The sequence below is a fragment of the Bacillus multifaciens genome (assembly GCF_030756675.1).
In the GTDB taxonomy this organism is placed as follows: domain Bacteria; phylum Bacillota; class Bacilli; order Bacillales; family Bacillaceae_G; genus Bacillus_A; species Bacillus_A multifaciens.
The window spans coordinates 1-44,986 of record NZ_JAVBXD010000035.1 but is presented as its reverse complement, the minus strand read 5'-3'; the positions used below and the strand labels follow the sequence as shown (position 1 = coordinate 44,986).

Genomic DNA, 44,986 nt, shown 5'->3' with positions numbered 1-44,986 from the left:
TCTTATTTTTTATTGTTTCGTACAATTTTTTTATACATAGTTACAATAAAGGTCATCAGAGGTTGGGAAACCCAAAGGGTTTCCCAACACTCTGAAAAAGACGGGAATCATCCCGTCTTTTCATCATATATTAACCAATATTTCCAAGACGTACTACGTCACGAGCAATCATAACTTCTTCGTCAGTTGGAATTACGATAATTTTCACTGGAGAATGTGGGAAGTTGATGAATGCTTCTTCGCCGCGAATATTGTTACGTTTTGAATCAAAGTATACGCCCATAAACTCAAGGCCTTCTAATACACGCTCACGGATTAGTGCACTGTTCTCACCAATACCAGCTGTAAAGATGATTGCGTCTACACCTTTCATACGAGCTGCATAAGAACCAATATATTTATGAATGCGGCCGATAAAGATCTCTAGTGCTACTTCTGCACGGTGATTTCCTTCTTCTTCAGCTTGCTCAATATCACGTAAGTCACTTGAGAATCCAGAAAGACCTAACATACCACTTTTCTTGTTTAATACGTTCAGAACTTCATCTACAGATTGTCCTGTTTTCTTCATAATGTATGGAATTAACGCAGGGTCAAGGTTACCAGAACGTGTACCCATTGTTACACCAGCAAGTGGAGTGAAGCCCATAGATGTATCGATAGATTTTCCGCCTTCAACAGCTGCGATACTTGCACCGTTACCTAAGTGACAAGAAAGTAAACGTAAGCTTTCAAGTGGACGGCCTAATAATTCAGCTGCACGCTCTGTTACATACTTATGAGAAGTACCGTGGAAGCCGTATTTACGGATGCCATATTTCTCATAGTATTCGTAAGGTAAGCTATATAAGAAAGATTCTTCCGGCATTGTTTGATGGAATGCTGTATCAAATACTGCAACTGATGGTACGTTCGGAAGAACTGCTTGGAACGCTTTAATACCAACAACGTGTGCTGGGTTATGAAGTGGTGCTAACTCACTTAAAGCATCGATTTCTGCTAATACTTCATCAGTAATTAAAGCAGAATCATCAAATTTTTCACCGCCGTGTACAACACGGTGACCGATACCGCTAATCTCATCAAGAGATTTCACAATTCCATTTTCAGTTAATTTATTAAGTAACATACTAACTGCTACTCCATGATCTGGAATATTTGTTACTTCAGTTTGTTTTTCACCATTCACAGTAATTGTGAAGATAGCATCGTCTAAACCGATACGTTCTACTAAACCTTTTGTTAATACTGTTTCACTTGGCATTTCGAATAATTGGAACTTTAAGGAAGAGCTTCCTGCATTAATCGCGATGATTTTTGACATCTAGTCTTTCGCCCCTTTTTCTCTAGCTGTGTGGAATCTCTCCACAAACCGCTCTATTTTATGTCTTTAATTTTTTTTCAGATAACAGAACCGTTTCACTGATAAAAATTTAATACTCACGATTTTAATTTAAACATCGTACGACATATATTTCAAGTGAAAAAATTGTAACACGATTATTTTTTTTATATTACAGATTGAATGTTTTTAATTTCGCCACTTATATATATTACTTAATTTTGTAAACAATATAAAACTGTACTATATATGAGTATCTATCTGTTATATACGTACCCTTTTTAGTTTTTCTCAACAAACCAACCATTAATTTGCTGCATAATGTTCTCCATCGCTTGCATGTTAGAGAATTTTGGTAGTTCTACTAATAGCGCTTGTTTTGGCATTTGTACGTTTTGCCCTTTCTTTTGGAGAACAAATATACTTTTTGCATTTTTTTCATTCTTAAACATGGAAACAGGTAACTGTAGTAAACCTTGCACAAAACATGTTTCTTTAATAAATGCATGAAGCTTTGGTGCTTGATCGCTTTCAAAAATGAAGTTTGGCACTAAGAAAAATAAATAGCCGCCTTCTTTTGTATGTTTGACACTTTGTTCAATAAAAAGATGATGTGCATAAGACATACCTTCGTCTGCTTTTAACGTATATTCACTTGCACCGATTTCATTTGGATAATAGCCGATTGGTAAATCACACACAACCGCATCAACTGGATCAATATAAAGAGAAGCTAGTCCATCTTGATTAAAGAACTCGACCGCTTGTTTTTGTAAATTCGCATTGACTAGTGCAAGTTTAACAAGTAAGTCATCCACATCTACTCCAAAGCCACTCATCGTTGTACCTTCTAGACAACCATTGAAGATTGTCGTTAATAAATTACCCGTTCCAATTGCAGGATCTAGTACAGTTATTTCCTTTTGATCCTTCATAAATTTATGGAACAAATAACTCATAAACATTCCAACTGCATCAGGCGTCATTTCATGATTTGCTTGTACGCCGTCTTTCATCCCTTTTAAGATGGCCAGTTGAAACGCTTTGCGAATTTCTTCGCCTTTATAGTTTTCTTCATTAAACTTGCTATATTCACGCTCTAATCTTTCAATTGTTGGTTGTTCTAGGCCTTCTTGTAAAATTGTTCCTTCAAATAAATTATCACCTGTCTCTACAAGTGCTTCTAAATACGTTATATTTAATTCTTTACGTAAAATTACGGCAGAAGAATCAAAAATAGAAAATAATGTTTCTACTGTTGAACTCACTAAAATTCCTCCTTCAAACTAAAATACACATAACTTATATCATACCATATTCTAAATTCTTTTCATTCATATTGAATCGACAATATATAAATGAAAATGTAAAAAAACAAAAACTCTTTTTTAGGTGGGCGAGAGCATCTGGCCATGCATAGTAGCGGTTAGGGCCTTTTTCTGCCACATGCAAAGGGTTAAAACGAAGAGAGAAAGCGAGTGCGAATCACTTTTTGTTCTGCATAACAATGACTCATGTTCAAAAATCAAAACGAATTTACATATATCAATACTTGCTATCATAAAAAAGCGACCTCTTCATTAAGAGGTCGCTCTTTGTTGCCCGTATTACTTCGCAGCTTTTGCTGCTTCTAATGCTGCTTCGTAATTTGGATGGCTTGTACCTTCACTTACGTACTCTACGTAAACAACTTTGTCGTTGCTATCTACTACGAATACTGCACGTGCAAGCAAACGAAGTTCTTTCATTACAACACCGTATGCCTCACCAAAAGAAAGGTCGCGGTGATCAGAAAGCGTTGCAACATTCTCTAAACCGTTAGCTGCACACCAACGCTTTTGAGCAAATGGTAAATCAACGCTAATTGTTAATACTTTTGCGTTTTCAATGCTAGCTGCATCTTCGTTGAAACGACGAGTTTGCGCATCACATACACCTGTATCAATAGATGGTACAACACTAATTAATTTCACTGCGCCTTTATATGTTTCTAAAGTTACCGGAGATAAATCATTTGCTAACACTTGGAAGTTCGGTGCTTGATCGCCTACTTTAACTTCTGTGCCAACTAAAGTGATTGGGTTTCCTTTAAACGTTACGTTTGCCATTTGAAAATCCTCCCTTTTCTAAAAACAAAGTATGTACAGTGTTAATGATAGTCATAATGCCCTTAAAATACAAATGAAACTAACTCAATTTATATAATTTTTTCAACAAAAGAGCCTATTTTAATTTGCACATATTCCCTGATTTCACTTTTTTATTGCTCCTGTTGTTGTAAAAGTGCCTGTATATCTTCCACACTAATTGTATATTTCCGTTCTTCCATTCGCTCTTCTATTGGCAAGGTAGCGATACGATAATCTAAATTTTTCATTGCCTGTTCAATAATCTTACGAGCCAAACCTGCATTCCCATATGTTTTATCGCGATTTTCATACAGATAAGTAAAATATTCAACAAGCATGTGTCTTGCTTCGGCTGACATACTATACAGCTTTTTAGTCATATAATAATTTGCAATTTGAATCATTTCTTCTGGTGTATAATCTTCAAATACAAGGCGGCGATCAAAGCGACGACGAAGACCTTTATTGCTATCAAGGAACTCTTCCATCTCATCTTCATATCCAGCAACTAATACGATAAATTCTCCGCGTTTATCTTCCATTTGTTTTAGCAATAATTCCACAGCTATATGTCCAGAATCATTACTCCCCTTATTCGTCAATGTATATGCCTCATCAATAAACAGTGTGCCTCCCATTGCTTTTTGTAATACACCCGCTGTTTTCTCTTCCGTTCCCCCTTGATATTTATCAACCAATTCTTTTCGGTCTACTTCCACACAATCTCCGCGCTCTAAAATTCCTAATGCCTCATACACTTTTGCAATAATTCGCGCAACCTCTGTTTTTCCTGTTCCTGGATTACCAATTAACGAAATATGCATGGAAAGCTCTCTTATATCCTTACCTTCTTCTCGATAATAAGAAACAAGCTGGATTAATCTTTCAATTTCTTTTTTCACCTTTGTTAAACCGATTAAACTATCCAAACGGTCCATTTGCTCTTGTAGTAATTTCTCATTAATTGGAACAGCCACTTTTCTTGCATCTCTTTGTTGGAATGCTTTTTCAACATCCTCCAAACGAATTGTCGTCAATACTTCTTTGTTCTTCCATTCACTTCTTGGTAATGTACTAATTCGGTTCGCTTGCAATGTAATCCATTTATCTACTTGTTCCCGAACCGTACGTGCGTTTCCAAAATGTTCATCCCGCTTTCTATACAGCCATACAAATTGTTCATATACATAATTTTCCGCTTCCTCTGTTAAGCGGTACTTCTTATCATCTAACAAGCGATTTCCAATTTCCATCAATTCATCTGGTGTATAATCTTCAAATTTCATATAAGATACAAAACGGCTTTTCAAACCTGGATTAGAAGCAATAAATCGTTCCATTTCTTTCTCATAACCAGCAACGATACATAAAAATTCTCCGCGATGATTTTCAAGAGCTGCTAATAAAACTTCAATAACTTGTCTCCCAAAATCACGTGCTCCATCTTCAATACTTAACGAATATGCTTCATCAATAAACAAAACTCCGCCCATTGCTTCATCGATACGCTGTTTTGTTTTCTCTTCAGAATGACCAATATAGGCTCCCACCAAGTCTTCACGCTTTACTTCAACAACATGTCCTTTTTCAAGCAGTCCAAGTGATTTATATACTTTCCCTAGCAAACGAGCAATCGTTGTTTTTCCCGTCCCTGGATTCCCATAAAAAACGGTATGTTTTGGTTTAATATCTCCCCCGGAGTCAAGACCTGCTTCTTTTCGATAACGAGTAATTTCTACAAGGTTAATTAAGTATTTAATTTGTTCCTTAATACTATTCATTCCAACAAAACGTTCTAACTCTGTCATTATATCGTTCGATTCTATAATTTCCTGCTGTTCTTGTACTTCTTCTACATCCTGTTTTTCTTCTTTTGATTCTTTAGTGGATTGTACTTTCTGACGCGTTACTTCTACATACGTTTTACAATTTTCTAATGTAGCTGAATGATCATCAGTAATTTGATAAGCTGTTTTTTCTATATCAAAACACTTGATATCCTTTAAAGTAATTTGACTTTCAGATGAAATCTTAATGCCCATAAAAGCATCATAAATGTTACACTTTTGAACAGTACCTTTTACATGTGAATTGATTTCAATTGCCGATGATTCCTCTACTTGAGACATTTCACATTGTTCTATCCAAAATTCACTTTCTTTTTCCACTAAAAATATTGGATTCTTACAATGATTAAAACTACTTTCCTTTACATCAAATTGACTTTCTTCACTATATATCATTGGATATTCAAATTGAGAAATACTCCCATTTACAAAACCAACGTTACTATTATTTTTCATATTAAGTGCATTCCCACCACAATTTTTAATTTGAATTTTCTCGATTGTAGCTTGTCCCTGATTTAGCCAGACAGCTGTTCCTTGGCAATCATATATATCACACTCTATTATTTTTGAGTTGCTACCACTTACGACTCCAACCCCTCTTAAAGAGTTATACATTTTATTTCGTTGGAGCAATACTTCGCTTTCCTCATAAATTTCTACGCAATCTTCATTGAAATCTGATATATTACAATCTTCAATAGAAACAACGCTATTCTTATTAATATTTACAGCCGTATATTGTCCTTTATACAATTCACTCTTTGTAAGTGTTAGATAACTCTCCTCTATCCAAATCATTGAATAGTTATCACTAGAAAAATTAAATATTTCACATCCCTCTATTGTCAACTGACTGTTTCCTATAAAATTAAAAGCATTATTATTCCCCTCATATAATTTACAATTTATTAATTTCAAATTACTTTGTACCCCTTGAATCATTGCATAGGATTCATTTTGAAATTGACAGACTTCACATTCTTCCATGATGGAACCACTGTTATTTTCTAAATAGATTGCATCTCTAGTACCCTTATAAATTTTACATTTTTTAAACTCCGGAATACCTTGGTTAACATATATAGTAGAATATTTTTCATTTGAAAATTGATATATTTCACATTCTTCAAAAAGGCCGCCGCCATTTTGATAAAATGATATTCCGTTCGCTTCACCATCATGAAATTTACACCTTCTAAACATCGGGCTACTAGTAATTACTACTACAATTTGATCTTTAAAATTAAATGCTTCACACTCTTCAATAAAAGGTCGACTTTCTTCTTGAATATAAAAAGCAGATGATTCCCCATCATACATTTTACAAAATCTAATGCTAGGCTCTGACTTCACAATTCGGAAAGCATCGCCTTCCGTTTTATAAATCTCACAATTTTCTATTACCGGTTTACTTCCTTCACTTATATAATAAGCATTACTTGCAGTATAACTAATTTTACATTTCTTCCATGTAGGTTGACTCGTTTCTATCCAAATCGCTGGATATTCTTCACCTAATAAATTAAATATTTCACATTCCTCAATTAATCCTTCACTCTGCTCTTTAAAAATTACCGCATTTGTGTTTCCATCAAACATTTTGCAACCCTTCATAGCTGGCTGACTCTCATGAATATATATCATTGTATTTGTAAACTTAAATATCTCACAATTTTCTATTATCGGTTTACTTCCCTTTTCTATGTGGAAAGCATTACTTTGTCCATCATGTATTTTACATTTCTTTATGGTAGGAGCACTATTAGATATATACAGAATGGCATCTTGTATATCAAACAAGTCACAGTTTTCTATAAATGGTTTGCTATTATTTTTCATAAAAATAGCATTGCTCACACTATTATAAATGCGGCAATTTTTTATAATCGGATTACTATTATTAATAAACAGAGATGGATATTTTTCACCCTTCATCCCATGTATTTCACAATCTTCTATTGTCCCTTGACTTCCCTCTCCAAAGTTGATTGCATTTGTATACCCACCAGTTATTTGACAGAATTGCATATACAATATCCCTTGTCGGTTCACCCATACACCTGAACCATTTTGAGGATAAATATCGCAGTCTTGTATTTGTATTGTTCCAGAAGAACAATTTATTAAAGCTGCATCATCTTGTCCAAGCTGACGAACTTGAATGCCTTTTATAAATGTTTTGCTCCCATTCTCAATGAAAAAGGCTGTTTGAAACGTTTCAATTACAGTATCATTCTTATCATCTTCGCTAATTATGTTAATATCTTTATCAATATGGATATTTTCTCGATACACACCAGGTTTTACTACTATTGTTGTACCTGGTGAGGCACCCTTTACGGCATCTGCAATTGTTTTATACCTTGAAAAAAAGGATTTTGAAACTATAACTTCATTCATACGCTGGATCTCCCCTTCCACAATAATCCATATTTTACATTATACATAAATATAAAATTAAAAAGAATTAATTTTCCGAGTTAAATGATATATACGTTCTATAAGGGTCTTACTGCCCGCGAATAACAGAATAAATCTAAAAAAGATGATTTCTGTTAATACAGAAATCATCTTCTTCATGTAGCATCATTTTTTAACGTCCTTTACAAAAGGTGCATTTCATTTTCTATATTTCATACTCCGGCTGTTCATCTTTTTGTTTGTTCATCATTTCTTTCACTTTATCAACTGCTTGCGGTGCTAATTCCATGATTTTATCAAGTATATGCGTCTGTTTATCTAAATGAAGTACTTTCACACCTTCACTATTTACAACGAGAAAAGCAACCGGGTTAATGGAAACACCGCCGCCGCTACCGCCGCCAAATGGATGATGATTATTATTTTCCAGTTTTCCAAATTCACTACCACCTGCCGCAAATCCAAAGCTTACTTTAGAAACTGTTAAGATGACACTTCCATCAGGTGACTGAATTGGATCACCAATGATTGTATTTACATCAATCATATGATTTAAATGCTGCATCGCTGTTGTCATTAATCCTTGAATTGGATGTTCCATATAATCCTCCCTATATTTATTGCTGCATCGCATGATCTGTCGTAATAACTCCTTGCTTCTTCAAAAATATAAACAGCTTAATTACCGCCTTAACTGCACGATATATACGAAACGAAGCCGTTAATTCACAATGTGATGCCACAGTTTTCCCTTGAAAGATTGGAGTAATCTCAAGTTGCGGCGCACCAATAATTTCTGCATATTGTCCGGCAACGCCAACAATGATTCCTTTTACTGACCATGCATAGCCTGTAATAACTCCAGTACTCGCTGCATCACCTGTTCCAATTTGCGAATACCATCTCCAATTGTTGATTTTCACTTTTTGCAGAAAATCTTTAATCATAGTATGGATTTCTTGCAGCCTTTTTATAATCTCCGCTGCACTGTCAAGCCATGCCACAAATTTTTCCTCGGTTCCGCCTTCCTCTTCTGCTTTGTCAATTTTTTGATTTGTTTTCCTTTGCTGCTTTTCGATACGCTCTAACACATCAAACGTATAATGAATCATCCATATCTTCACTTGAAACAAACATTGTTTTTCTGTTTCGGTATATAACAAACTAATTTTTAGCGATAATTTCGATAACAAAATAAGTAAGACAAACAAAATAAGTATTCCAATTCCAATCGCAAGCCACTTCATCGTACCATCCTTTCATACCATATCCATTATCGACATGGTATGAAAAAAATAAACGAAATTGAAAATATAGATTTTTCTAAAAATAGAAGGATTTTTTATATTTTTATCGAAATATACTATTTGAACATATTATTTACTGCATGGAGGGATACAAAATGGAAGATCGTCGCAATTTATTTTTCTTTTACGGTGATGATAAAGCAACGCTTATTGAAAAAATGAAACCAGTATACGACATTTTAAAGGAAAACGGATTTACAATACTAGACCATCCAAAGCACGCAAACGCTATCATTAGTGTTGGCGACGACGGTACATTTTTGCAGGCTGTTAGAAAAACAGGATTTCGTGATGATTGCTTATACGCAGGGGTTTCGACAACAGATGATATTTCCTTTTACTGTGACTTCCACATCGACCATGTCGATAGCGCCCTTCAAGAAATCACAAAAAATGAAATTGAAGTAAGAAGATATCCAACAATCCAAGTAATTGTCGATCATGACACATCGTTTTATTGCCTAAATGAATTTTCACTGCGCTCTAGCGTGATTAAAACATTTGTATTAGATGTGTACATCGATGATTTATATTTTGAAACATTCAGAGGGGATGGCTTAGTTGTTTCTACCCCAACAGGTAGCACTGCATATAATAAATCACTAAGCGGCGCTGTCGTGGATCCATTAATTCCATGTTTCCAAGTAAGTGAGCTTGCTTCCTTAAATAATAATACGTACCGGACACTTGGTTCTCCGTTCATCTTAAGCAACGGTCGTACGTTAACATTAAAATTAACTCATAATGACAAAGATTATCCTGTCATGGGTATGGATAACGAAGCACTTAGCATTAAGCAAGTCGAAAAAGCAGTTGTCCGTTTAAGCGATAAGCAAATCAAAACAGTAAAACTAAAAAATAATTCGTTCTGGGAAAAAGTGCAAAGAACGTTTTTATAAAGAAATAAAGGCGGCATGTGCCGCCTTTATTTCTTGTATACTACCTCACCATCTACAACCGTCATCATAACGTTTAGCTCTTTTATTCCCTCTTCTTGCACGTTAAATATATCTTTAGCCAATATAGTGAAGTCTGCCTCATACCCCGCTGCAATTTTCCCGCGGTTCTCTTCTTTTCCAATCGCATATGCGCTTCCTGTTGTGAAAAGTGAAATAGCTTCAAATACTGTTAACCTTTCTTTTGGCATGTAACAGTTTCCATCCACAAAGCTCTTTCTTGTTACAGCGCTATATATACCTAAAAGCGGATTCACCTGCTCGATTGGTGCATCTGAACCGCCCGCACAGTGTAAACCAGCAGCAAGGAGCGTTTTCCATGCATATGCATACCGAAGACGCCGCTCTCCTAACTTTTCAATAACAGATGGAAAGTCAGAAGAAACGAAGACAGGCTGAATATCTAAAATTGCCGGGAGCTTCTTCATGCGCTGGATTAACTCTTCACGCGCAAGCTGACAGTGAATAATGCGGTCCCGCTGCCCTTCTTTTGGCGGATGCATTTCAAGCGCATCGATTACATATTCAAGTGATAGATCACCAATTGTATGAATTGCGACAGGCATACGAAATTCTCGTGCTTGTTTAACGAGTTCCGCAAGTTCAGCACGGGAAAAAATAGCAACGCCATTCGTTTCTTTTGCATCTTCATACGGTTCGCTAAGTAGCGCCGTTCGTCCGCCAAAGGAACCATCCGAAAAGATTTTCATCGCTCCAAATTCAATATAATGTGTATTCTCATATTGCTCACGTTCGTGCGCTACTTCATGATGAACAAGAAGATGTGCTTTAAACGGTAAATCTCGAATCACTTCCGTAAAGGCATTGTATGTTTTTTGAAAACCACCATAGTAGTTTAAGTCTTCTGTATGGCCGCCAACTAGCCCATATTTCCAACAATCTTGAATTGCGGTTTGCAGTGCCTTTGTTAAATAATCTGCATCGATGTTTGGTAGAATAGGAGCGATTAAATCTTGCGCTTGTTCATACAATAATCCTGTAAATTCACCATGTTGATCGCGGCCAATTTTCCCGCCTTTTGGATTTTCCCTACCTTGCATAATTTCAGCTTTCTCAAGAATATAAGAGTTCACCAACATTACATGACGGCAAACTCGTTTTAATAAAATAGGATGCTGGCGTGACAAATCATCTAAATCCCGTTTATGTACATCTTTTCGATCTGTAAAATTGTTTTCATTCCAGCCCTCGCCAACAATCCATTCTCCTTGCTTCGTTATTTTCACTCGCTCCGCGACAAGGTTTAGTACTTCCAGATAAGATGTGCATGCTGATAAATCTAAGCGAAGTAATCGTTCTCCGTGTCCAATAAGATGCATATGGCTATCAACAAAACCAGGGAGCGTTATTTTCCCTTCTAAATTGAAGAACTGTTTCGGCTGATACCGTGCCTCTAGTTCTTCTTTCTTTCCAACAGCAATAATTTTACCGTTTTCTACGTAAACTGCTTCTACGACCGCGCATTCTTCTTCCATCGTATAAATCTTTCCGCCATGCCAAAGTTCTCCCATTTTTTCTCCCCCATTTTGATTAGCTATAAACATTGCTTGTGACACCCCTTAACCTTTTCGAAAAAATAATAGGTGCATTCACACATTTTTCATTTTTATATTCTACTTTTATTAGAGCAATTTCCCTAATAACCGCATGTATTTTCTCTATTCTATTTGTACAATATCGAAAAGCTTCATGAAATTTTTCTTCCGTTAAGTGATTAGCAATTGTGCAATGCGGGATCCAATTGTCAGGAAGATATAACGAAGATGAATGATCGCTATATGTTTTCATTTTCTCATGGAAATTGCGATGAAAATCCAATAACGTTTTCGTAGGTTCAGGCGAAAGAAATACTGTCTTAGATGCTAAAAATGTTCCCAATGTGCTTAGCGTTATAGGAATGCTACTCGTCTCTTGTAAAACTCGATTCATGTCTTCTATAAAAGATTCTTGTTCAACATTTTGATAGCTAGCAATGGTAATATGTGGTCTTCTATCAGGAACCTCTTTAGAATAATAAGAAATGTCGTTTCTACACAATTCATCCCATACTGTATGTATTTCTTTTTCTACTGCTTCATCAAATAAAGCAATTACGCCATACATTCTCTCTACCCCCAATTTTCCCATCATAAAAATATTATCTTAATTTTCTTATAATAAGATTATAAAACACTCTCTCCCATAAAACAAAAAACCCAATTCCATTCGGATAGAATTGGGCAGAGTGAAGTGTATATTACTTTGAAGCCAGTTCCATTTCACGTTTTCGCAGCTCCACGCGGCGAATTTTACCGGAAATCGTTTTTGGCAATTCTTTCACAAATTCAATTTTACGCGGGTATTTATAAGGCGCCGTTAATTCTTTCACATGCTCTTGCAAGAGCGGGATTAACGTACTGTCTTTCTCATCAATATTTTCTTTTAACACGATAAAGGCTTTTACGATATTTCCTCGTATTTCATCTGGACTTGCCACAACCGCACATTCTCTGACGTATGGATGTTTGACTAGTGCATCTTCCACTTCGAACGGTCCGATTGTATAGCCGGAGCTAATAATTATATCGTCGCCGCGCCCCTCAAACCAAAAGTAGCCATCTTCATCCTTTTTAGCCTGATCACCTGTAATGTAATAATCACCGCGAAATTGCATAGCCGTACGCTCTGAATCTTTATAGTATTGTTTAAATAAAGCCGGTGTTTTCACATGTACTGCAATATCTCCTACTTCTCCCGGAAGAACTGGCTTACCATCTTCATCTACAATATCAACTTGATTGCCCGGCGTCGGTTTTCCCATCGAACCAGGTTTTATTTCCATTCCTTTTAATACGCCAACTAGCAATGTATTTTCTGTTTGACCATATCCATCACGAACCGTTATATGAAAATAATTTCGGAATGTATTAATAACCTCTCTGTTTAATGGCTCTCCTGCTGAAACCGCACTATGCAAGGAAGAGAGATCATACCGCTGTAAGTTTTCCACTTTCGCCATTAAACGATATTCAGTTGGCGTACAGCATAGTACATTTACTTTGTTATCACTTAATAACTGTAAATATGTTTCCGGATCAAATTTCCCATGGTACACAAATCCCGTTGCACCTGAACCGAGCGTCGCAAGAAACGGACTCCACACCCATTTTTGCCACCCTGGACTTGCTGTTGCCCATACAACATCATTCTCTTCAATTGCTAACCAATTTGCAGCGCTCGTACGAAGATGAGCATACGCCCAAGCATGCGTATGTACAACGCCCTTCGGATTGCCCGTCGTTCCAGATGTATACGATAAGAACACCATATCATCACACTTTGTCTCTGCCATTTCTAATACAGCGCTCTCTGTGTTAAGCGCGTACTGTATATTCTTCCATCCTTCTAGCGGTTTTTCGCTTAATACAAATTTATGAAGAGAATGCACTGCTTCAATTCCATCGAATTGTCCTACATACGGTTCATAGCTTACAATCGCTTTTACTTCTCCATGCTCGATTCGGTATTCAATATCTTTTTTGCGCAGCATTTCTGAACTCGGAATAACAACAAACCCCGCTTTAATCGCAGCAATATACGTCATATATGTTTCAATAAGACGCGGCATCATAATAAGAAGCTTGTCCCCTTTTTGCAGACCGCTTTTTATAAAAGCGTTTCCAATTTTATTCGCTCCTTGTAACAATTCTCCGTATGTGACTTCCCTTTTATTCCCTTGATCATCTTGCCAAATAAGTGCAAGCCTATTTGGCTCATGTGCATAACGCTCCATTTCTTCGACTAAATTATACATCGGCGGCGCTAATAGCTCTTCCCGGTTCATACTCTTCCCCCTTTATTTTATCCATCCTCTCTTTAATAATATAGAATTTTCTGTAAATTTTAAACTATCTTCTTTTGACAAATTTGTTTATATTTTGACCAATTGGCTACAATAGTAGATGTTTTCTCTTATTTTTTGACAGAAAACAACAAAAAGAAAGAGCGGGAAATCCCGCTCTCTCTAAGCCATTATATATAGTTGTTATCGTTGGAAACCGCCTAATTGTTGTTCAGCCATTGAAACTAAACGTTTTGTGATTTCACCACCAACAGATCCGTTAGCACGAGATGTTGAATCTGGTCCAAGTTGTACACCGAACTCTTGAGCGATTTCGTATTTCATTTGATCTAAAGCAGCTTGCGCACCAGCAACTGCTAATTTACTTGTGTTTGCCATATGGTATCACCTCCTTGTGAGTATAGAGTGTGATAAACCATATAGCTTCATACATATTTTTTAATGGTAATTTATGGTTTTAAAATAAATCTTCAAACTTTTCTTCTTCTGCTACTTCTACTGTTTGCAATACCATTTTTTCTGTATTTGCAACAGCTGATTCAATAAGCGGTGTAAAATCATAGTATGATTCAAATTTATTCGCTTTTTCACGCTTCGGTTTTGTTGCCGGACTTGCTGGTGTAAAGACTGTACAGCAATCTTCGTACGGACGGATTGAGATGTCATACGTACCGATTTCGTTAGCAATTTTAATAATTTCTAGCTTATCCATCGCAATAAGAGGACGAATAATTGGATAATTTGTTACTTCGTTTATCGTATGCATACTATCTAACGTTTGACTTGCTACTTGGCCAAGACTTTCACCTGTTGTAAGAGCAAGTGCGTTGCGCTCTTCTGCAATTCGCTCTGCAATTCGCATCATCATACGGCGCATAATTGTCATTGAATAGCTAGATGGAATTTCTTTATTAATTGTTTTTTGAACTTCTGTAAACGGTACAAGGTGAACTGTCACGCGTTTACAATACTTCGTTAGCTCCTGTGCTAAGTCAATTACTTTCTGCTTTGCACGCTCGCTCGTAAACGGGGGACTATGAAAATGAACAGCTTCCACTGATACGCCGCGCTTCATTGTTAAGTAAGCTGCAACCGGACTATCAATACCACCAGAAAGAAGAAGCATTACTTTTCCTCCAACACCAACTGGAAGACCGCCAGCTCCCATGCGCTCATCACACATAATATAGCTATAACCACTTCGAATTTCAATGCGGATATTTACATCTGGATTATGAACATCTACGGTAATATCCTCTGTATTTTGTAAAACATATCCCCCGATTTCTGGAAGCAGTTCCATCGTTCGCATCGGAAAATGCTTGTAAGAACGGTGAACTGTAATTTTAAATGTTTTTATGTCACCTTTTACTTGCAGAAAAGCAGCAAGGGCACCTTTTTTAATTTCTTCTAAATCTGTTGGTACTTTCATTGCTAAATTAAACTTGTGAATCCCAAACACGTCTTTTAATTTTTCCGCAACTGCTTCATGATCTTCACCATTTAACTGAATATACATGCGATCATGCGTCGCATCAATTTTTAAGTTTGTAAATTTTTTCAATTTATGTTTCACATTATCTTTTAATGTGCTTACAAACTTAGAACGGTTCTTTCCTTTTGTTGTCATTTCGCCGTAGCGAACTAAAATGTACTCGTATGTCATCATCTTTCCTTACCTCATCACTTCATATAATTTTGGCAATGTTTCTTTTATAATTCCTTCGAATTGTTTTACTTCTTCCAACGTATTTTCCGCAGTTAAACTAATACGAATTGCACTTTCTGCTACCGCATGCGGCAAGCCCATCGCTAGTAAAACGTGGCTTACTTCGTTTGCTCTTGAAGAACAAGCAGATTTTGTTGACACATACACATCACGTTCTTCCAAAGCATGCACAACAATTTCTGGCTTTAATCCCACAAATGATACATTTAAAATATGCGGTGCCGTATGTTCTTTCGGCGTATTAATTGTAACATCCTTCATACCCTTAAACATACGAATGAGTTCTTCTTTTAACGCACGAAGATGCACCGTATTTTCGGACTGTTTTTCTAAAGTCATTCGCAAAGCTTTGATCATCGCTACAATTCCTGGCAAGTTTTCTGTACCAGAACGGTAACGCAACTCTTGTCCACCACCCGATAAAACTGGATCGAGCCTTACACCATCACGAACAAATAGAAGTCCTGTTCCTTTTACACTATGGAACTTATGTCCCGAAATTGTGCAAAGATCAATATGACTTTCATGCAAATCAAGCGGTGCTTTTCCAATTCCTTGTACATGATCGACATGGAATCGTACTTTCGGGTAGTTCGCTAATAACTTTCCAACTTCATCAACAGGCTGAATCGCACCTGTTTCGTTATTGACGTGAATCATAGAAACAAGAATAGTGTCATCTCGAAGAGCACGTTTCACATCTTCAACTGATACAACACCATTTTCATTTACCGGCAAATATGTAACGTCAAAACCACGGTTTTCTAGCTGCTTATATGCTTCAAACACAGAAGCGTGTTCAATGTTTGTTGTAATCATATGTTTACCACGGGCGCGATTTCTCATCGCAATCCCCTTAATTGCAAGGTTATTTCCTTCCGTTCCTCCAGATGTAAAGACAATTTCTGAAGGCTTTACGCGAAGAAGCTGAGCAGCAATCGTACGTGATTGCGTTAATAAACGCTCTGATTCTCCTCCAAGGGAATGAATAGAAGAAGGATTTCCAAAATACTTTCCTGCAACTGTCACATAAGATTGTAAGGCTTCCGGGTACGGCTTTGTCGTCGCACTATTATCAAAGTAAATCATCGTTATTCCCCTTTCACCGATATCGAAATCCCCTAAAGTGAAACTTCTTTACTTTACGAGAAAGATCTTCGTAGCGGGATAATCATATCATACATTCATGCGTTTCCGCTAAGCCTGCTCATAGTTTCCGTCATTAAAGCGGAAGTATGCTTTTCTGCTTTCAACGAAAAAAAACGCTCCATATTCCGCTATTCATTATAGCAATATTACACCATAATGCATACAAAAGTTATTTACACAAAAAACAAACCCCTTAATCAATTAAGGAGTTTGTTCTAAATCAACAAATTCAGCAATTTTTTGCACGATTCCTGGTTCAATTTGCTCTAATACAGAAGCGGCTTGTTCTAGAGCTGCATCATATTCATATTCACGGAACAGTTGCTCAGCGTTATCTAAACTTTTCGCCAGCATATCATCGTGACTACGATAACGATTACCGTACTGAATTAATTTTTCTACTAAATATGCTTGTTCAATTAACTCTTGCGTTGCTTCGTGAACACCATTTACAATCGCTACCGCTTCTTCTAGTGTGCGATTCACTGCGCCCATATCAAGCGGTTTTAATTCGAGTTGCTCATACACACTATGCATTGCTTGTTGTCCATTTTGCAATTCCGCTACGATACTATCTGGCAAACCTGGTAAATTTGATTTTTGCATCATCCGCTTTGATTCCATCAGTGTATGGCGCATTTCTTTTAAAGCCTCACGCGCTTCAAACTCATCTTTACGCATCATTTGCAGCATGTCTTTGTACTCATCATGAATTACTTTTAACGTTTCACATTGCTCATAAATTTCTTCTAATTCTTCTCGAATGACAGAAAATGCGATATCTTGCTCTGCAATGCGAAGCTGCAACACTTCAAAACGCTTCATTAAAATGTGCATCTGTTTTTCAACCACTTTTTGAGATTCGATATCTCTATCCTGTAATTGATAACTTTGTTTCACAAATTGTGTTTCTGCTTTCGTTTCCAGCGCTTCTTCTCGAATTGTCTCTAAATCTTCGTATACAGTTACCGACTGCTGTTCAACATAATGTTTTGCTCTTACTTCTAACTCTAATTGTTCATATAACGCATCAAGATTTCCTTTTAAAACTTCCATTTTTTCTTGCGCTTCTACTACGTGTAGAGATTCTAAATCAGCAAGGCACATTTGCAATTGTTTGTCCATCTCTCTTACTTCTTTTGGGATTTCCAAATGATTTAGTACATAACCTTGTTTTTTCATATCGTCGTGACCTTGTGATAAATCTTCTAATTGCACCGGAAGTGTCGTTTGACATTCTACTAATAATTCTGGTACTTCATGCACAATTACTTCCAAATGCGCTAGTCCTTCTTCTAAACTCACCACAATTTCACGCGCTTTTAAGTAATCTCCATTTTGTGTTGCTTCTTCAAACGTTTGAAATTTATTTGACCCATCATCAAGCAGCCCTTCAATTTTCTTCTCGGCTGCGCCAAACATATGACGATGAGCAAGCACGCTCTTTTTCAAACTGCGATATGTATCACGTAACTGCTCAATCTCTGAATTGTTTTTCTCATAGCTTTCCAACAATTCTTGCAGCTCATTTAAAATATCCATAATTCGATGATCTGCTTCATCTAAACTACTAATGGATTCATTAATTGAATGTTTTGCTTTTCGGAAGGAAAATTGCGCGGCAAATTTTTGGGCGCTTTCTAATTCTTTTTCTGCTTTCGGAAGAATATTAGCGACAATTTCATCCCATTCATTGCGCCATTTTTCAAACAGCTCTTCTGTTTGTCCAGTCATTTTCAGCTCTTTCACTCGCTTCAGTTCATCCGCTACAGGCTTATCTTTAATTTCTTTTTGCCATTGCCCTAGTGCTTCGATATCTTTATATAAACGATTTCTCATCACAAGCTCTACGATGAGGAAGAGCAAGATAGCACTCACGATGATGACAACGATTGTCAAGATTGAATCCATTCAAAATGCCTCCTATTTATCTGTTTTTTGTCCGTTCCGTTTTTAAAAATGGAAGGCGTTATGTAAGAAAAGGGAAATCCCCCATATTTAACAACTAGCAATGTATTAATCATACCATGTAATTATATGTTTTTGGCCTAGTTTTTCGAAAAATTTCATGAAAGAATTTACTATTTTTAAGTCAATTCCGTACACAACTCAAACTCCAAAATTATAATGACTAAAAACCTCTATTTTCTTTCAAAACAAAAACATTAATATCACATTATAGTTATACTACTATGTTAGAATTTCAAAAAGAAGATACCACTTTATAAAAAACAAATAAAAACAGCTTATTCCCATACATATTGGCAACAAGCTGCTTTACGTTTTTTGATTTTTTTTATACATACGCCGCTCTCGGCAGAGGATATTGTAAATGCTCTGTACAAAGAGTTTGCTCCATCCACTGCTCTACTTCCTTCATATACATTTCAATAAAAAAGATTTCTGACGGAAAGGAATGCAGCACTTCTGATATATATTGTGGATATAAATACGGCATACTGATCATTCCCTTTAACTGCGTCATAAACATCGTAAATGATACATTTTGAAATTCTTTATTTTCTTGCCCTTGTCTAATGAGTTGCTCCATATAGTATCTCTCTTTTGAAAAGTAAATCGTCATGATTTCGCGAATTAATGTGCTATCTAACGAAAGTTCTCTGTAGAAAAAACGAGTAAGTTCTCTTCGCTCAAACTGATATTGTAAAATATTTCTCACCATCTGAAATATTACTTCTTTTGCAGACAAAAAATTTCGCTGTTCAAATTTCATTTCAACAATACGTAAATAGCCCTCTAAAAAGTCTGTTACCAACTGTTCCAGTAATCCTTGTTTTCCGGAAAAATAATAGGAGATATTTGCAGCATTGACATCTGCTTGTTTCGCTATGTCACGCACTGATGTACCATTATAGCCTTTCGCATAAAATAGTGAAATTGCTGCGTCGATGATCTTCTGTCTCGCCTGTGTCATACACTCACTCCTTTTCATCCCGCTGTTCGCGGGCAATAAAAGCACGATTAATTGAACTTGATGTAAATTTCTTGACTTTTAAGACAAATTCCTTTAATTTTCTATCGACAAAGTCTTGCGAATTATAGCTTATTTTGCAATGATTTTACACTAACCTACAGAAAGGGCGGCGTTTCCATGTTCACAGCAGAAGAATATACAGGTACACGTGAGGAACAATACAGCACAGTGATAAAACAACTCGATGCTCTATTAACAGGCGAATCAAATGTAGTAGCTAACTTAGCAAATGCATCTGCTTTACTCAATGTGTTTTTGCAAGATATTAACTGGGTAGGTTTTTATGTAACAGAAGGAAATCAGCTCGTACTTGGACCATTTCAAGGATTACCAGCTTGCGTTCGTATTCCATTTGGCCGCGGCGTATGCGGCGTAGCAGCAGAAACGAAAACGACACAACTTGTCGCTGATGTCCACAAGTTCCCTGGGCATATCGCCTGCGATGCAGCTTCTAATTCAGAAATCGTTATACCGCTAATCAAAAATAATGAAGTCATCGGCGTATTAGACATCGACAGCCCAAACAAAGGGCGCTTTGATGAAATTGATCAAACCTATTTAGAGAAATTTATCGAGGTTTTATTAAAACATATATAACGAGAAGGAGCTGCCTTAAGGTCAGCTCCTTCTTAGTGCACTCGTTGTATCGAACATAGCCGAAGAATCTTTATATCGTGTCGAATCGCCGATATATTCTAAAAAACGGTCGATATATTATGAAAATCGCCGACATATTGCAAAGAACGGTCGATATATTTGGTAGACAGTATTTTTCTTACGATAAAGCCGTTTTTTCTTTTTGCAGTGCTTGCGCTAAGTCTCTTACAATATCTTCCCAGGACTCAAGCCCTGCAGATAGGCGTAATAAGTTATCAGAAATACCCATTTGCTCACGAACGTGTTTCGGAATGACCGCATGTGTCATCGTTGCTGGGTGCTGAATTAACGTTTCTGTATCACCAAGACTCACTGCAATGGCAATTAATTTTAAGTTATCCATTATAGCTTGTGCCTCTGCTTTTCCTCCTTTTACTGTAAACGACAGTACACCGCCCCCGCGCTTCATTTGTTTATTTGCAAGCATTCCTTCCGGATACCAAACATCTTCTACTAGTTCATGATTTCGAAGAAAAGCAGCAATTTTTTCGGCATTGTCAGAATGACGATCCATTCGAACTGCTAATGTTTTTAAACCTCGTAAAAGTAACCATGCATCAAACGGTGCCATAATCCCGCCAACATCTTTACGAATCGGACGAATTTTTTCGGCAAGCTCATTCGTTTTACAAATTGTAACACCGGCCACAACATCACCATGACCGCCAATATATTTTGTCGCACTATGCAGGACGATATCACAGCCTATTGTAAGCGGTCTTTGCAAGTACGGTGAACAAAATGTATTATCCACAATAACGAGCAGTCCATGCTGCTTAGCTACTTTGACGACAAGTTCTAAATCAATCAATTTCATCGTTGGATTAATCGGTGTTTCTACAAAAATGATTTTTGTATTCGGCCCAATACTATTTTTTATCTCCTCTTCAGTTTCCATTTCGCATAATGTATGCGTAATTGTAAATTTCTCTTCCAACATTTCTAAAAATCCATACGTACAACCGTATAAGCCATTCGAACAAACAATATGATCTCCAGCTTTTAAAAAGGCAAAAAGTGTTCCTGAAATAGCTGCCATACCGGAGCCAAACGCAAGTGCCGCTTCTCCTTCTTCTAACGCTGCCATTCTTTCCTCAAATAACTCAACTGTCGGATTTCCAAGTCTAGAATAAATATAAGCTGAATCATACCCAGCAAAGCTTGCTTCTCCTTGCTGCGCTGTTTCAAATGTATACGTAGATGTTTGAAATAACGGCGGTGTTAAACTTCCTTTATGCTGCGCCGCATCATACCCATGATGAATTAACGTCGTTTCGATATGTTTCTTTTTCATGCAAACATCCCCCTTATATCCCATCTTATGTAAGCGTTTTCTATCTGTTACTATCCTTTCCATGAGCATTTACAAAATTCCTTCTTGCATTTTTCCAAAATTTGAATGTATAAAATGAAATTCGATGTTCTTGACTCTCTCCTAATAAACAGATATAATAGCCTTTGTGTAAAATAAAAAGGCAGCCTTGTAATGTGAGTTTATTGTTTGTATTTTGTTCCTCACGATGAGGTGTATCGTGTAACTCCCTGCTGCTGGAGCGAGGATACATGAAAATGAAATACGCATAAATGTCAATTACGTCTGTTTTTATTTTACAAAAATAAAAACATTTTAAAGGAGGAGTCATTCATGGCTCGTTATACAGGTCCATCTTGGAAACTTTCTCGTCGTCTTGGAATCTCTCTAAGCGGCACAGGTAAAGAATTAGAAAAACGCCCTTACGCACCAGGTCCACACGGTCCTAACCAACGTAAGAAACTTTCAGAATACGGTTTACAATTACAAGAAAAACAAAAACTTCGTCACATGTACGGCATGACTGAGCGTCAATTCCGTCGCACATTTGACCAAGCTGGTAAAATGATGGGTAAACACGGTGAAAACTTCATGATCCTTCTTGAAGCTCGCCTTGACAACCTAGTTTACCGCATGGGCTTAGCTCGCACTCGTCGCGCTGCTCGTCAATTAGTAAACCACGGTCACATCATGGTAGATGGCGCTCGCGTAGATATCCCATCTTACCGCGTTAAACCAGGCCAAACAATCAGCGTTCGCGAAAAGTCTCTAAACCTAGCTGTAGTTAAAGAAGCTATCGAAGTTAACAACTTCGTACCTGAGTACTTAACTTTCGATGCTGACAAATTAGAAGCTACTTTCACTCGCTTACCAGAGCGCGCTGAGTTAGCTGCTGAAATCAACGAAGCGTTAATCGTAGAGTTCTACTCTCGTTAATGACGAAAAGCCAATCCTTTTGGATTGGCTTTTTTCGTTGTATAAACATATTTATCTCGCAGTTTCACTTTATTTCATTTTTATATTCATCGTTTGATTCACTTCTTGTTTCTCTACATAAACATGTTGTTCACTATTATTTTTTTGTAATTGATTTTGTTCGTTCTCTGCTAGTTGGCCTGCATTTAGTAACGAAAAAATAATTAATGCTTCTAGTGACATATAGATAACTCCCTCTTTTCTATCACTTTTGATACTTACAGCATACACGCCTGTTATGAACTTGAAGTGAACATACGGAAAATTTTAAAACAAAAGACTTCGGCATGATACCAAAGTCTTTTGTTTACTTCCATATATATCCGTTTTATTTTTTCGCCATATACACCGCTGTTATGGAAAATACCCCATAACAGCTACTTTCTTTTTCTCTTTGTTTTAAACTCTGCACGTGGCAGGAAAAGGAACTGACCGCTTCTATGCATAGCCAGTTGCTCTCATCCCCACTAAAAAGAAAAGGTTTTTTTATGTCATTTTTTCAATTTGTATTTATATATATTCTTACGCTATCTCTTTACGTTTTTCACCTAAAGAGTAGTTCGCAACTTTTGTAATTGAACTGTTTGAAATGAAATAAATCTCCCCGTTTTCTGCAACTAACTGCGTCGTACGAAGCCCTACTTCTTCGATGACACCGTCAATATCATTAATTTTCACTTTATCGCCAACTGAAAATTGATCTTCAAAAATAATGAAGAATCCTGTTACAATGTCTTTTACTAAGTTTTGTGCTCCAAAACCAATTGCTAAACCAGCAACACTCACCCCAGCAAGAAGCGCTTTAATATCGATTCCTACTGTTTCTAAAACCGTCATAACAACCATGAAGTACACAACATAATGAACAATATTTTGACAAAGCTTCGTTAACGTCGCCTCACGTCTTTCATTCGTACGTACAGGGGCTTTGCTGCTCATCTTAAAAATTTGTTCAATTCCTACATTAGTGACGCGAATAATCATTTTTGCCACAATAAAAATAAGAATGATTTTAAGAATAATTCCCCCAAATTTCATTAACTTCTCTGGATTTAATACATACTCTTCTAAAATTGCCTGAATATCCATAACATGAACTCCTCTCTCTTAACAGACAAAAAGCGTAAGGACTCTTACGCTTTTTGGCATGTTAGTAACGAATTAAGAAATATTTTTTCTTACCGCGGCGAATGATTGTAAATTTACCTTCAATGCGGTCTTTTTCTGTTACCGTGTAGTCTAACTCTTGTGTACGTTCACCATTTACATACACTGCACCATTTGTAATATCTTCGCGTGCTTGGCGTTTTGACGGTGAAATTTTACTTTCTACAAGTACATCCACTAATAATGTATCTTCTGTACTGCGTTCTACAGATGGTACATCCTTAAAGCCTTGCTCGATTTCCGCTGCTGTTAATTCTGCAACAGAACCGCTAAATAATGCTGCTGAAATTTTAATTGCTTGCTCTAACGCTTCAGCGCCGTGAACAAGTTTTGTCATTTCAGAAGCTAATGCTTTTTGTGCTTCACGCTTTTCAGGTGCTTCTGCAACTTGTTTTTCTAACTCAAGAATCTCTTCATGAGATAAGAATGTGAAGTATTTTAAGTATTTCACAACATCGCGATCATCTGTATTAATCCAGAATTGGTAGAACTCGTACGGCGTTGTTTTTTCTGGGTCTAACCAAACCGCGCCGCCTTCTGTTTTACCAAACTTTGTACCGTCAGATTTTGTTACAAGCGGAATTGTTAAACCAAATGCTTTCGCATCTTCTTCTGACTTACGAATTAATTCAAGACCTGCTGTAATGTTACCCCATTGGTCACTACCACCGATTTGTAATCTACAACCGTGTGTTTGGTATAAGTTTAAGAAATCGTATGATTGTAAAATCATGTAGCTAAACTCAGTGAATGAGATACCTGTTTCTAAACGAGATGCAACTGTATCTTTCGCTAACATGTAGTTTAGACCGAAGTTTTTACCGATGTCACGTAAAAATGTAATTACATCTAAGCTTCCAAGCCAGTCATAGTTATTTGCCATTGTTGCTGGGTTTTCTACATTTTCAAACTCTAAGAAGTTTGAAAGCTGATTTTTAATACTTTCTGTGTAGTAAGCAACTGTATCTTTCGTATTTAATGTACGCTCTGCTTTTTTACCACTTGGATCCCCGATCATACCTGTACCGCCACCTACAAGTGCGATTGGTTGATGACCAGCTAATTGGAAACGACGTAACATTAATACCGGTAACATATGACCAATATGTAAACTGTCAGCTGTTGGGTCAAAACCGCAGTATAATTTCACACTTTCTTTCTCTAATAGTTCTTGCAAACCTTCTGCATCCGTTTGCTGGTTAATTAGGCCACGAAACTCAAGATCTTGTAAAATATTCATCCTATTCACTCCTTTAAAATAGTTTGTGCGCGGAATTAAAAACATAAAAAAATCGCCCCCTCAATAAGGGACGATTTTAATCATCGCGTTACCACCCTAGTTGCAGGTAAAAAAACCTGCCACCTCATTCATATAACGGCTCATCACCGTCTTTCCCCTTTCGGATGAAATCCAATCGAAGAAAGATGCTCCAGGGTCGTAATTCGCGATCATTTATGTGCTGATTTTCACCGGCCATCAGCTCTCTAAAACAGGGAAATGATCACTACTGTTCCCTTTCCACGCTCGATTATTTATATACTTCTCTTTATAACATCATTTGTATATGCCTGTCAAATACAGCCCAAAATTTCTCTTATACTTACTAGTTGGCAATGAGTATCGTCAATAAAGAAAGAAGCGGAACACTTGCTAACAGAGATATGTGAAACACAATTGATAAATCATTACCAATTGTCGCTTCAACAGGATCTTTAGCTGGAGACGCAAGAAAGCGTAAAAATCGATCTCCACTATTCACTTTTTGCGGAAAATCAGGAACTTCCACATGATCACTATCTAAACATTGCTTCAATCTATATTCTTTATCAAAGGGATTTTCGTTCAATTTCATCCACCTCCAGCAATTGCTTCAATTTTTTTATTCCATGATGCAATCTTGATTTAACCGTCCCTATCGGAATACCTAATACATCAGCAATTTCCTTATGAGGCATATCATGATAATACGAAAGAATCAGAACAGCTCGCTGTTCTTCTGGAACTTTCAAAATAGCTTCTCGAATCGTAAAACGATCTTCTTTTGAAATCTCCTTCTCTTCAATCGGAATAAAAAAAGGAAGAAGCGAACGCCATTTTTTTCTACGATTAAGCTTATTGATCATTAACCGATATGCAATTTGAAACAAATACGTTTTCACTTTCCCCTTTTCAACATCATACATTTTCTTCTTACGTTCTAATGTAAGGAACGTATCTTGGACGAGATCTTGACTCAACTGTTCATCACGATTAAAACGATATAAAAAAGTATATAACGCAGGTTTGATTAAAACATATAACCGTTCCCCTGCTTGTTCATCTCCTTTTTGATAGGAGAGCATCAACTCCTCCTCAATCCCAATTTGCGCCATGTTGTTTAATCTCCTTTATCCCCTTTAACGTTAAAGAGATTCGGCTAATTAAATAAATACTTGCGACTAATGTCCAAACCAGCGCTTGATTCGTAAAAAATTGCACATATGGATTTTGAACTGTTAATCCGCTTGAAACTAAGAAAAATAACACATATACGCATATACAAGCGTACACCGCAATACAGACAGATATGGTATCAAATACATTCCAACGAAAGTATACTTTTGTTTTTGTAAAATCGATTTTATTCCCGGCTTTTCGTACAATATATTTCTTATCAAATGGGATAAGGATTGAAAATATAACAATCATCATACACGCTAACGTAATCATTGAAACTTTAAATCCTATCGCTATAGGCAAAAGTGTACCTAAAGCAATTACGATTGTAATACTGATCAAAACGAATGAAAGCATCCATTTATTCGACATATGAAGCGCCCCCTAATTTATTCTTTCATAAACTTATACAAATGATGGAGGCAAATGGTTCAAAAAATTATTTTATTTCTTTTTTCGTTTTTATAATAACCTACTTAAAATAAGCAAGTTCTGAACTATACTTGATTCAGAACTTGCTTATTTAATCTTTCATCGTAGACAGTCGCCTATTGGTAAATTACCCAGCCTTTAATTTCCCTAGTTTCGCTTTATCCCTCCTAACGTGTAGCAGGGGATTGATTAACAAAGCTAACCATAAGTAAGAGATGAGCTTTACTTATAAAAGTAATTACGGTCGTTTTTCCAGCGCCAATTTAATCCCAAATGCCAAAAGTACAAAACCACTTATCCCTTGAATAGCCCGCTCTGTAGACGGCTTTTTCATCCATGTCCGAATTGCATTGATTAAATAAATATAGAGTATAAACCATAAAAAGGTTAAAACTGTATATGTCATTCCCATAATAAAAAGTTGAAAAAACGTATTCCCATCATGCTGTATAAATTGCGGTAAAAACGTTAGAAAGAAAATAGCTACTTTTGGATTTAACAAATTAGTAAGAAAACCTTGTCGGAAGCAAGAAGCACCTTGATACTTATTTTTAACTGTACTATCCTCTGTTTGTTTTCCAGTCTTCCGTAATGACCATAATGATACACATCCTAAGTAAATAAGATAAATAGCACCAATATACTTAAAAATAGAAAATAAAAATGCCGATTTAACAAGAATTGCAGAAATCCCAAGTACAGCTGCTAACGTATGAATACTTAAACCACTTAAAATACCAAAAACAGTTTTCATTCCACCTTGTTTCCCATGCAGCATTGTATTCTGAGTTACTAATCCCGTATCAGGTCCTGGCAAAATAATAAGAAAAATTGACATAGTAACAAAAAGATAATATTGCGTCACTAACATCCCTCCACAGATTAAATCTTTTCTTTATACCATTGTATTAACCATGTTCTTCTGTATTTTAATAAGTTATATGTAACGCTGAACAATTTGAACACAACTTCACTATACTCTAAACAAGAAAGGCCTGAACGAAGAATGTTCAGACCTTTCTTGTTTAATCTTCCATCGTAGACAAGTCACCTGTTGGTAAGTTTAACTCCCATGCCTTTAATACACGGCGCATAATTTTACCGCTTCTCGTTTTCGGTAATTTATCTCGGAATTCAATTTGTCTCGGTGCCGCATGAGCAGCTAGTCCTTTTTTTACAAATTGACGAATGTCTTCTTTTAATTCTTCAGATGGTTCGTACCCTGCGCGCAGTGCGATGAACGCTTTAATAATTTCTCCGCGTACAGGATCTGGAATCCCGATAACACCTGCTTCCGCAACTGCTGTATGTTCAATTAATTTACTTTCTACTTCAAACGGACCAACACGTTCACCAGACGTCATAATGACATCGTCAATACGCCCTTGGAACCAGAAATAGCCATCTTCATCCATATACGCAGAGTCACCTGACACATACCAGTCTCCTGGCATAAAATAAGACTCATATTTTTGTGGGTTATTCCAAACAGCACGCATCATCGATGGCCATCCTTTTCCAATTGCTAAGTTCCCCATTGTGTATGGCGGCAATTCATTACCTTCATTATCGACGATCGCTGCCTTCACGCCTGGAATTGGTTTTCCCATTGATCCTGGACGAATTTCCATACAAGGATAGTTACAGATAACTTGTCCTCCTGTTTCCGTCATCCACCACGTATCATGAATACGAAGATGGAACACTTTCATCGCCCAGCGAATTACTTCTGGGTTTAACGGTTCCCCAACGCTCAAAATATGACGAAGATTTGATAAATCATATTTCTTCAGCGTATCATCACCAGCACCCATTAACATACGAAATGCTGTCGGAGCGCTATACCAAACTGTTACACCGTAATCTTGAAGCGTTTCATACCAAGCGTCTGGACTAAAGCGTCCGCCTAAAACGACGTTAGAAGCTCCAACTAACCAAGGCGCAAAAACACCATATGATGTTCCCGTTACCCAGCCTGGATCTGCCGTGCACCAATACACATCATCTTCTTTTAAGTCCAGCACCCATTTTGCTGTTTGATAATGCTGCACCATTGCATTTTGAACATGCAGCACCCCTTTTGGTTTCCCTGTTGAACCAGATGTATAATGCAAAATGAGCCCATCTTCTCTTCCAAGCCATTCTATTTTTAATTGATTAGAAGCTTGTTCAAAAAGCGGATTAAATGCGACAATTTTACCGCCCTCTTCTACACCTTCCCCAACAACAAATACTGTTTTTAATGCTGGTAAATCATTAAATGGTATACGTTCTAACAATTCTGGTGTTGTCACAAGCACCTTTGCTTCACTATCCACTAGGCGGTCACATACAGCCGCTTCCATGAAAGCTTCAAATAATGGGCCAACGATTGCCCCAAGCTTAATTGCACCTAATAAAGTAAAATATAATTCCGGTGAACGATGCATAAAAATAAAGACGCGATCGCCTTTTTCAACGTCCCCATAGTTTTTCAAAACATTTCCTGCTTTATTCGACAATTCTTTCATTTCTTTAAACGTATATTTCTCTTTTCTCGCACCATCTTGATAATACAATGCTACTTTATTTTTTCGGTGGGATTTGGCATGTCGATCAATGGCCTCATAAGCCATATTTACTCGCCCAGTTTCATGCCAAGAAAAATTTTGATTAACTTCTTCCCAATTAAAATTTCGATATGCTTCATCGTAATTTAACAAATTATTTTCCCCTTGAATAACTGGAAGTGTTTCTACTTTCATTCTTTACATCCCCCTTCTATGTACCGTATAAGTCCATTATAAAGATATATTTTATAATTTTCAGTATTTTTTAAGAATTTCAGACAAATTTTTACTGACAAATTTCGATTCACATCGCATACTGAGTACAGTAGTATGAAAATAGATAGTAGATTCACAAAGCTCTGAAGGTGGTGAGCCTAAAATTGATTCATAGTAAAGTTTACAATGCAAGAAATTTAAAAGCACCAAAAGGAACTTTAGTTATTGAAGGTCCTGTCCAGACACATAATTTAGAAACGTATGAGTTTCATCCTGACTTAGTTGCCTTTCGTCCTGCGGCTCAGCAGTATAAAGCAATTGTCGAGATTTCTAAATTACCAGAAGCTCGGATTATTATTGCTCGTCATGAACATACAATTGTTGGCTATGTAACATATTTATATCCAGATCCTCTTGAACGATGGTCTGAAGGGAAAATGAACAATTTGATTGAGCTTGGCGCAATTGAAGTTGTTCCTGATTTTCGCGGCTGCGCTGTTGGAAAGAACTTATTAGAAGTTTCTATGATGGATGACCATATGGAAGACTACATTATTTTAACGACTGAATATTATTGGCACTGGGATTTAAAACAAACTGGACTCAATGTCTGGGAATATCGAAAAGTAATGGAGAAAATGATGAATGCTGGTGGATTGGAATGGATGGCAACAGATGATCCGGAAATTTGTTCACATCCAGCAAACTGCTTAATGGTTCGCATCGGAAAACGAGTTGATGTATCATCCATTCAACAATTTGACCGCTTACGCTTCAAAAATCGTTTCATGTACTAAAAGGGGGATTACATCATGATTGTTGAAGAAATCATGAATCAAAATGTAACAACGCTGCGCCCAACCGACACGATTGAAACAGCTTTAAGAACATTAGCAGCACATAGTATTCGGCACATTCCAGTTGTAAATGAACAATATGAAGTTCTCGGTATTATTTCCGACCGTGACGTTCGCGATGCAAGTCCGTCTATTCTTGATGAACACGTTTCAAAGGATGCCCTTCAAGAGCCGATTGAACGTATTATGAAGCATCCCGTTATGACATGTCATCCACTTGATTTCGTTGAAGAAATTGCCACATTATTTTTTGAAAATAAAATTGGCTGCCTTCCTGTTACAAAAGGCGGTCAGCTTGTCGGCATTATTTCGGAATCAACAGTATTACATACACTTGTCAAATTAACAGGTGCTCATCAACCAAGTTCACAAATTGAAATTCAAGTAAAAAATGAACCTGGTATTCTTGGGAAAGTTGTTGCTGTTTTCAGCGAACTGAAAATTAACATTGTGAGCGTTCTTGTCTATCCAGCAAAAGAAGAGAGCGACAAAGTTCTTGTTTTCCGTATTCAAACTATGAATCCTCTTAAAGCAATTGAAGAGCTAGAACAAAAAGGCTACCATGTTTTATGGCCAAATATTGCGGGGATGGGATCATGAAAAATGTATTCATTTACTCAGAAGATTATCAGGGCTATTCCTTTAGTCCTGATCATCCTTTTAATCAGCTTCGGGTAAAACTGACCTATGATTTACTGCAAAAAGGAGGCTTTATCCAGCCTTCACAAGTTATTCCACCACGAATGGCAACGGATGAAGAAATTGCTTTGATTCATACAGAAGAGTACATAAATGCGGTAAAACGTGCTGGAGAAGGAACACTAGAACAATCACTTGCCATGTCCTATGGCCTTGGAACAGAAGATACACCCATATTTCCAAACATGCATGAAGCGAGTGCCCTTCTCGTTGGTGGCACCTTAACTGCGGTCGATGCCATTCTTGAAGGAAAAGCGGAACATGCTCTCAATCTCGGCGGCGGATTACATCATGGCTTTCGCGGGAAAGCCTCTGGATTTTGTATTTATAATGACAGCTCGATTGCCATTAAATATATACAACAAAAATACGGTCTTCGTGTTTTGTACATCGATACAGACGCTCATCACGGTGATGGCGTGCAGTGGTCCTTTTATGACGATCCTAACGTATGCACAATTTCATTGCATGAAACAGGACGTTACTTATTTCCAGGAACAGGGGCTGTAAATGAGCGTGGTCAAGGGAATGGCTATAGCTATTCTTTTAACGTTCCTCTTGATGCTTTTACAGAAGATGACTCATTTATCCATGCATATCGCACCGTTATTCAAGAAGTCGCTGACTATTTCAAACCAGATATTATTTTAACGCAAAACGGAGCTGATGCTCATTATTACGATCCTCTTACACATCTTTGTTCAACGATACAAATTTACCGTGAAATTCCAAAAATCGCTCATGAGATCGCTCATAAATATTGCAACGGCCGCTGGATTGCAGTCGGTGGCGGCGGCTATGACATATGGCGCGTCGTTCCAAGAGCTTGGGCGCTCATTTGGCTCGAAATGAACAACATCCAAAACATCTCAGGACATCTCCCACCAGAATGGATTGAAGCTTGGAAAGGACAAGCTAAAACAGATCTCCCGCTCACCTGGGAAGACCCAGACAACATGTATAACCCGATTCCACGCAAACAAGAAATTGAAGAGAAAAACGAATTAACTGTAGCGAAGTGCCTTGAGATAATTCGGAATAATATGAAAAAGGTATTGTATTAAAAACCCCTTTTCTTTTTAAAGGGGGACGAGAGCATCTGGCCGCGCATAGTAGCGGTCAGGTCCTTTTTCTGCCACATGCGAGGGTTAAAACAAAAGGAGATATGTTCATGTGGAATCAACAACTTATACATACAAACCGCGGAACCTTTGAGTTATTTACAAAAGGACAAGGAGATCCGCTCTGTATTACACACCTTTACTCCCAATTCAATGAAACTGGCGACTATTTTGCCGATAGCTTTACATCCTTACATAAAGTTATATTAATTAACTTAAAAGATGCAGGAAATTCAGTGACTGCTTTTCAAGAAGATGAATTAAGTATGAAAGAAACGATTCAAGATTTAGAAGCAATTCGAGAAGCACTGCACATTTCATCATGGCATTTTGCAGGGCATTCTACTGGCGGCATGCTTGGACTTTTATATGCTATAAATTATCCACAGTCCTTACAATCGTTAGTAGTCGTTGGCGCTGCCGCTAGTGACTATACAAAAACAAAAGACTGCATTTATCATCCAGAACATCCGCAATTTTCCTATATGCAGCAGCTTATTGAAGATTTGAAATTGCCGCATCTTACGAAAGAAGAAAGAACTACTTTATCAACCGAGCGTACAAAGTTATCTTTATATCGTCCAGACCAATATGAAACATACTTTTCAAAACCAATTTATAAGACGATGGCTGCAAGTCGTATGAACTATTTTTCAAAAGAATTCCGCAGCTTTGATTTACGAGAACAACTTGCTAGCGTAACAACAAAAACGTTAATCATTTGCGGAAACCATGATGTGCAATGCCCAGTTGCATATTCGTTGCAAATACAGGAAAGTATAAAAAATTCCTCCTTTATTCCTTTTGACCACAGCAATCATTATCCATTTTTAGAAGAGGAAGAGAAATTTTCATCTGTGATTACAACATTCTATCATTCTTTGAAGGAAGGCAGTGAATATCTATAATGCTGCAAAATGGAATTACTTATATAACAATTAAAGAGTTTCTTGGCTTATGAATAATTACAAATTTATAACAAAAAAGGAAAACGCATTCAGTTTTCTGAATTTATTTTCATTCTCTTCTACCCTTTATTTCTATCTTAACTTTATATAGAATGTGTTGATAGGAATAATAAAATTCATAGTGAACGTGGAAAGGGTGGAATTATAGATGTGGAACGAATTTAAAAAGTTCGCTTTAAAAGGAAACGTTATGGATTTAGCTGTCGGGGTTGTAATTGGCGGCGCGTTTGGTAAAATTGTTTCTTCATTAGTAAATGATATTATTATGCCCTTACTTGGATTATTACTTGGTGGCATTAATTTTTCAAAGCTAGCTTATCCGCTTGGTGAAGATACTTTAAAATATGGTGCCTTCATTCAAACTGTAGTAGACTTCTTCATCATCGCATTCTCTATCTTCTTATTTATTAAACTATTTAATAAGCTAACATTCAAAAAAGAAGAAGAAAAGAAAGAAGAAGTACCAGCACCGACAAAAGAAGAAGTACTTCTTACAGAAATTCGCGATTTATTGAAACAACAAAATGCATCACGAGATAATGCATAATAAAATAGATAAAGAGAGCAGGTATTGTATGCCTGCTCTCTTTTTTATAATGTTTCTGAGTTTGTATGAATAAACAAAATAATTCCTGCCACAAGTAAAATAATGATAGCGCCTACAAATAATGTAGTAGAAAAAAACACAAATTTCTCATGTACTTGTTCTCCAGCGCTTTCTAAAAAAATGGAAGTAACGTATGTGATTAGGGCTATTCCTGCCAAAGCACTACCAGGAATAAATCGTCTCATACCACTCTGTTTTAATGTCATATAAGCAAATAGAGCCGTCACGCAAAGTGTAATTCCCCAAAGAATGATCATTTCATCTCCCCCTCACATAGCCTTTAGTGCCATTATACATTAGAAATAGTGGCAAAGCGAAATTTCCATTAGAGAAGCGGTTTATTTTAAAAAGGGATTTTTTTAGAAGAATAGAAATATGTAAAGAAAAAACAATAGGGGCTGAAACAATTTGGACGACTTATTCACAATAGACTGCGGAGAAATATTGCTACGAGAATATAGGATTGACGATGCTGATGCTATATATGAACTTACCTCACAACCTGAAGTTTATGAGTTCTTACCAGATTTCAAATCAACAAGAGAACAGCGTTTAGATTGGGTAACAAATTATGAAATACCATCAAACAAAGAGTTTTTAGCAGCGGTGCCTAATATCGATAAACAAACTTACTTGAGATTAGGAATCATCTTAAAAGAAACTGGTAAGTTCATTGGTTTTTGTATGACTGGAATAAAAGAAGAACTGCCCGCTCCGAATAGAGAGATTGCTTATGCTATTTCAAAACACTATAGGAATAGAGGATATACAACAAAAGCAGCAAAAGGATTGATTAACTATTTATTTGAGAAAACAAATGTTGAACTTCTAAATGCCGTTGCTCTAACACGAAATGTAAGCTCAAATAAAGTGATTCAAAAAAGCGGATTTACATTTGTAGGGGAAATCGAAATTGAAAATCAAAAGCATTACCATTACACCCTTCATAAGAATGAATGGCAAGACAATAAAGAAATACAAAAGCTATCTACAATTTAGTTTGTTATTGAACTCACGAAAATGCCCAGAGTATAAAAACTCTGAGCATTTTTGTGAGCTGTTAATATATTTCCTCAAGCTTCTTATTATTTTGTTGATTTTCTAAACTGAATGCGGTGCGGTAAAATAACAGTATGATCTTCTACCGTTTCTTTGTTCATGTATTTTGTTAATAGACGCATTGCAACTGCTCCGATATCATACATTGGTTGTACAACTGTTGAAAGCTGCGGACGTACCATAAGGGCAAGGCGTGTATTGTCAAAACCAAGTACTTCTAGATCATTTGGTACGTTTAAACCTTTATCTTGCGCTGCGTGAATGACACCTAGTGCCATTTCATCAGAAGATACGAATACGGCTGTTGGTTTTTCAGCAAGTTCCAATAGTTTGTCTAGCGCTTCCATACCAGAATCGTATGTGTAGTCACCATCTACAACAAGCTCTTCGTCGTAAGCAATGCCAGCTTCTTCTAATGCTCGTTTGTAACCTTGTAATTTTTTCGCACTGCCTGCTTTATCAACGTAAGGTCCAGATACGAAACCAACTCTTGTATGACCTTTCTCTAAGAAATGTTTCATCGCATCATACGCTGCTTGTGTGTAATCGATATTTACAGATGGTGTATTATTTTGCTCATCAAACGATGCCGCAAGTACGATTGGAACAGGAGATTTTTTAAATTCTTCTACGTGAGTCTCTGTAATATCCTCCCCCATAAATACGATACCATCTACTTGTTTCCCAAGCATTGTATTTAATAAATGGAATTCTTTCTCTTTATTTTGGTCAGAGTTACTTAAAATAATATTATATTTGTACATTGTTGCGATATCTTCAATACCGCGCGCAAGCTCTGCATAGAACGTGTTCGAGATATCTGGAATAATAACCCCAACTGTTGTTGTTTTCTTACTTGCTAATCCGCGTGCTACTGCATTTGGACGGTAACCAAGGCGTTCAATCGCCTCTAATACCTTCTTTCTTGTTGTTGGTTTTACATTTGGATTGCCATTCACAACACGTGATACTGTTGCCATTGAGACATTTGCTTCGCGCGCTACATCATATATTGTTACGTTCATCTTTTCACACACTCCTTTATAAAATTCATCTATATAATATGTATCAGTTAACTTGAATGAAAAAAAGACATCCACTCTACTTAAAGATGTCACTTCCGAGCCCTTTCACTAATGATACGATACAAATAAGGATTGACACAATATTTTCCCGAAAAAGTTTCGAAAAAATTCGTTCCTTTTCTTATATTTTCATATTTTTAATAGAAAAATACCCATTTTTAAGAAAAAAATCTATGCAGCACACAGCTACATAGATTTTTGAAGCCATTATCCTACTATCTCATCCGAAATGCTTTTAATTCATTCATAAATGCATTGAACTCAGGAATATCCATTTGCTGCGCTGAATCAGAAAGTGCGACAGCTGGATCTGGGTGCACTTCTGCCATAATCGCATCTGCGCCGATCGCCATTGCCGCTTTTGCAGTTGGTAATAATAAATCACGGCGTCCTGTTGAATGTGTTACATCAACAACAACTGGCAAGTGCGTTTCTTTCTTTAAAATTGGTACAGCAGAAATATCTAACGTATTTCGCGTTGCTTTCTCATACGTACGAATACCGCGCTCACATAAAATAATATCGCCATTTCCTTGTGCAATAATATATTCTGCCGCATACATAAACTCTTCGATTGTTGCAGATAATCCTCGTTTTAATAATACCGGCTTATTCACAGAACCAGCTGCTTTTAACAACTCGAAGTTTTGCATATTGCGAGCACCAATTTGAATGACATCTACATAATCAAGCGCCATTTCAATATCATTTGGATTTAAAATCTCACTAATGACAGCTAAATCATACTCATCTGCTACTTGGCGTAAAATCTTCAACCCTTCAACGCCAAGACCTTGGAAATCATATGGTGATGTACGCGGTTTAAATGCTCCGCCTCGCATCAGTTTTAAGCCTTGTTCTTTCATTGCCTCAGCAACTTGACGAACTTGCTCATAGCTTTCAACTGCACATGGTCCCATAATAAAATGAGCATTGCCGTCACCAATTTTTTCACCTTTAATATCAACAATTGTATCATCTGACTTTTTCTTACGTGATACAAGAAGGGCCTTACGATGATCATCTTCTTGCAATTCTAAGCCTGTTTTAAAAATTTGTTTAAACAAATGTTGAAGCGTTGATGTTTCAAATGGTCCATCGTTATTGTCCGCAATTAAATCGAGCATTTTGCGTTCACGTACTGGATCAAAACGTTTCACACCTTGTACTTCTTTTAACTTGCCAACTTCTTGTACAAGACGACCGCGCTCATTTAATAACTTTAAGATTTGTAAGTTCATTTCATCAATTTGAGAACGTAACCGATCTAACTCCTGTGATGCCATAATAAAGCCACCTCTTTCAAGTTTTATATGTATACTAACAAATATAAATACCATTCATAAGATAATTTATTATATATGATACATATACAGATGTCACTTCATACACATCGCATGAGACTGCATGTGGAATCGTTATTTTCTCTTCATTTAATCGTAAAAAATATAGCCCGTCAATATTATTTTCAGAAAATAAAAAAAGCAAGCGTATTTGCTTGCTTTTCCTTATTTCACATTTTCTTTTAATGCTTGCTTCGTAATGTTCCAATGCGATGCATGCCAGAGCACTTTACCATCTTTTATGTATAATACTTGCGGCGATTCATGTTTAATTCCAAAGTACTCCGCGATTCTGTTAGAAACTGGACGTGCATCTTGTACATATAAATAATAGGCTGGCACAGCTTGCTCTTCACCAAGGTACTCTTGAAACGCCGTGAAACCACCGTGGCTTATTGGACATGTTGTGCTATGTTTAAACAAGATATATGGCTCTTTACTTGCTAGGATTTCTTCAAATTGTTCCATTGTATCAATCTTTGTCATGCTCATATTATTCGCCTCTCATTCGAATCGGAAGTCGCGGTAATTTCTTTTCTTTTTTCGGCTTTTTCTCTGTTCTTTCAAACTGCTCTACTTCCTCTTCTTTCTTTTTTGCACGGAAGCGATTGTACACGTCAATGACTGCATTACTCCATTGCACCACTTGTGCTACTTTATCAGCATTGTTTTCTACTTGATGGGCAACAGAATCAGAAACACCGCGTAATCGTGTGTTTAAGGAATGAATCGTTGTTCCGATTCCCTCTACACCTTCCATCACTTTATTTAGCGACTGCGATTTCTGTTGAATATCATCTGCTAATGCATTTGTTTTATGAAGAAGTTGCTCTGTTTCCACTGAAATGCCCTGCATTTGTTTTTCCAGGCCTTCCATCGTACTCGCTACATTCTCTAACGTTTTTTGAACAGATAGTAATGTTCGACATACATAAACAACTAATACAGCAAACGCAATTGCGATAATGGCTACACTGACGTATAAAAGAATTTGCATCCGAATCACTCCTTTATCTTTTTATGCTTTTTTCTATTATACAATCATTTTCCGTTTCATTCTAATTGTTCTACATACATCCATTTTAATTTTTCAACATTTAGATTGCTACTATGCATGGCCAGTTGCTCTTGTCCACCTAAAAGAGTGGGGTTTGACTTTTTCAATTTAAAGTGATATTTCGTGCCAATTTTCATATTTATTTGCCAAATAAAACATAAATTATTAAACAAATTCAAACAAGTAGGTTACAATAAGGAAGGATACATATATAAGGGAGGCTTTACATATGAAAGACCCACGTATTGAAACATTAGCAAAAAATTTAATTAACTACTCTATTCGTTTACAAAAAGGCGAAAAAGTATTAATCGAAAACTTCGGTTTACAAAAAGAGCTAGTAACAGCACTTGTAAAGGCTGCATATGAAGCTGGTGGTTATCCATTCGTACTATTAAAAGATCATCAAGTAGACCGCTCTTTAATGATGGGCGCAACAGAAGAACATTTCGAGCAAATCGCTGCATATGAAGCAAGCGTAATGAAAGATATGGACGCTTATATCGGCCTTCGCTCTGGTGATAACGTAAATGAACAAGCTGACGTTCCAAGTGAGCGCATGAAAATTTACGGTAACACAGTAGGTAAAAAAGTACATAGAGACATTCGTGTTCCAAAAACAAGATGGGTTGTACTACGCTATCCAAACGCTGCGATGGCACAGCTTGCAAAAATGAGCACAGAAGGATTTGAAGACTTCTACTTTGACGTATGTAACTTAGACTACGCGAAAATGGATAAAGCGATGGACAATCTTGTTGCGTTCATGAACAAAACAGATAAAGTACGTCTTGTTGGACCTGGCACTGACTTAACATTCTCTATTAAAGATATTCCAGCAATTAAATGTGCTGGTCACTTAAATATTCCAGACGGCGAAGTATACTCTGCGCCTGTTCGCGATTCTGTTAACGGTACAGTTTCTTACAACACGCCATCTCCATACAATGGTTACATGTTCGAAAATGTAAAACTTACATTTAAAGACGGCCAAATTATTGAAGCAACTGCAAACGATACAGAACGCATTAACAAAATTTTCGATACAGATGAAGGAGCTCGCTACGTTGGTGAATTCGCAATTGGCGTAAACCCATACATTTTACATCCAATGGGCGATATTCTATTCGATGAGAAAATCGATGGCAGCTTCCACTTCACTCCTGGACAAGCATACGACGATGCATGGAATGGCAACAACTCTAACATCCACTGGGATTTAGTATGCATCCAACGCCCTGAATACGGCGGCGGCGAAATTTACTTCGACGACGTATTAATCCGTAAAGACGGCCGCTTCGTTGTACCTGAATTAGAAGCGTTAAACCCTGAAAACTTAAAATAAGATAGAAAAAGTGAGCACAGGTTGTTGTGCTCATTTTTGTATTATATAGATACAAATTGAAAAACTAACATAAAAAACCTTTTCTTTTTCGGTGGGCGAGAGCATCTAGCCATGTATAGAATCGGTCAGGGCCTATTTCTGCCACATGCGCAGTGAAAACCAAAAAGAGCAAACAAGTGCAGGTTCCTTTTTTTCATAACAGCAATCTATATGTTAAAAAACAAATTGAATTTATATATAAGACTCTGTTAATTTCTTCTTGAACGCACCCGATAGTAGATGTACTAAACAAATTAGAAAGCAAGCATAGCCCCTCTTTCATCAAATACAGAATCTGGGTTCCAAGCAACCTCCCAAAGAAAGTTAGTTATTTATGTTAAAATATTGCGAGTGAAATCAGGTTCTTAACGATTTTATCAAGTATCAAGCAAAATAATTTAGAAACGAATAAGGGACGGTACTAACATGGAAAACGTATCAAATGTAGATAAATTGGAATCAATAAAATCTTTCCAATCGACAATCAGTAAACTCGAAAATGCCTTGTCACAGATGACTCAGAAAGGCGCAAATACTACCTTAGTAAAGAAACGACTCAAAGCTGTTTGCATCGGCTTAGCAATGCTAGAAAACGTTTGGAATCAAAGACCCCATCATTACACCCAGGAAGATTTAGCAGAAGCTCGCAATGTTCTTACTGGTTTGCTTCCATCAATTGAGAACATTTATGATAAGTCAAAGGCTGGTAGTCCCCAAAGAACGCTTTTAGAAAGAAGAAGAAAAGCGTTGAAACTAGCTATTCAAGCGATTAATAATTTTTCTAATAAATAACTTTTCTAACTAAATAGAGTATAACGGGTGCTTTAGTTCAATAAGAATCAAACAACTTTAAAGAGTCTTACTATAAAAAAATGTAGCAAGGCTCTTATATTTTTATATCGAAATTAAATGACTTTATTATCACTTTACAACACTTACATACTCCCGCTCGAATGAAACACTTGAATCGGTCCGTCCCAACCGTCTTTCCTTATCTCACAGTATTCATTATTCGTGTACGCCGAAATGACTTTTCGCCAAAACGCTTGTGCTGGAATATTTTCCTCCATCTCTGCAACTTCCCACTCCCCAGGGAATTTAGAAAACAGTTGAACAGCTGATTGTTTCCCTACACCACTTTTACGATACTTTTTCATGACAAAAAATTCTGACATCGAATAGTATGTACGGTCATTTTCCTCAATCTCTCGGATTAGCGCGAATCCCGCGTACTTTCCATTCACTTTTATAAAGAACGGAAAGCGACCTTCCTCTGTAAAATAATAATCTACGTACATATATTCATACAAACCATGCTCATTCACATCTTCAGGATCAAATTCGCTAAAATCGTATTTATATAGTTCCGTTAAATTTTTTAAAACGGTTTTATCCTCTAGTTTTACTTTTTCAATTTCTAAATTCATATTCATGTTTTTTTCTCCTAGCTATATATAGTATATATTCATATAAAATGTCTTAATCTAGGCTCTCGCTACAATAATAGCTTCAAAAGGCATATTTGCTCCGCCGCCTTGTTCTGTAAACATGATAGAGAATCCAGCCGCCTCTAATTCGGTTACATATCCTTGAATTGATAATGTTTTCCCGGCTGGACATAAAGGCACTTCAACCTTTTTTATACCTTTAGGAGTAGAGACCTGCATACATATTAATTCACCAGGTTTAAGTTGTTGTTTGTGAAATGATTGTAATTGTTCTAGTATATGTTCCTCTTCAGTTGATTTAGACACCACACTGTCTAAAGCTAATCCATTTTGTAAAAAGAATAAGCCACCGCTTTTCAGAACTCGTTTCACTTCCTTTAGATGTGCAATTCGATCTTCATCTTCCGCCATCATATGTAAACAGCCTACATTAACGGCTAATTCATATGTATGATCTGCGATTCCAAGATTAGTAAGATCCGTAACATCACCAACTAAATAATTAACATCTAAATCTTTATGTGTATTGCTAATAGCGTGTTTAATAACTATAGGGGATAAATCTATCGCTGTTACATGAAGCCCTTTTGAAGCTAACACTCGAGATTCATGTCCCTCCCCACAACCAAATTCGATACATCTATCTCCTTCTGCTAGTCCTTCAACAAGGTGTAATAATTGCGGATGTGGTTCATGCTGATTCCAAAATTGTATTCCTGATTCATAGATTAGTTGATATCTCTGATCATACACTTTTAGATTTTCTTGTTTCACGAATCCATCTCCCTTCATAGAAGCCATCATTATATTTAACTTACAAAACTCCCCATAGTTTATTACAGCGAACTACCATGAGACTTCATTTTATAAAATTTTATGTATTTCGTTACTAATTGTTTCAACACGTTCTTTATAATACAGTCCTTTATCTTTTAGTTTAAGCTGAGCGATAAAAAGGTTCGCAAGCATCACTGCCGTATCAAGCCTGTAAAACAGACAAGCAATTTTAGGCAGAGAATCAAAAATATGCTCATTTTTATACCCGGCCTTAAACTCGCTCCAATTCACTTCATTTACTTCCGCTATTCTCATCAGTTCGAGAAGTGGATGACCAATGAGAGCATTATCCCAGTCAACGATTGCCTGAATTTCTCCGCTCTGACCAATTATATTGGCAGACCGAATATCCATATGAAGCAGCCTCTTTACCTGTTCCCCCTCCTTTAAAATCGCTTCAATTTCTTCTACTTTTGGAAATTGAAGACGTAAAGAAGTAATTTCGTTAAATGATTGTAGTCTTTTAACAAGACGCTCTGCTATATGCTTTTCTGTCGACTTTCCGTTTTCATTTTCATACTGCAAATCTTCAATTGGCATACGATGAAGTTTATTGGCTAATTCTCCAATTTTATAAGAAGAAATCGGAGTAGAGTCAGCAGTTATATAGTCTGAAATTAAAAAATCCAGTTCCTCCGAAAGATGCAGTCCATGAACGGCTGGCACAGGAATTCCTTGAGAATGACAAAACGCAGCAAGCTTTGCTTCCTTTTGTAATGAAAGGCGACTGCTAAATGAATTCTCATTTATATTAGCAACTTCGCGCTCCCATGGTACACGAAAAGCAAAGGAACTTGTTTCCGAATCTCCTCGAAACACAACATTTTGGACGCCGCTTCCTGCTACTTCTAAACTTTTAACTCCCAACTCTTTATATTCTCTCTTTAATATGTGTTGTAATTTTATTCTTAACTCTTCTGTTCTTGTCACTACATTCAGCATTTCATGTCCTCCTGGTTCAGAGATTTCTCTGTTAAGACAAGAAAATCTTTTATATCTTGTAAAACAATTTGCATTGCTTTCTCCCAAAATTCTTGTTTTGTTACATCAAAGCAAAGGTGGTGAAAAGCTAATTGCTCAGCAGTCATTCTGCCAGTGTCTCGAAGTAAATGTATATATTTTTCTTCAAATGAATGTCCTTCTTGAAGGGCATTTGCATAGATTCCTTGGCTGAATAGGAAGCCAAATGTGTACGGAAAATTATAAAAAGGTTTATCTGTGAAATAGAAATGGCGATTCCAAACCCATGAAAAATCATTGTAAGAAGCAAGAGAATCATTGAACGCGTACTGCTGCGCTTTCTCCATCAAATGATTCAATTCATCGACTCCTACAACCCGCTCTTTTCGGATTTCATAAAAGTCTTTTTCAAATATAAACCGTCCTTGAACTCCTATTAAATAACTCAAGGCAGATTGTATTTTTGCCTCTAGAAGGAGCAATTTCTCATGTTCATTTGAAGTCTCTTGAATGACCTTATTTAAAATAATCGTTTCAGCAAACGTAGATGCTGTTTCACTAACAGCCATCGTATACTGCTGTGCAAATGGCGGAACATCATTTACAATAATTCCTTGATGAAAAGAATGCCCTAATTCATGGGCAAGTATAGCGAGATTATTATGTGTTCCCTGAAAATTCATGAAGATACGCGATTGCTTTGTTAGCGGAAATCTAGCTGAGAATCCCCTACTTGCCTTTGTATCTCTGCTTTCAGAGTCAATCCAGCCTTCCTGAAACGCTCTTTCTGTATAATCCGCTAATTTAGGACTAAAAGAGTGAAACCCAGTAAGGATTATGTCAGCAGCCTCTTCATACGTATAAGTCTTGGTTACTTTGCCTATCGGCGTATATATGTCGAACCAATCCATTTTTTCTAACCCTAATAAACGTGCCTTTCTTTTTAAATATGAAGTTATGATAGGCTTACTTTGATTGACAGCTTCCCACATAGAATCGAGCGTTAATTGTGACATTCTATTGTAACGAAGTGGCTCTGTTAAAATGGAATCTGAAGCTAACCCCCGGTGTTTATACACTTGTAATCGAAAACCAGCGATGTTATTTAGAGCTACTGCGCATGTCTCAGCCACTTGTTCACCTGCATGATGTAAGGCATTTACGAGATTCCTTCTATTATGGTGATTGATAGATGAATGTAATAGATTATAGACTTGTCCAAAGCTAAGGTATTCTCTTTTTCCTTCTTCCTCTAGAACAATCTTCGTTTTTCCAGTGACAGAGTTATATAAATTGACCCATGCATGATAGCCATTAATAGAAAGATCTTGAATCAACTTTTCCTGTGCTACTGGTAATTCCCCTCTCGCTTTTTCTCTTTTTTCTTGAAGTGGATAAGCAATCTGTTTTATTTGTTCTAGCTGCAACAGCTTCTCCCAAATCTTGTCCGGTATATGTACCAATCTTTGTTCAAAATCGTTCATGACAATCTCAAATTGTGATGAAATATTCCTTACTTTTTCACTTAATACAATAGCCTGCTCATCTTCAACATTTTCTGATTCCAAACATTCCACAAAATGAGTTGCCTCAATCAAGCGAATAGATAACCCTTGGATTCGATTCATTTGTTCGATCCACTCATCGTATCCACTTATTGATTTCAGTTCCTTAATTTCTATTGTTACCGCTGCTTCCTTAGAAATATCTCCCTCTAATTTCAGAAGAAATTGTTTAAATTCAGAAGACTCACTTCCTCCATAAAAAATCTCATCCAAGCTCCACCGTTGTTTTAAGGTCTCACGCAATGCATTTCCCTCCTTTTAGAAAGCCCCGTCCCTTTCCATATTATACCATGAAATGTTAGTAAATTCAGAAAAAAAGGAAGAAGCGTTTCCCTATACGCTTCTTCCTTTTCTATGTTTTTACCTTCTCTTTTTTTAACCATTGCACGTGGTAGGAAAAGGCCCTGACCGCTCTAAAATGTACCCTATAGAGTAGACACTAAAAAAGTCTCTCTCTGTATGGTACATTTTTGTATAATTAAGAAATACAAAACTTGAAAATAAAACATGG

Annotated in this window: 43 protein-coding genes and 1 other annotated feature; of the genes, 11 read left to right on the top strand and 32 right to left on the bottom strand. The window is 36.7% G+C overall.

What is annotated here, in order from left to right; genetic code table 11:
• Positions 1–130: 130 nt before the first annotated feature.
• The 6 genes from Q9306_RS19185 to Q9306_RS19160 form a co-directional block, all read right to left on the bottom strand.
• Positions 131–1,324 (bottom strand): acetate kinase, encoded by a 1,194-nt coding sequence (locus Q9306_RS19185; protein ID WP_306201353.1) that lies wholly within the window; start codon positions 1,322–1,324, stop codon positions 131–133.
• 299 nt (positions 1,325–1,623) lie between these two features.
• Positions 1,624–2,610, bottom strand: coding sequence for a class I SAM-dependent methyltransferase (locus Q9306_RS19180; protein WP_306201351.1), 987 nt, complete (start codon positions 2,608–2,610; stop codon positions 1,624–1,626).
• 339 nt (positions 2,611–2,949) lie between these two features.
• Positions 2,950–3,450 carry a thiol peroxidase gene (gene tpx, locus Q9306_RS19175; protein WP_306201349.1) on the bottom strand — a complete coding sequence of 167 codons (501 nt, stop codon included), beginning with the start codon at positions 3,448–3,450 and terminating at the stop codon, positions 2,950–2,952.
• Positions 3,451–3,602: 152 nt separating this feature from the next.
• On the bottom strand, positions 3,603–7,721 hold the full coding sequence (locus Q9306_RS19170; RefSeq protein WP_306201347.1) for a right-handed parallel beta-helix repeat-containing protein: 4,119 nt from the start codon (positions 7,719–7,721) through the stop codon (positions 3,603–3,605).
• A gap of 226 nt (positions 7,722–7,947) precedes the next feature.
• Entirely contained in the window at positions 7,948–8,343 is a 396-nt protein-coding gene (gene ytfJ, locus Q9306_RS19165; protein WP_306201345.1) for a GerW family sporulation protein, read from the bottom strand.
• Positions 8,344–8,359: 16 nt separating this feature from the next.
• A complete protein-coding gene (locus Q9306_RS19160) occupies positions 8,360–8,989 on the bottom strand; it encodes a DUF2953 domain-containing protein (RefSeq protein ID WP_306201343.1) in 630 nt (209 codons plus the stop codon).
• Positions 8,990–9,144: 155 nt separating this feature from the next.
• On the opposite strand from Q9306_RS19160, the gene Q9306_RS19155 reads away from it, so the two are divergent.
• Positions 9,145–9,948: an NAD kinase gene (locus Q9306_RS19155; RefSeq protein WP_306201341.1), complete on the top strand. Its 804-nt coding sequence runs from the start codon at positions 9,145–9,147 to the stop codon at positions 9,946–9,948.
• A gap of 26 nt (positions 9,949–9,974) precedes the next feature.
• Here Q9306_RS19155 and Q9306_RS19150 read toward each other — a convergent pair whose 3' ends face one another.
• From Q9306_RS19150 to refZ, 8 genes are all read right to left on the bottom strand, one after another.
• On the bottom strand, positions 9,975–11,537 hold the full coding sequence (locus tag Q9306_RS19150) for an amidohydrolase (protein ID WP_306201339.1): 1,563 nt from the start codon (positions 11,535–11,537) through the stop codon (positions 9,975–9,977).
• A 19-nt stretch (positions 11,538–11,556) separates the two neighbouring features.
• Positions 11,557–12,129: a 2'-5' RNA ligase family protein gene (locus Q9306_RS19145; protein ID WP_306201337.1), complete on the bottom strand. Its 573-nt coding sequence runs from the start codon at positions 12,127–12,129 to the stop codon at positions 11,557–11,559.
• A 133-nt stretch (positions 12,130–12,262) separates the two neighbouring features.
• Positions 12,263–13,849 (bottom strand): acyl-CoA synthetase MbcS, encoded by a 1,587-nt coding sequence (gene mbcS / locus Q9306_RS19140; protein WP_306201335.1) that lies wholly within the window; start codon positions 13,847–13,849, stop codon positions 12,263–12,265.
• Positions 13,850–14,050: 201 nt separating this feature from the next.
• Positions 14,051–14,245, bottom strand: coding sequence for an alpha/beta-type small acid-soluble spore protein (locus Q9306_RS19135; RefSeq protein ID WP_306201333.1), 195 nt, complete (start codon positions 14,243–14,245; stop codon positions 14,051–14,053).
• Between the two features lie 79 nt (positions 14,246–14,324).
• Complete coding sequence (gene thiI / locus Q9306_RS19130; protein ID WP_306201331.1) at positions 14,325–15,536, bottom strand: tRNA uracil 4-sulfurtransferase ThiI; 1,212 nt, start codon at positions 15,534–15,536, stop codon at positions 14,325–14,327.
• Positions 15,537–15,542: 6 nt separating this feature from the next.
• Entirely contained in the window at positions 15,543–16,685 is a 1,143-nt protein-coding gene (locus tag Q9306_RS19125) for a cysteine desulfurase family protein (RefSeq protein ID WP_306201328.1), read from the bottom strand.
• A gap of 261 nt (positions 16,686–16,946) precedes the next feature.
• Positions 16,947–18,656: a septation ring formation regulator EzrA gene (ezrA, locus tag Q9306_RS19120; RefSeq protein WP_306201326.1), complete on the bottom strand. Its 1,710-nt coding sequence runs from the start codon at positions 18,654–18,656 to the stop codon at positions 16,947–16,949.
• Between the two features lie 385 nt (positions 18,657–19,041).
• Positions 19,042–19,680, bottom strand: coding sequence for a forespore capture DNA-binding protein RefZ (gene refZ, locus Q9306_RS19115; RefSeq protein WP_306201324.1), 639 nt, complete (start codon positions 19,678–19,680; stop codon positions 19,042–19,044).
• A 177-nt stretch (positions 19,681–19,857) separates the two neighbouring features.
• Here refZ and Q9306_RS19110 point away from each other — a divergent pair, with 177 nt between their 5' ends.
• Positions 19,858–20,337 carry a GAF domain-containing protein gene (locus tag Q9306_RS19110; RefSeq protein ID WP_306201320.1) on the top strand — a complete coding sequence of 160 codons (480 nt, stop codon included), beginning with the start codon at positions 19,858–19,860 and terminating at the stop codon, positions 20,335–20,337.
• A 178-nt stretch (positions 20,338–20,515) separates the two neighbouring features.
• Here the strand turns inward: Q9306_RS19110 and megL are convergent, their stop codons facing one another.
• Positions 20,516–21,691: a methionine gamma-lyase gene (gene megL / locus Q9306_RS19105; RefSeq protein WP_306201318.1), complete on the bottom strand. Its 1,176-nt coding sequence runs from the start codon at positions 21,689–21,691 to the stop codon at positions 20,516–20,518.
• Between the two features lie 351 nt (positions 21,692–22,042).
• On the opposite strand from megL, the gene rpsD reads away from it, so the two are divergent.
• Positions 22,043–22,645 (top strand): 30S ribosomal protein S4, encoded by a 603-nt coding sequence (gene rpsD, locus Q9306_RS19100; protein ID WP_090918220.1) that lies wholly within the window; start codon positions 22,043–22,045, stop codon positions 22,643–22,645.
• A 69-nt stretch (positions 22,646–22,714) separates the two neighbouring features.
• Here the strand turns inward: rpsD and Q9306_RS19095 are convergent, their stop codons facing one another.
• From Q9306_RS19095 to acsA, 8 genes are all read right to left on the bottom strand, one after another.
• Positions 22,715–22,867: a transporter gene (locus tag Q9306_RS19095; RefSeq protein WP_306201315.1), complete on the bottom strand. Its 153-nt coding sequence runs from the start codon at positions 22,865–22,867 to the stop codon at positions 22,715–22,717.
• 339 nt (positions 22,868–23,206) lie between these two features.
• Positions 23,207–23,773 (bottom strand): mechanosensitive ion channel family protein, encoded by a 567-nt coding sequence (locus Q9306_RS19090; protein WP_306201312.1) that lies wholly within the window; start codon positions 23,771–23,773, stop codon positions 23,207–23,209.
• A gap of 61 nt (positions 23,774–23,834) precedes the next feature.
• Positions 23,835–25,091, bottom strand: a complete 1,257-nt coding sequence (tyrS, locus tag Q9306_RS19085; RefSeq protein WP_306201310.1) for a tyrosine--tRNA ligase — start codon at positions 25,089–25,091, stop codon at positions 23,835–23,837.
• A gap of 63 nt (positions 25,092–25,154) precedes the next feature.
• Positions 25,155–25,382 (bottom strand) — a binding site (T-box leader).
• Positions 25,383–25,455: 73 nt separating this feature from the next.
• Positions 25,456–25,698 (bottom strand): hypothetical protein, encoded by a 243-nt coding sequence (locus Q9306_RS19080; RefSeq protein WP_306201308.1) that lies wholly within the window; start codon positions 25,696–25,698, stop codon positions 25,456–25,458.
• The gene (locus tag Q9306_RS19075) at positions 25,679–26,224 is read right to left on the bottom strand and encodes an RNA polymerase sigma factor (RefSeq protein WP_306201306.1); all 546 of its coding nucleotides are present in this window, start codon (positions 26,222–26,224) and stop codon (positions 25,679–25,681) included. Before Q9306_RS19075 ends, Q9306_RS19080 begins: the two co-directional genes overlap by 20 nt.
• Complete coding sequence (locus Q9306_RS19070; protein ID WP_306201303.1) at positions 26,205–26,660, bottom strand: hypothetical protein; 456 nt, start codon at positions 26,658–26,660, stop codon at positions 26,205–26,207. Before Q9306_RS19070 ends, Q9306_RS19075 begins: the two co-directional genes overlap by 20 nt.
• 298 nt (positions 26,661–26,958) lie before the next feature.
• Positions 26,959–27,591: a LysE family translocator gene (locus Q9306_RS19065; protein WP_306201301.1), complete on the bottom strand. Its 633-nt coding sequence runs from the start codon at positions 27,589–27,591 to the stop codon at positions 26,959–26,961.
• A 154-nt stretch (positions 27,592–27,745) separates the two neighbouring features.
• Positions 27,746–29,464 (bottom strand): acetate--CoA ligase, encoded by a 1,719-nt coding sequence (gene acsA, locus Q9306_RS19060; RefSeq protein ID WP_306201299.1) that lies wholly within the window; start codon positions 29,462–29,464, stop codon positions 27,746–27,748.
• 185 nt (positions 29,465–29,649) lie between these two features.
• On the opposite strand from acsA, the gene Q9306_RS19055 reads away from it, so the two are divergent.
• The 5 genes from Q9306_RS19055 to mscL all read left to right on the top strand — a co-directional run bounded on the left by Q9306_RS19055 (position 29,650) and on the right by mscL (position 33,677).
• Positions 29,650–30,282 carry a GNAT family N-acetyltransferase gene (locus Q9306_RS19055; RefSeq protein ID WP_306201297.1) on the top strand — a complete coding sequence of 211 codons (633 nt, stop codon included), beginning with the start codon at positions 29,650–29,652 and terminating at the stop codon, positions 30,280–30,282.
• 15 nt (positions 30,283–30,297) lie between these two features.
• Entirely contained in the window at positions 30,298–30,942 is a 645-nt protein-coding gene (locus Q9306_RS19050) for an acetoin utilization AcuB family protein (protein WP_098918519.1), read from the top strand.
• Positions 30,939–32,105: an acetoin utilization protein AcuC gene (locus Q9306_RS19045; protein ID WP_306201294.1), complete on the top strand. Its 1,167-nt coding sequence runs from the start codon at positions 30,939–30,941 to the stop codon at positions 32,103–32,105. Before Q9306_RS19050 ends, Q9306_RS19045 begins: the two co-directional genes overlap by 4 nt.
• 107 nt (positions 32,106–32,212) lie before the next feature.
• Positions 32,213–33,070, top strand: coding sequence for an alpha/beta fold hydrolase (locus tag Q9306_RS19040; RefSeq protein ID WP_306201292.1), 858 nt, complete (start codon positions 32,213–32,215; stop codon positions 33,068–33,070).
• A gap of 208 nt (positions 33,071–33,278) precedes the next feature.
• Positions 33,279–33,677: a large conductance mechanosensitive channel protein MscL gene (gene mscL, locus Q9306_RS19035; RefSeq protein ID WP_306201291.1), complete on the top strand. Its 399-nt coding sequence runs from the start codon at positions 33,279–33,281 to the stop codon at positions 33,675–33,677.
• Positions 33,678–33,721: 44 nt separating this feature from the next.
• Here mscL and Q9306_RS19030 read toward each other — a convergent pair whose 3' ends face one another.
• Positions 33,722–33,994, bottom strand: coding sequence for a DUF3917 domain-containing protein (locus tag Q9306_RS19030; protein ID WP_306201289.1), 273 nt, complete (start codon positions 33,992–33,994; stop codon positions 33,722–33,724).
• Between the two features lie 151 nt (positions 33,995–34,145).
• Here Q9306_RS19030 and Q9306_RS19025 point away from each other — a divergent pair, with 151 nt between their 5' ends.
• On the top strand, positions 34,146–34,736 hold the full coding sequence (locus Q9306_RS19025) for a GNAT family N-acetyltransferase (protein ID WP_306201287.1): 591 nt from the start codon (positions 34,146–34,148) through the stop codon (positions 34,734–34,736).
• An 86-nt stretch (positions 34,737–34,822) separates the two neighbouring features.
• Here Q9306_RS19025 and ccpA read toward each other — a convergent pair whose 3' ends face one another.
• The 4 genes from ccpA to Q9306_RS19005 all read right to left on the bottom strand — a co-directional run bounded on the left by ccpA (position 34,823) and on the right by Q9306_RS19005 (position 38,221).
• Complete coding sequence (ccpA, locus tag Q9306_RS19020; protein WP_306201285.1) at positions 34,823–35,821, bottom strand: catabolite control protein A; 999 nt, start codon at positions 35,819–35,821, stop codon at positions 34,823–34,825.
• Positions 35,822–36,096: 275 nt separating this feature from the next.
• Positions 36,097–37,167, bottom strand: coding sequence for a bifunctional 3-deoxy-7-phosphoheptulonate synthase/chorismate mutase (locus Q9306_RS19015; RefSeq protein ID WP_306201283.1), 1,071 nt, complete (start codon positions 37,165–37,167; stop codon positions 36,097–36,099).
• A 222-nt stretch (positions 37,168–37,389) separates the two neighbouring features.
• Positions 37,390–37,716, bottom strand: coding sequence for a bacillithiol system redox-active protein YtxJ (gene ytxJ, locus Q9306_RS19010; protein WP_306201281.1), 327 nt, complete (start codon positions 37,714–37,716; stop codon positions 37,390–37,392).
• Between the two features lies 1 nt (position 37,717).
• Positions 37,718–38,221 carry a DUF948 domain-containing protein gene (locus Q9306_RS19005; RefSeq protein WP_306201279.1) on the bottom strand — a complete coding sequence of 168 codons (504 nt, stop codon included), beginning with the start codon at positions 38,219–38,221 and terminating at the stop codon, positions 37,718–37,720.
• Between the two features lie 289 nt (positions 38,222–38,510).
• Between Q9306_RS19005 and Q9306_RS19000 the strand changes: the two genes are divergently transcribed.
• The gene (locus tag Q9306_RS19000) at positions 38,511–39,626 is read left to right on the top strand and encodes an aminopeptidase (protein WP_306201277.1); all 1,116 of its coding nucleotides are present in this window, start codon (positions 38,511–38,513) and stop codon (positions 39,624–39,626) included.
• 465 nt (positions 39,627–40,091) lie between these two features.
• Positions 40,092–40,457: a hypothetical protein gene (locus tag Q9306_RS18995; RefSeq protein WP_306201275.1), complete on the top strand. Its 366-nt coding sequence runs from the start codon at positions 40,092–40,094 to the stop codon at positions 40,455–40,457.
• Positions 40,458–40,600: 143 nt separating this feature from the next.
• On the opposite strand, the gene Q9306_RS18990 is transcribed toward Q9306_RS18995, so the two are convergent.
• The 4 genes from Q9306_RS18990 to Q9306_RS18975 are packed head-to-tail and all read right to left on the bottom strand — an operon-like array spanning position 40,601 to position 44,718.
• Complete coding sequence (locus Q9306_RS18990; RefSeq protein WP_306201273.1) at positions 40,601–41,098, bottom strand: GNAT family N-acetyltransferase; 498 nt, start codon at positions 41,096–41,098, stop codon at positions 40,601–40,603.
• Between the two features lie 51 nt (positions 41,099–41,149).
• The gene (locus Q9306_RS18985) at positions 41,150–41,920 is read right to left on the bottom strand and encodes a class I SAM-dependent methyltransferase (RefSeq protein WP_371932406.1); all 771 of its coding nucleotides are present in this window, start codon (positions 41,918–41,920) and stop codon (positions 41,150–41,152) included.
• Between the two features lie 57 nt (positions 41,921–41,977).
• On the bottom strand, positions 41,978–42,892 hold the full coding sequence (locus Q9306_RS18980; protein WP_306201268.1) for a phosphotransferase family protein: 915 nt from the start codon (positions 42,890–42,892) through the stop codon (positions 41,978–41,980).
• Positions 42,886–44,718, bottom strand: a complete 1,833-nt coding sequence (locus Q9306_RS18975) for a M3 family oligoendopeptidase (protein WP_306201266.1) — start codon at positions 44,716–44,718, stop codon at positions 42,886–42,888. The genes Q9306_RS18980 and Q9306_RS18975 overlap by 7 nt, the downstream gene beginning before the upstream one ends.
• Between the last annotated feature and the right edge of the window lie 268 nt (positions 44,719–44,986).

Excerpts from the sequence above, each read along its gene's own strand:
- Q9306_RS19090 (WP_306201312.1), bottom strand. The coding sequence starts at position 23,773 with ATGGATATTCAGGCAATTTTAGAAGAGTATGTATTAAATCCAGAGAAG.
- Q9306_RS19030 (WP_306201289.1), bottom strand. The coding sequence starts at position 33,994 with ATGATCATTCTTTGGGGAATTACACTTTGCGTGACGGCTCTATTTGCT.
- tpx (WP_306201349.1), bottom strand. The coding sequence starts at position 3,450 with ATGGCAAACGTAACGTTTAAAGGAAACCCAATCACTTTAGTTGGCACA.
- Q9306_RS19155 (WP_306201341.1), top strand. The coding sequence starts at position 9,145 with ATGGAAGATCGTCGCAATTTATTTTTCTTTTACGGTGATGATAAAGCA.
- mbcS (WP_306201335.1), bottom strand. The coding sequence starts at position 13,849 with ATGAACCGGGAAGAGCTATTAGCGCCGCCGATGTATAATTTAGTCGAA.
- thiI (WP_306201331.1), bottom strand. The coding sequence starts at position 15,536 with ATGATGACATACGAGTACATTTTAGTTCGCTACGGCGAAATGACAACA.
- Q9306_RS18990 (WP_306201273.1), bottom strand. The coding sequence starts at position 41,098 with ATGAATATGAATTTAGAAATTGAAAAAGTAAAACTAGAGGATAAAACC.
- acsA (WP_306201299.1), bottom strand. The coding sequence starts at position 29,464 with ATGAAAGTAGAAACACTTCCAGTTATTCAAGGGGAAAATAATTTGTTA.
- Q9306_RS19095 (WP_306201315.1), bottom strand. The coding sequence starts at position 22,867 with ATGTCACTAGAAGCATTAATTATTTTTTCGTTACTAAATGCAGGCCAA.
- Q9306_RS19125 (WP_306201328.1), bottom strand. The coding sequence starts at position 16,685 with ATGATTTACTTTGATAATAGTGCGACGACAAAGCCGTACCCGGAAGCC.
- Q9306_RS18995 (WP_306201275.1), top strand. The coding sequence starts at position 40,092 with ATGGAAAACGTATCAAATGTAGATAAATTGGAATCAATAAAATCTTTC.
- refZ (WP_306201324.1), bottom strand. The coding sequence starts at position 19,680 with ATGACACAGGCGAGACAGAAGATCATCGACGCAGCAATTTCACTATTT.
- Q9306_RS19000 (WP_306201277.1), top strand. The coding sequence starts at position 38,511 with ATGAAAGACCCACGTATTGAAACATTAGCAAAAAATTTAATTAACTAC.
- Q9306_RS19160 (WP_306201343.1), bottom strand. The coding sequence starts at position 8,989 with ATGAAGTGGCTTGCGATTGGAATTGGAATACTTATTTTGTTTGTCTTA.
- Q9306_RS19070 (WP_306201303.1), bottom strand. The coding sequence starts at position 26,660 with ATGTCGAATAAATGGATGCTTTCATTCGTTTTGATCAGTATTACAATC.
- Q9306_RS19110 (WP_306201320.1), top strand. The coding sequence starts at position 19,858 with ATGTTCACAGCAGAAGAATATACAGGTACACGTGAGGAACAATACAGC.
- Q9306_RS19045 (WP_306201294.1), top strand. The coding sequence starts at position 30,939 with ATGAAAAATGTATTCATTTACTCAGAAGATTATCAGGGCTATTCCTTT.
- mscL (WP_306201291.1), top strand. The coding sequence starts at position 33,279 with ATGTGGAACGAATTTAAAAAGTTCGCTTTAAAAGGAAACGTTATGGAT.
- Q9306_RS19185 (WP_306201353.1), bottom strand. The coding sequence starts at position 1,324 with ATGTCAAAAATCATCGCGATTAATGCAGGAAGCTCTTCCTTAAAGTTC.
- Q9306_RS19015 (WP_306201283.1), bottom strand. The coding sequence starts at position 37,167 with ATGGCATCACAGGAGTTAGATCGGTTACGTTCTCAAATTGATGAAATG.
- Q9306_RS19150 (WP_306201339.1), bottom strand. The coding sequence starts at position 11,537 with ATGGGAGAACTTTGGCATGGCGGAAAGATTTATACGATGGAAGAAGAA.
- Q9306_RS19050 (WP_098918519.1), top strand. The coding sequence starts at position 30,298 with ATGATTGTTGAAGAAATCATGAATCAAAATGTAACAACGCTGCGCCCA.
- tyrS (WP_306201310.1), bottom strand. The coding sequence starts at position 25,091 with ATGAATATTTTACAAGATCTTGAGTTTCGTGGCCTAATTAACCAGCAA.
- Q9306_RS19075 (WP_306201306.1), bottom strand. The coding sequence starts at position 26,224 with ATGGCGCAAATTGGGATTGAGGAGGAGTTGATGCTCTCCTATCAAAAA.
- Q9306_RS19005 (WP_306201279.1), bottom strand. The coding sequence starts at position 38,221 with ATGCAAATTCTTTTATACGTCAGTGTAGCCATTATCGCAATTGCGTTT.
- Q9306_RS19145 (WP_306201337.1), bottom strand. The coding sequence starts at position 12,129 with ATGTATGGCGTAATTGCTTTATTTGATGAAGCAGTAGAAAAAGAAATA.
- megL (WP_306201318.1), bottom strand. The coding sequence starts at position 21,691 with ATGAAAAAGAAACATATCGAAACGACGTTAATTCATCATGGGTATGAT.
- Q9306_RS19135 (WP_306201333.1), bottom strand. The coding sequence starts at position 14,245 with ATGGCAAACACAAGTAAATTAGCAGTTGCTGGTGCGCAAGCTGCTTTA.
- ezrA (WP_306201326.1), bottom strand. The coding sequence starts at position 18,656 with ATGGATTCAATCTTGACAATCGTTGTCATCATCGTGAGTGCTATCTTG.
- ytfJ (WP_306201345.1), bottom strand. The coding sequence starts at position 8,343 with ATGGAACATCCAATTCAAGGATTAATGACAACAGCGATGCAGCATTTA.
- Q9306_RS19040 (WP_306201292.1), top strand. The coding sequence starts at position 32,213 with ATGTGGAATCAACAACTTATACATACAAACCGCGGAACCTTTGAGTTA.
- rpsD (WP_090918220.1), top strand. The coding sequence starts at position 22,043 with ATGGCTCGTTATACAGGTCCATCTTGGAAACTTTCTCGTCGTCTTGGA.
- Q9306_RS18980 (WP_306201268.1), bottom strand. The coding sequence starts at position 42,892 with ATGCTGAATGTAGTGACAAGAACAGAAGAGTTAAGAATAAAATTACAA.
- Q9306_RS19065 (WP_306201301.1), bottom strand. The coding sequence starts at position 27,591 with ATGTTAGTGACGCAATATTATCTTTTTGTTACTATGTCAATTTTTCTT.
- Q9306_RS19170 (WP_306201347.1), bottom strand. The coding sequence starts at position 7,721 with ATGAATGAAGTTATAGTTTCAAAATCCTTTTTTTCAAGGTATAAAACA.
- ytxJ (WP_306201281.1), bottom strand. The coding sequence starts at position 37,716 with ATGAGCATGACAAAGATTGATACAATGGAACAATTTGAAGAAATCCTA.
- ccpA (WP_306201285.1), bottom strand. The coding sequence starts at position 35,821 with ATGAACGTAACAATATATGATGTAGCGCGCGAAGCAAATGTCTCAATG.